The sequence below is a fragment of the Phenylobacterium sp. genome (genome assembly GCF_013822795.1).
In the GTDB taxonomy this organism is placed as follows: Bacteria; Pseudomonadota; Alphaproteobacteria; order Caulobacterales; family Caulobacteraceae; genus Phenylobacterium.
Window position 1 is genome coordinate 1 of the sequence record NZ_PNLB01000013.1, and the last position, 54,734, is coordinate 54,734.

Sequence of the window (54,734 nt, forward strand, 5' to 3'; positions counted from 1 at the left end):
GCGAAGGTCGACAGCCCCATCAGCAGCATGGTCACCAGGAAGGTGTTCTTGCGGCCCCAGAGGTCGCCCAGGCGGCCAAAGACGATGGCCCCGAACGGTCGCACCGCGAAGCCCGCGGCGAAGGCCAGCAGGGCGAAGATGTAGCCGGTGGTCTCGTTGACGCCCGAAAAGAAGTGCTGGGTGATGAACCCGGCCAGCGAGCCGTAGAGGTAGAAGTCGTACCACTCGAAGACCGTGCCGGCCGATGCCGCGCCGATCACCAGGCGGTTCTTCTTCTTGGTGACGACGCCGTCGCCCGCGACCGCTTCGGTCATGCTCGCTCCCCTTATCGTTGCGGGGAGCCTAGCGGGTTTTGGAGTGGCGGGAAGCTCCTCGTCATGGCCGGGTCAAGCCCGGCCATGACGATCCTGGAGCGGCCTAGTGCCCCTCGCCGCCTTCGAGTTCGCCGAGCGCGCTTTGCAGGTAGTTCGGCTCGCCGAGGGTGCGGACCAGGTTCAGCTGGGTCTCGAGGAAGTCGATGTGCTCCTCGGTGTCGCTGAGGATCTCGCGCAGGATCTCGCGGGTGGCGTAGTCGCCGGTGGCTTCGCACTCGCGGATGCCTTCGATCTGGTCGACGCGGCCGCCGACCTCGACCGCGAGGTCCGCAGCCAGGCATTCGGGCACCGTCTCGCCGATCTTCAGCTTCTTCAGGTCCTGCAGGTTGGGCAGGCCCTCGAGGAACAGGATGCGCTTGATGAGCTTGTCGGCGTGCTTCATCTCGCCGATGGATTCATCGTAGGTGATCTTGCCCAGACGGGCATAGCCCCAGTCCTGGTACATGCGCGCATGCAGGAAGTACTGGTTCACCGCGGTCAGCTCGTTGGTCAGCACCGCGTTGAGCCGCTTGATAATAGCCTTGTCGCCCTTCACGTGAGCCTCCTCGAATCCACTTCGAAGGGCAAACTCTTCCCCAGGGCGAGTTTAGTCAAAGCCTATGTTTGCAAGTAATTCCGCGTTTCGTTCGCAAGCTTACGAACCGGTGGCGAAGACCTATTCGGCCGCGTAGCGGAGGGCCTCGCCGTGCTCGCCGATCATCTTGCGCATATCGCAGACGCAGCGCGCGCATTGCGCCTGGGAATCGCACGCCCGGAACACTTCGGCAGGGCGCGAGGCGCCGGCTTCAATGGCGGCGCGAACTTCGCGTTCGCGGATGCCGTTACAATTGCAAACGTACAAGGCGGCCTCTTTCCTCGGCGACAAGAGGTTTGTAGCAAATGCGAACGTCGTTGCAAATCATTTGCAAGTTTAAGGCCGCTACCGCTAGTGGGTGCGACGCGCGGCCGTTTGTCGCTGACGGCGCGCGCGGCTAGAAGGCGGTCATGACCGCCGAATGCCGCCTCTACCTGATCACCCCGCCCAAGCTCGACGACCTGGCCGTCTTCGGCCGCACGCTGGCGCAAACGCTGGACGCCGGCGACGTGGCGGCGCTGCAGATCCGGCTGAAGGACGTGGACGATGCGACCATCGCCGCGGCGGTCGACGTGATCATGCCGATCGCCCAGGGCCACGGGGTGGCGGTGATCCTCAACGACCGGCCCGACCTGGCCGCGCGGCTCGGCTGCGACGGGGTGCACGTCGGCCAGTCGGACACGCCCTACGCCGAGGCCCGCAAGCTCATGGGCCGCGAGGCGATGATCGGGGTGACCTGCCACGACAGCCGCCACCTGGCGATGGAAGCGGCCGAGGCCGGGGCCGACTACGTGGCGTTCGGAGCCTTCTTCCCGACCACCACCAAGGACGCGCCGACGCAGGCCGAGCCGGACATCCTGACCATCTGGCAGGAGACCATGGAGGTACCTTGCGTCGCCATCGGCGGGATCACGCCTGAGAACGCCGAGGGCCTGGCCACGGCCGGCGCGGACTTCCTGGCGGTCTCGGCCGGGGTCTGGAGCCATCCGCAAGGCCCAGCCGCAGCGGTGCAGGCGCTGAACGCGGCGATCGCCCGGGGCCTCGCGGCGCGCGGCTGACCTACTCGGGCGGGCCGTCCTCGTGCTCCGGCAGGCCGGGCGGCGTGCAGACGAACGGATGGCGCGTGGCCGTGTGGACCATGCGTTGCGGAGCCGGCAGATCCTGGCCCGCAAAGCAGCCGCCAGCCATGCCGACGATGTCGTCCTCGTCGTCGGGAACCCACCAGAGACTGGTCCCGCAGCGGGCGCAGCGGTGAAAGGTGGTCGTCGCCCCGGGCGCCTGGAAGGTGTCGCTCGTTCCCGTCCGCGCCACGATCTGATCTGGCCGCACATAGACAGTGACGCCGAAGAAGCTGCCGGTCCGGCGCTGACAACGAGTGCAGGCGCAGCTCGAAACCAGCAGCGGATCGCCGGCGATCGTGACCGAAAGGTCGCCGCAAAAGCAGCGGCCCATGCGCGTCATTTGGTGCGTCATGTGACCACGATAGGCCAGACGCCTTGCCTTGAGCGAGCCCGGACACTAGTTTCCGCGGCTTCTTTCGCCCGAGATCATTGACACCGTGAGCACTCAAACCGCCCTCCTGAAGGTGATGAGCGACGCCGCCCGCAAGGCGGCCCGCGGCCTCAACCGCGACTTCGGCGAGCTCGGCGAGCTGCAGGTGTCGCGCAAGGCGCCGGCCGACTTCGTCTCGGCCGCCGATATCAAGGCCGAGCAGACCATCTTCGAGGCCCTGGAAAAGGCCCGCCCGGGCTACAGCTTCCTGGGCGAGGAGCGCGGCCTGGTCGAGGGCACCGACAAGACCCACACCTGGATCGTCGACCCGCTGGACGGCACCACCAACTTCCTGCACGCCATCCCGCATTTCGCCATCAACATCGCGCTGGAGCGCGAAGGCGTGGTGGTCGCGGCGGTGACCTACAATCCGGTGACCAACGAGCTGTTCTGGGCCGAGAAGGGCAAGGGCTGCTTCGTCAACGACAAACGCCTGCGCGTCGCCGGCCGCAAGCACCTGGACGAGTCGGTGCTGGGCACCGGCATCCCGTTCCTGGGCCACGGCCAGCACGCCCGGTTCCTGAAGGAACTGCACCAGATCAGCCAACGCGTCGCCGGCGTGCGCCGCTTCGGCGCCGCCTCGCTGGACCTGGCCTATGTCGCGGCCGGCCGCCTGGACGGGTTCTGGGAACGCGACCTGAAGCCCTGGGACATGGCCGCGGGCGTGCTGATGATCACCGAGGCCGGCGGCAAGGTGACCAACGCCGACGGCGGCGACGACATCATGGGCTCGGGCTCGATCTGCGCGGCCAACCTCGAGCTGCACCCGATGCTGCTCGAGAAGCTGAAGGCCGCCGCCTAGGGCTTGATGCAAGCGTCACTTTGGGCGGCTAGTGTCGCCCGATGGACCTGACCCGCCGCGCCTTCGCCCTTTCGAGCGCCGCCCTGGCGGCGAGCCCCGCCATGGCCTTCGACGCCCGCAAGCCCATCGTGATCGCCCATCGTGGCGCCAGCGGCGAGCGGCCCGAACACACCCGTGCGGCCTATCTGCTGGCCATAGAGCAAGGCGCGGACTTCATCGAGCCGGACCTGGTGCTGACGAAGGACGGCCACCTGGTCGTCCGCCACGAAAACGAAATCTCCGGCACCACCGACGTCGCGGCCCATCCGGAGTTCGCCGCCCGCAAGACCGCCAAGGTCATCGACGGCGAGCGCATCGAAGGCTGGTTCACCGAGGACTTCACGCTCGACGAACTGAAGACCCTGCGCGCCCGCGAGCGGTTGCCGCAGCTGCGCCCGGTCAGCGCCAAGTTCGACGGCTGCGACGCCATCCCGACCTTTCAGGAAGTGATCGACCTGGCCAAGCAGCAGAGCGCCTGCTGCGGACGGCCGATCGGGATCTATCCGGAGATGAAGCACCCGGCCTATTTCGCCAGCATCCACCTGCCGATCGAGCGGCGGTTGGCCGAGGCGCTGACCCGCAACAACCTGGGCGGCGTCCACGACCTCGTGTTCGTGCAGAGCTTCGAACCGGAATCGCTGCGCAACTTCCAGGCCATGTCGCAGGCCAAGCTGGTGCAACTGGTCGGCGCCGACCGGCCCGAGATGGTCAGCGCCGACGGCCTGAAGCGCATCGCCAGCTACGCCCATGGCGTCGGCCCCGACTGGTCGCTGGTGATCCCGACGCAGGGCGGCGCGCTGGGCCCGCCGACCAGCCTGGTCGCCGACGCCCGCGCAGCGGGCCTGCAAGTGCATCCCTGGACCGTTCGGGCCGAGAACCGGTTCCTGCCCACGAGCCTGCGCAAGGGCGCGGACCCCGCCGCGCACGGCGACGTCGGCGCGGTGTTCAAGGCGCTCTATGCGGCGGGCGTCCAGGGCGTGTTCAGCGACTTCCCCCGCCTGGCGGTGAAGGCGCGGGGTTAGCGCCGCCCAGTTGCTCCCCTTCTGGGGGAGCTGTCAGCCGAATGGCTGACTGAGGGGGCTTGCTGAGTCAGCAGTCCCCCTCCGTAGCGCTGCGCGCGCCACCTCCCCCGGCGGGGGAGGAACTACTAGATCAGGCCGCCACGTCCCCGAACTGCAGCGCCGCCAGCCGGGCGTAGAGGCCGCCGTTGGCGATCAGTTCGGCGTGCGAGCCCTGCTCGACCACCTTGCCGCCGTCCATGACCACGATGCGGTCGGCCTTGAGCACGGTGGCCAGGCGGTGGGCGATGACCAGGGTGGTATGGCCGACCATGGCGTCCTCGAGCGCGCGCTGCACCAGGCGCTCGTTCTCGGCGTCGAGGGCGCTGGTGGCCTCGTCGAGCAACAGGATCGGGGTTTCGCGGATCAGCGCGCGGGCGATGGCCAGGCGCTGGCGCTGGCCGCCCGAGAGGCTGCGGGCGCGGTCGCCCAGCGGAGTGTCGAAGCCCTGCGGCAGGGCCTCGAGGAAGCCCTCGGCCTGGGCTGCGCGGGCGACGGCGCGAACGTCCTCAGGGCTGGCGTCCAGCCGTCCGAAGCGGATGTTGTCGGCCGGCGAGCCGGAGAACAGCGGCGAGTCCTGGGAGACCAGCGCCATGCGGGCCCGCACCTGCGCGGGGTCGGCGTCGCGCAGGTCGACGCCGTCGAGGCGGATCGTGCCGCTGACCGGATCGTAGAACCGCAGCAGCAGGCGGAACACCGTACTCTTGCCCGAGCCGGACGGACCGACCAGGGCGACGGTCTCGCCCGGCGCGATGTGCAGCGAGAAACCGTCGAGCGCCAGGGCCTCCGGCCGGGTCGGATAGGCGAAGCGGACGTCCTCGAAGGCGATCTCGCCACGCGCCGGCTGCGGCAGCGCCTTGGGCTGGGCCGGAGCGGCGATGGTGGGGGTGGCGGCGAACAGCTCGGAGACCCGCTCCATGGCGCCGGCCGCCTTCTGCACGTCGCCCCAGGTCTCGCCCAGGGCGCCGACCGAGCCGGCGGCCATCACGGCGAGGAAGGCGAACTGGAAGAGCGCCCCCCAGGTCATCTCGCCGCGCAGGCCGGCGTGGACGCCGAGCCAGAAGATGAAGACGACGCCGCCGAACACCAGGCCGATGACCAGGGCGGTCATGATCGCCCGCGCCGTCATCCGGCGCAGCGAAGTGCGGAACGAGGCCTCGACCGCCTCGCCGAAGGTGGCCGCGCCAGCCCCCTCGCGCCCGAAGGCCTGGACGGTCTCGAGCGCGTCGAGGGTCTCGCCGGCGTGGCCGACGGCCGCGGCGAACTGGTCCTGGGTCGAGGTGGTCAGCTTGCGGACCCGCTTCCCATAGAGAAAGAGCGGCGCGAGCACGAAGGGGAACAGCGCGACGACCAGGCCGGTCAGCTTGGGGCTGACGATCACCAGCAGCACCAGCGCCCCGATCAGGGTCAGCAGGTTGCGCAGCGCCACAGAGATAGAGGTGGAGAGCAGGCTCTCGACGATCTGAATGTCGGTGGTCAGCCGCGAGAGCACCTCGCCGGTGCGGGTCTTAGAGAAGAACGGCTGGTCGAGGGTCAGGATGTGGGCGTAGGCGCCCTTGCGCAGGTCGGCGGTGATCCGCTCGCCCAGCTTGGTGACGAAGAAGTAGCGCAGGGCGCTGGAGGCGGCGAGCGCCAGGGCCACGCCGCCGATAAGCCAGAACCGCGGGGCGACGCTGGCGTCTGTCGCGCCCGGCGCCGTCAGGTGGTCGACCAGCAGCCGCACCGCGCCCGAGAGGCCCAGGGTGGAGGCGGCCGCCGTCATCAGGAAGAGGCCGGCCCAGGCGGTGTCGCCCTTGTGCCGGGCCAGATAGGGAGCCAGGGCGCGCAGGGCCCCGACGTTGCGGCTGCGGGTCCGACGCTGGGCGGCTTCGCTCAGTTCCTGCGCCATAGCAGCGCCGGCGCTGGGCCGTCCGTCGACAGGGGCCTCGGCGGCCAAATCACTCATAGAAACTAGCGCCCTTGCTCTTACCGCGCCTTTTCCTGTATACGCGCGGCTTCCTTCGCGCCCGCCCTTGCGGCGGACCGTGAACTTTCTGCCGCTCCTTTACGTCGGTTGCCCTCGCGATGAAACAAGACACCCACCCGGACTATCATTTCATCACGGTCGTGATGACCGACGGTTCGAGCTATCAGACCCGCTCGACCTACGGCAAAGAGGGCGCGACCCTGAACCTCGACATCGACCCGAAGACGCACCCGGCGTGGACCGGCGGCAACCAGACGCTTCTGGACCGCGCTGGCCGCGTGTCGCGCTTCAACGCCAAGTTCGGCGCCTTCACCCGCAAGTAAGGCCTGCGGCGCGCCTGGCGCGCGCCCGCCCAACTATGCGAGCAGATACGAAAACGCCGCGCTCCCGCGCGGCGTTTTTTGCTGTGTGTGGCGACGGCGCTTCGCCTCCCCGGCCCTGCCCACCATCCGCTCATCCCGGCGAAAGCCGGGCCCCAAGCGGGATCGCAAACACGCAAACAGCGCTCCAGCCATGACCGAAGCGCTGCTTGGGTCCCGGCTTTCGCCGGGATGAGCGGTGTTTGAACGGGACCTACGCGCCGAAGGCGGCCTGCAGACGGCCGAACTGGGACAGCACCGGGTTGGCGTCCTCCGGCTCGGTCTCTTCGATGTACATGCGCCGATCGAGGTGGCGGACTCGCTCATAGAGCCGCTCGGAGCGGTCGAGCAGCACCAGCAGGCCGGCCGGAAGATCCTCGGTGGTGGCGCCGCGGCAGATGTCTTCGGCGCCGAGGCGATAGCGTTCTTCGCGGGCGCTCTCCGGCGGCATGTCGCCTTCACGCACGGCGCGCTGCACCAGCAGCCAGGAAGCGACCTGCATCAGCCGGGTGGTGAGGCGCATGCTTTCGCCGGCATAGGCCAGCGCCGCGCTGCGCGAGAGCAGCTTGGATTCCTGACGCCCCGAGCCATCCAGGTAGCCGGCGGTCTCTTCGACCAGGTCCATGCCTTCCTGGAAGGTGCGGTCGAACAGCTCGGATCGCGCAAAGTCGGCGATCACGTCGGCTCGCCAAGCGCCGATCGGCGCAAATCCTTCGGTCATGACAGCACTCAGCCTCTAAAATCCTCGCCCGCAGGTGTCTGCGGCTTCGGCGGCGGAGGTCTGCAACCCCCATGCCAGACGTAAACACCCATTATCGATGACCCGCGTTTACGTTCGGTTATCCGTAAGCGCCGCTCAGCTTGGCTTTGAGAATAGCGAGTCGGCCGCCGCCCGGCCCGAGCGCTTACGCTCAATCTGGGCACGGCACCTGTCGATTTCGTCCTGCAGGGCTGCAATGCGGTCCTCGAGCTCGGCCACGCCGTACAGTTCGAGATCCTCGCGCGTCGCCTCGGCCAGTCGCTGACCGCGCTGGACGCGGGTGTTCACTGGTTCATCCATCGAGAGACCTCCCATTGCCAGATCCGCTGCGGCATCTATCTGGGAGACTACGCTGAAAACCTGCCGGAGGGCGCCCCTGTGACCGAGACCATGACCGCTATCGCTGTGGAGGGCGGGCGAGGACCTGCGGAAAACTTGAAGGCGCAGACCATCGCGCGTCCCGAGCCGGGACCCGGGCAGATCCTGATCAAGGTCCAGGCTGCAGGCGTGAACCGTCCCGACCTGGCGCAGCGCATCGGCGCCTATCCGCCGCCGCCCGGCGCGCCCGACACGCTGGGCCTGGAGGTCGCCGGCGAAGTGGTGGTCGGGTCCGGCCGCTGGAAGGCCGGCGACAAGGTCTGCGCCCTGCTCGGCGGCGGCGGCTATGCCGAGTACGCCGTGGTCGACGCGCGCCACGCCCTGCCGATTCCGCCGGGCCTGAGCGCGCTGGAGGCCGCCGCCCTGCCCGAGACGGTGTTCACCGTCTTCGCCAACGTGTTCGAACATGGGAGCCTGAAGGCCGGCGAGACGCTGATGGTTCACGGCGCGACGTCCGGGATCGGGACAACGGCGATACAGATGGCCAAGGCCGCCGGGGCCAAGGTGATCGCCACCGGCCGCGGCGCCGGCAAGGCGGCCGAGGCGCTGAAGCTGGGCGCCGACGTCAGCGTCGACGTCACCACGCAGGACTTCGCCGAGGTCGCCAAGGCGCAGGGCGGCGTCGACGTGATCCTCGACATGGTCGGCGGCGACTACTTCGCCAAGGGCCTCGACGCGCTGAAGACCGGCGGGCGGATCGTGTTCATCGCCGCCCAGGGCGGCGGCGAGGTGGCGCTGCCGATTTTCCGGCTGATGATGAAGCGGGCGGTGGTCACCGGCTCGACCCTGCGTCCGCGCGACGCCGACGAGAAGGCCCGGCTGGCGGCCGCGGTCGAAGCCACCGTCTGGCCCTGGATCGCCGCCGGCCAGCTGAAGCCGCTGGTCGACAAGACCTTCCCGCTGGACGAGGCGGCGGCGGCCCACGCCTATCTCGAAGGCGGCGCGCACGTCGGCAAGGTGATGCTGACCACCGCCGCCTGAGTCGGAGTTCTAGGATGCGGCATGGCGGCGGGCCGAGCGCCCGCCGCCGCCGCGGAATGTTTGCAGAACATCGGTCGCGCGCCCCTCCCGCCGCGCCAAATCCCTGTCTGGTAACGGTAAGGCGCCCAGCCGCAGCCACGAAACCCGTTGACGATGGGGAAACCGTCCCTCACGATTTGGCCAATTGATCATGAGCGTCGATCGCAGCTTCAAGGCTGTGGTTTGGCCTCGTCATAATGGCGGCTGCGCAGCATTTATCGCGCGGCGGGAGGAACAATTGGTCGACGGCCCATCCAAGCCGAATACGCGCGCGTGCGCCGACGGTCAGAGCCCCCGCGCATGACCGGCTCTCGACCACCTCTGAGCCTCGCCACCAAGCTGTTCTACGCCGTCGGCGCCGTCGCCAATGCGGTGAAGCTGCGCGGGCTCTCGACCTTCCTGATGCTGTTCTACAATCAGGTCGTGGGTCTGCCGCCGTCGACGGTGACCTTCGTCCTGATGATCGCCCTGATGTTCGACGCCATCGTCGACCCGCTGGTCGGCCAGGTCTCCGACAACTTCAAATCACGCCTCGGGCGCCGCCACCCGTTCATGTACGCCGCGGCGATCCCGGTCTCGGTGGCGTTCTACATGCTGTGGAACCCGCCCGCGGGGCTCAGCGACGGCCAGATGGTCGCCTATCTGCTGGCCTGTTTGCTGACCGTGCGGCTGTTCGACACCTTCTTCGAGCTGCCGCACTCGACCCTCGCGCCCGAGCTGGCCAAGGACTACGACGAGCGCACCAAGCTGATCTCGCTGCGCATGCTGTTCGCGGTGATCGGCGGGCTGGGGATGACGGTCCTGGCCTACCAGGTGTTCCTCAAGGAGAACCCCGACGGCACCGGCGGCGTGCTGGCCCGCGACGGCTACTTCGCCTACTCGCTGTGCGCCTCGCTGCTGATCTTCACCTGCATCCTGGTGTCGACGGCCGGCACCCAGAACCAGATTCCCTATCTGCGCCAGGCGCCGAACCGCAAGATCACCTTCAAGGCGATGGCCAAGGAAGTGGCCGCGACTCTGAACAACCGCGCCTTCGTCATCGCCACCATCACCGGGATGTTCGTGGCCATCGCCGTCGGCGCCCGCAACGCGCTGGAGATCTATTTCGGCCTCTACTTCTGGGAGCTGACCCAGTCTCAGCTGGCGGGCCTCGTCACGGTCAGCGTCCTGGGCGGAGCCATCGGCGTGGTGGCCGCGCCGCAGGTCGCCAAGCGCCTGGGCAAGAAGCACGGCGCGATCCTGATGTTCGCCAGCGCCCTGCTGGTCGGGGTCAGCCCGGTCGTCGCCCGGCTGTTCGGGGTCATGCCGGCCAACGGCACCGGCCTGCTCTACGGCCTGCTGGTCATCGAGACCGTGATCAACACCGCGCTCGCGGGCGGCACCGGGGTGCTGCTGGTGTCGCTGGTCGCCGACGTCATCGAGGACGCCGAGGTCAAGACCGGACGCCGTTCCGAAGGCCTGCTGATGAGCGCCGACAACCTGTTCAAGAAGCTGGTCTCCGGCGTCGGGGTGTTCATCTCCGGCTCGGTGTTGGCGCTCATCGCCTTCCCGGAGAACGCCAAGCGCGGCCAGGTGGACCCCGAGATCATCCACAACATGGGCCTGATCTATCTGCCGGTGATCGGGGTGCTGTTCGGGCTGGGGATCGTCAGCCTCAGCTTCTTCAACATCGACAAGGCCAAGCACGAGGACAACCTCGCCCGCCTGGCCGAGCGGTCCGGCGCTTCGAGCGAACCCGATCCGGCCCCCGAGCCCCCCGCCGCATCGCCGCAGCCCTTCAAAGCCTGACCTTTAGTCCAGGATTCCCGACATGACCGACGCCGCCGCCGGCCTGCCGCCGCGCCCGCCCATCACGTTCACGACCAAGGCGCTTTATGGCCTGGGCGCGGCCGCCAACATCATCAAGCAGCGCGGCATCACGACCTTCCTGCTGCTGTTCTACAACCAGGTGGTCGGCCTGCCGCCGGCCATGGTGTCGACGGCGATCATGATCGCGCTGATCTTCGACGCCTTCGTCGACCCGATGGTCGGGCAGATCTCGGACAACACCCGCAGCAAGTGGGGCCGCCGCCACCCGTTCATGTACGCCGCGGCCCTGCCGGTCGCGATCGCCTTCTACATGATCTGGAACCCGCCGGTCGGCTGGGAGGACGAGGCGCTGTTCGGCTACATGCTGGTCTGCCTGCTGGTCATCCGGCTGTTCGACACCTTCTTCGAACTGCCTTCGACGGCGCTGCTGGCCGAGCTGACCAGCGACTATGACCAGCGCACCAGCATGATCGCCATCCGTTCGTTCTGCGGCGTGGCCGGCGGCCTGATCATGCAGCTGCTGGTCTACCAGGTGTTCCTCAAGAAGAACGCCGACGGCACCGGCGGCCTGCTCTCGCGCGATGGTTGGCAGACCTATTCGATCGTCGCGGCGATCACGATCTTCACGATCATCCTGATCTCGTCGCGGGCGACGCACCACCAGATCCCCTACCTGCGCCAGCCGCCGAAGCGGAAGATCACCCTGCCCGCCATGCTGCGCGAAGTGGGCGCGACCTTGAACAACCGCTCGTTCGTGGCCCTGACCATCTCAGGCATGTTCATGAACGTGTCGCTGGGCCTGAAGACCGCGCTGGAGCTCTATTTCAACCTCTACTTCTGGGGTCTGACCCAAGGCCAGCTGGCGCTGCTGACCGTCACCGGCGTGGTCGCCAGCGTGATCGGCGTCGTCGCAGCCCCGAAGGTCGCCGCCAAGCTCGGCAAGAAACTGGCCGCCATCACCATGTTCTTCGGCGCGGTGATCGCCCTGCTGCTGCCGATCGGCCTGCGGATCCTGGGCCTGATGCCCGAGAACGGGACCAACCTGCTGTTCGGCATCCTGATCATCGACTTCATGGCCAACGGCGCCATGGCGATCATGACCGGGGTCATGCTGCAGTCGATGATCGCCGACGTGGTCGAGGACAGCGAGGTCAAGACCGGCCGCCGCTCAGAGGGCCTGCTGTTCTCGGCCGACAACCTGTTCAAGAAGATCGTCTCCGGGGTCGGCGTCTTCACCTCCGGCGTGCTGCTGGCCTATGTCGCCTTCCCGCAGGGCGCCAAGCCGGGCGAGGTGGACCCCGAGCTGCTGCGCAACCTGGCGCTCATCTATCTGCCGACCATCGGCGGCTTCTACGCCGTGGCGATCACCTGCCTGTTCCTCTACCGGATCGACAAGACCACCCACGAGGAAAACCTGCGCAAGCTGCAGGCGGGGGCGCTGGAGACCCGCACCACCGACGCCCAGATCGAAGCGGCCTCGCCCGCGGCGACCGGCCCGGCCGGAGACCTCAGCCCGGTCGCGCCCAAGGCCTGACGCACCGCACCTCCCAGCGGTTCAACCTCCCCTCGCGGCGCATCGTCGCGAGGGGCTTTTGACTTTGGCGAATAGGCGCTTGCCAGCGCCCCGGTCGTACCGAATATTCGAACCAGCGGCGTCCGCGGCGAAGATCGCGGCCCTCTGGTCAGGGAGGACGGCATGGGCGAGGCCCAAGCGGCGGACGGGTGTCTGAGCGTCGGTTCGAAGGTGTTCTACGGCGTGGGCTCGGTCGCGTTCGGAGTCGCCACGCTCGGCCTCTCCTCGGCGGTGCTGGCGCCGTATCTGAACCGTGTGATCGGACTGCCGGCGCTGTGGGTCGGCACGGCGATCATGGCCACCCTGATCCTCGACGCCTTCATCGACCCGGCGATCGGCCAGTGGTCGGACAAGCTGCGCACCCGCTGGGGCCGCCGCCATCCGCTGATGTACGCCGCCGCCCCGCTGGTGGCGCTGGCCTGCATCGGCTTCTGGAACTCGCCGGCCGACTGGCCGCCGCAGAGCATCGGGCTCTACCTGATCGGCATGCTGGTGCTGCTGCGGATCTGCGTCAGCCTCTACGAGGTGCCGAGCCAGGCGCTGGCCCCGGAGCTGACCTCCGACTACCACCAGCGCACCAGCCTGTTCAGCTACCGGTTTTTCTTCGGGGTGATCGGCGGTTTCGGGATGAACGTGGTGCTCTACCAGGTCTTCCTGAGCCCGGAGAACGGCGGGATCCTCAACCGCGACGGCTATGCGCAGTATGGAATTCTGGCCGGGCTGGTGATGGCCGCCTCGATCCTGGTCTCCTCGCTCGGCACCCATCGGCACATCCCGCGCCTGGCCGCGCCGCCGGAGCGGCAGGCGAGCCTGCGCCAGCTGCTGGCCGAGATCGGCGGCACGCTGTCCAACCGCTCGCTGGTGGTGGTGATGACCTCCGGCCTCTGCTCGGGCGTGGCCGCGGGCATGACCAACGCGCTCAGCCAATACTTCTATCTGGAGTTCTGGGGGCTCAGCGCCGCCAACATCTCGATGCTGGCCCTGGCCTCGGTGCTGGCCTCGGTGTCCGGCGTGGCGATCGCCGCCCCGGCCTCGAAGGCGTTCGGCAAGAAGGCTGCGATGCTCGGCCTGTTCAGCGTCTCGACGGTCACCGCCTCGGCCCCGATCCTGCTGCGGCTGCTGCACCTGATGCCGCCGAACCATTCGCCGTGGGTGTTCGCCATCCTCTGGGTCGACGCCTTCATCGCCACCACCCTGGCCATCGCGGGCTACATCATCATCTCCTCGATGATCGCCGACATCGTCGAGGACGCCGCGGTGCGCACCGGGGTGCGCTCGGAAGGCCTGCTGTTTGCGGCCAACGGCCTCTTACCGAAGTTCACCGCCGGCATCGGCGTGTTCCTGAGCGGCCTGTTGCTGACCTTCGTGGCGTTCCCGACCCACGCGCCGGCCGGTTCGGTGGGCCCGGAGATCATGCGCCACCTGGCGCTGATCTACCTGCCGATCACCTTCGGGATGAACATGCTCTCGATCCTGGTGCTGGTCTTCTACCGGATCGACCGCGAGACCCATGAGCGCAACGTCGCGGCCCTGGCCGGGGAGAAGACGGTCGGCGACGAGGGCCCGCCGCCGCAGGCCGAACCGGTAATCGCTAGCGCAGGTTGAGACGCCCCCTTCCCTCGCCCTCCTGGTCGTGTTTACAAAAGCGAACATAGAACAGGGGAAACGCCGTGGCGGATGCCGTACCAGATGCTCAAAAACAGGGGCGCTTGAGCGTCTCGACTAAGTTCTTCTACGGCTTCGGCTCAGTCGCCTTCGGGGTTAAGGACCAGGGCTTCTCGTATCTGCTGCTGATCTTCTACAACCAGGTGGTCGGCCTGCCCTCGGCGACCGTCGGCCTGGCGATCATGATCGCCTTGATCATCGACAGCTTCCTCGACCCGATCATGGGCCAGGTGTCGGACAACTGGCGCTCGCGCTGGGGCCGCCGCCACCCGTTCATGTACGCCTCGGCCTTGCCGGTGGCGCTGTCCTACCTGCTGCTGTGGAATCCGCCGCAAGGCTGGTCGCACGAAGCGCTGTTCGTCTACCTGATCGTGGTGGCGGTGATCATCCGCAGCTTCATCACCATGTACGAGATCCCCTCGGCGGCGCTGGCGGCCGAACTGACCACCGACTACGACGAGCGCACCAAGGTCATGTCCTACCGCTACTTCTTCGCCTGGTGGGGCGGCCTGACCATGACACTGCTGGCGCTGAAGGTGTTCCTGACCCCGGACGCCGAGCATCCGGTCGGCCAGCTGAACCCGGCCGGCTACGTCACCTATGGCTATGTCGCCGCCGCGGTGATCTTCGCGGCCATCCTGATCTCGGCGATGGGCACCCACAACCAGATCCCACGCCTGCGCATTCCGCCGGCCCGCAAGCTCAGCCTTGGCCAGCTGGCCAAGGAGATGGTCGGCACGCTCAGCCACAAGTCGTTCCTGGTGCTGATGGGGGCTGGCCTGTTCAACGCCATGGCCGGCGGCCTGGTGCTGTCCCTGAACCTCTACTTCAACACCTTCTTCTGGCAGCTGCCGTCGAACCAGATCGCCATCCTGGCGGCCGCCAACTTCATCTCGGCGGCGCTGGCCTTCGGCTTCGCGGCGCCGCTCTCCAAGCGGCTTGGCAAGAAGCAGACCGCCCAGCTGACCAAGGTGCTGTCCTTCGTCATCGCCGTGACCCCGATCACCCTGCGGCTGACCGGCGTGTTCCCCGACAACAGTTCGCCGGCGCTGCTGCCGATCCTGTTCGTGCAGGCGGTGTTCTCGACCGGCTTCTCGATCATTTCTGCGATCCTGATCTCGTCGATGATCGCCGACGTCGTCGAGGACTCCGAGCTGCGCACCGGCCGCCGGTCCGAGGGCCTGTTCTTCGCCGCCGCCGCCTTCGTGCAGAAGGCGGTCTCCGGCGTCGGCATCTTCGCCTCGAGCATGATCCTGCTGGCCATCGGCTTCCCGCAGAACGCCAAGCCGGGCCAGGTCAGCGAGGGCGTGGTCTCGAACCTCGGCCTGACCTACCTGTTCGTGCTGGGCGGGCTCTATGGCGCGGCGATCCTCTGCGTCTCGCTCTACAAGATCACCCGCGACAGCCACGCGGCCAGCCTCGCCAAGCTGGCGGCCCAGGCCGAGCAGGTCGAGGGCGGCGAAGGCCCCGAGCGCATCGGCTGAGCCAAAGAAAAACGCGCCGGGCGACTGGGCCCGGCGCGTTCGACTTTCATCCTCGCGGCGGCGGCTACTTGGCGATCCGCAGCGAGTTGATGTCCTGGGCGATGGCCCGGAAGGCGACCCGCAGCTCGGCCCCGCCGTTGGGCATGTAGACGTACTCCGGCGCGGTCGCGCAGTTGTTCATCAGGTTCTTCACGGCCGTCTCGCTGCCGACGTTGAAGCCGACCGTGTAGACGATCACACCCTTGGCCTTCATGTTGGTGCAGAGCTTCGCGGCTTGGGCGAACGGATCGCCGTTGACCGCATCGCAGTTGATACGCTTGTCGGCGTTTGGCGCTCCGTCGCCGGAGTTTTTGGCCGCGACCCCGCGACAATAGGGGGTGTTGAAAGCGCCGTCCGTCATCAGAACGACAACCTTCAGCAGTTGCTTTTCGCCGTAGGCGGCGGGCGCGCTGTCGTCGGTCCAGAGACCAGTCCCCTTCCACTCAGGCGAGATCATGTACCAACCCCAGGCGAGGCCGATATGGCCGGCGGTCGAGCCGGAGTGAACGAGCGAGTCGATGACGCCTTTCAGCGTCGTCTTGTTGGTCGAGAGCGGTACGATCGGCTTGGAGGGGCACGATGCAGCATAGTGCCAGCCCACCGGGGCGCCGGACGGGGCGGCGTCGTCATAGGCGTGGTCGCCGGTACGCTCCGTCGCGCAGGCAGTCTTGCTGAACGTCGTTTCATAGACATTTCTCGAAGTGCTGCTGGCGTTGGTGAAGATGTTCTGGCTGCAGCCTTCGCCCTTACACTGCACGGTTCCGCCGGAGACGTAGTCAGCGTAGTTGGTGCCGTCGACGTTCTCGATCTTCTGATCTTTGAGGCGCTGCAGCTTGAAGGTGTCCTTCGTCACGGCGGTCGCGATGAACGTCTTGTCGTTCAACGCCGCCATGCCGCTGACACCGGAAATGTACAGGCGTTCGCCTTCGTACAACCCATGATTAGCCGAGGTGATCATCACCGGGTTGGCCTTGGTCGCGCCGGTGATCGCGGTGGTTCCCTTCACCGCACCGCGAGCGGCGGCCTCGTAGGTCCCCATATTGACCCCGACCGAATAGGGAACGATCGCGACCTTGGTATAGTACGGCTTCTGCTGATCCTTCACGACGAGATCGATGAGGTCCTTCGCCGCTGTCTTGAGGTTCTCCATGTAGTCTTCCATCGAGCCGGTGGTGTCGAGCACCAGAGCGACTTCGACGTTGTTGGAGTTGCGCAGCACCTCGGAGTCGGCGGCGATGTCGGCCTGCACCCACAGGCGCGGCCCCACCGTCGGCGGGGTGATCGTCGCACGGCCCTTGATGGTGATCTTGTCCTCGGCCAGCTTGAAGGTGCTGGAGGTGATCTCCTGCCCCTTCGGCAGCTTGAGGTTCGCACGCAGCGCCGCGTCGCCCGAATTCTGAATGTCGGTCGCCGACGTCGCGGTCGAGCGCGCCACATAGAGCGTGGCGGTGTCGAGGGCGTCCTGCAGCTGGCCGCGCTGGGTCGTGATCATGTAGAGGTCGATCAGACCCATGGTGGCGGGCGCCAGCAGCAGCAGGCCCACAGCAAAGAAGACGGCGGTCGCGCCGCGCTCGTCGCGAATACCCGCGACGCATCGGGCCTTGAGCCGCCCGGTCATGCCATGAATACGCCTGGCGACTTGCTTGGTGATCTTTTCCACAGCCTGGAGCCCCAGCAGTTCAGAGTTGAATCCGCTGGAGTTTGCCAGAGCAGAGTAAACGAACGGGCGCCGAAGACAGTTAAGGCAACGCTTAATTCGGCGCCCGTTAACCGACCTACCAGCCGCAGCTTTCGCCCTTGTTCTGGACGGTCAGCCAGTCGTTCAGCGGCTTGAAGTAGGCGGTCACCGCGCTGGCGTCCGCGCCCTTCTCGCCGGTGAAGGCGGCCATGGCTTCGGGCCACGGCTTGGACGCGCCCATTTCCAGCATGGCGTTGAACTTCTGGCCCATTTCCTTCTCGCCATAGACCGAGCAGCGATGCAGCGGGCCCTTCCAGCCGATCTGGTTGCAGGCCGCGCGGTGGAACTGGAACTGGTAGATATGGGCCAGGAAGTAGCGGGTGTAGGGCACGTTGGCCGGCACGTGGTACTTGGCCCCCGGATCAAAGGCCTCGGCCGGACGCGATCCCGGCGCAGCAAGTCCTTGATACTTAAGGCGCAGCTTCCACCATTCGTCGTTGTAGTGCTCCGGCGTCGCCTCGCCCGAGAACACCTCCCAGCGCCAGCGGTCGACCATCAGGCCGAAGGGCAGGAAAGCGATCTTGTCGAGCGCCATCTTCAGCAGGAACGGGATGTCCTCGTCCGCGCCCGGCGCTTTGTCCAGCAGGCCGATCTGCTGGAGGTAGGTCGGGGTCAGGGCCGAGAGCCCGACGAAGTCGCCGATCGCCTCGTGGAAGCCGTCGTTTGCGCCGTTCTTGAACAGGAACGGCTGGTCCTTGTAGGCGCGTTGGTAAACGTTGTGCCCGAGCTCATGGTGAACGGTGTAGAAGTCGTCGGCGTCGACCTTGGTGCACATCTTGATGCGCACGTCGTCGCGGTCGTCGAGGTCCCAGGCCGAGGCGTGGCAGACCACTTCGCGATCCTTCGGGCGGGTGATCATCGAGCGCTGCCAGAAGGTCTCCGGCAGCGGCGAGATGCCGACCGAGGTGTAGAAGCTCTCGCCGGTCTTGACCATCTTCACCGGGTCATAGCCCTTTGAAACCAACAGCTTGTCGAGGCTGTAGCTCGACGATGCGGTCTTCGGCTGGACCACGTCGTAGACGTTGCCCCACTGCTGGGCCCACATGTTGCCGAGCAGGTCGGCGCGGATCGGGCCGGTCCGCTTCTGCACCGCGTCGCCGTACTTGTCGTTGAGCTGGCCGCGCACGTAGCAGTGCAGATTGCGGTAGAACGGCTCAACCTGGTTCCACAGGCGGTCGGTCTCGGCCGCGAACTTGTCCGGGTCCATGTCGTAGTTGGAGCGCCACAGCGCGCCGGTGTCCTTGAAGCCCAGGTCGCGGGCCCCCTCGTTCGAGAGTTGGGCCAGCTTGGCGTAGTCGCCGCGCATCTGCGGGGCGACCGAGTGCCAGCCCTCCCAGACCGCCTTCAGCTCGGCCGGATCGCGGCTCTTGGCCAGGATTTCCTCGGCCTCGTTGAGGTTCAGGGTTTTGCCGCCGTGCTGGAACTTGCCGGCCGAGAAGGTCGAGTCCAGGCGGGTGGCGATGGTCGCCAGCTCGCCCGCGGCGCCGGGGCGGTTGGGGGCGGGCGAGACCAGGAACAGCTTGAGCAGCTTCAGCTTGCGGGCGGTGACCGGGTCGACGGCGACGCCGTCGTACTTGGCCGCCTCACGGGCGTAGCGGGCGGTCAGCTCGTTCTGCTCGGCCGTGGCCTTGGCCTCCAGCCACTGGGTGTCCTCGGTGATGTAGGTCGCCCGCACCCAGGCCGACTTGGCCACGTACTGGTTGAAGGCGGCGAGTTCGGCCTCGGCCTTGTCGACGAAGGCCTTGGCCTCGGCGGGTGTCGGCGTGGCGGGTTTGGGCGCCTGGGCCGAAGCCGGTGCGAAGGCGAACAAAGCGACCGCCGTGGCGGCCAGCAACTGTGATTTCATGCGGCGAGACGTCCCCAAAGCGGCAGATGCGGCCTTCAGGCCGCGCTGCCAGGGAAAGAAACGTCTGCGAAGGATGCCGTCAAGCGGCGCTTAGGCGCGGGCCTCCGAGGCCGCCATGCGGATCGCGCTCTCAACCGACGCCTGGGCGTCGGATTGCGACAGATCGAGGCCCTGGGCGACCGTCTCGCCGTCCTCGTCAAAGATCCGCCAGGCCCAGCCGCACTCGGCGTGGGCGAGAGAGTAGGCGAACGGAAGATCCGTCATAAGCGCCTCCGCCAAGCTCATGCTGCAATGCGGCATGTCCGCTTTATGACGACTCCAAGACCCACCTGAGTCAAGCTTTCGGGCGGTTGCGGCGCAACACGAAAAGTTTCATCGGAACCCTGCACGGGCCTGGGAACCTATAGCCAGGCAAGCTTGGCGAAGGGATTTTGCATGTCAGATCAACCGTCTGTGGACGAACTGAAAGCCGGCGCCGCGCGCCTGATCCGCCAGGCCGCGCTGGTCGACGGCGAATGGATCGCCGCGGCGGGCGCCAACGTCATCGAGGTCGTCAATCCTGCCGATGGAAGCGTGCTCGGCGCGGTCCCAAAGCTGCCGATAGACCAGGTCGAGCGGGCGATTCGCGCCGCCGACGCCGCCTTCCGGCCCTGGGCGGCGCTGAAGGGGGCCGAGCGCGGCGCGATCCTTTCCCAGTGGGCTCAGAAGGTTAGCGAGCACGAGACCGCCCTGGCCGCGATCATCGCGCTGGAGAACGGCAAGCCGTTCAAGGAGGCGCTGGGCGAGATCCGCTACGCAAACTCTTTCGTCAGCTGGTTCGGCAATCTGGCCCAAAGCCTGGACGGCAAGGCGATACAGAGCCCCAACGGGCAGGATTTGATCCTCGCCTTCCAGGAACCCGTCGGTCCGGTGGCGGCGATCACGCCGTGGAACTTCCCGGCCGCGATGATCACCCGCAAGGCCGCCGCCGCGTTCGCCGCCGGATGCCCGGTGGTGCTCAAGCCCGCCTCGGCGACGCCGTTCACGGCGCTGGCGCTGGCCGCCCTGGCGCTGGAGGCCGGAGTTCCGACTGGTTGCTTCTCGGTGGTGACCGGGGCGCAGGACGTGGTCGGCGGGGCGCTGACCGCATCGCCGCTGATCCGCAAGCTGTCGTTCACGGGCTCGACGCAGGTCGGCCGCACGCTGGCGGCGCAGTGCGCCCCGACCCTGAAGCGGCTTTCGATGGAGCTCGGCGGGGCCGCGCCGCTGCTGGTGTTCGACGACGCCGACATTGAGGTCGCGGTCGAGGGCACGGTGGCCGGCAAGTTCCGCGCCGGCGGCCAGACCTGCGTCTGCCCCAATCGGGTCTATGTGCAGGCGGGGATCCGCGAGCGCTTCGTCGAGGCGCTGGTCGCCAAGGTGAAGACCCTGAAGGTCGGCGCCCCCTTCGGCGCCGATACGGTGATCGGTCCGTTGATCGATCAGAAGGGCGTGGCCAAGGTCGAGGATCACATCGCCCGCACGGTGGCGGCCGGCGGCCAGGTGCTGACCGGCGGGTCACGGCTCGACGGCAACTTCTTCCAGCCGACCGTGACCTTCGGCGGCGACGACGATCTCTTCTGTCACGAGGAGACCTTCGGGCCGCTGGTCCCGGTGTTCGAATTCCAGACGGAAGAAGAAGCGATCGCCCGGGCCAACGCCTCGGAGTTCGGGCTGGCCGCGTTCCTGTTCACCGACGACCTGAACCGCGCGATGCGGGTCGGGCGGGCCATCGAGTCCGGCATCGTCGGGATCAACGCCGGACTGATCTCCAACGCCGCCAATCCGTTCGGCGGGGTCAAGCAGAGCGGCTATGGCCGCGAGGGCTCAGTTTACGGGATCGCCGACTACATGCAGGTCAAGGCGCTGACCCTGGCGCTGCGCTAGGCGGCGAGGCGCGGAGATAGCCGGTGATCAGGCGCGTGGCCTCGCCCACCAGCGCCTCGACGGCGACCTCGTCGGTCAGCATGGCGGGACGATGGATGACCGCCGAGTGGGTCAGCGCCTCGATCGAGGTCACGCAGACGAACGCCGCCAGGTCCAGGTCGAAGGCCCCGAGTTCATCGCGACGCTCTTCGAGATAGGCCCGGAACAGACCCTGGGCCTCGCGGGGGAAGAACAGCACCTCCGTCCCGTCGCCGGCGCGCGGGGTCTGTTCGGCGAGCACGCGGTGCAACTGCGGATCGAGGCGGTGGGCCGCGACGGCGGCGGCGACCAGGGTTCGCACCATGACCTCGACCGACGCGCCGGCGATCTGCGCGACCGCGGCCTGGACGACCTGCATCAGGTCGCGGTTGTGGCGCTCGATGACGGCGGCGACCAACGCCTCCTTGCCCGGGAAGTACTGGTACAGCGAGCCGACGCTGACGCCCGCCGCGGCGGCGATGCGGTTGGTGCTGGCCCGCTCGAAGCCGTCGCGCACCAGAATGCGAGCGGTCGCCTCGACCAGGGCGTCGACCGTGGCGCGCGAGCGCGCTTGAGAGGCGTTTTTCCTCGGGTTTGTGACCGGCCTGGACGCCAGGGCTCCGCCCTCCGAATGCGAGTATTCAATTGCGAGCTATCGCTCATATTATTCTGAAGACTTCTGGAAAATCAATGAACTGACAGGTCCACAATGAGCCAATCGCCCTATTCGCAGCTCATCGCCGTCAAGCGCTGGGCCGATCGCGGCCTCTGCGAGGTCGTCGGCCGGAACCTCGACGGCTTCAGCGATCTGGATGCGACGATCCTGCTCCGCATCTTCGACCACATTCACGTCGTCGACCGCATCTTCCAGCATCACCTGCTGGGTCAGGCCCATCCCTATCAGGCGGCGCGATCGGAGACGCTGCCGGGGTTCGAGGCGCTGGCGGCGGGGATGCGGGAGGTGGGCGACTGGTACGGCGCCTATGTCGAGAGCCTGTCGCCCGACGACCTCGATCGGCACGTGGACTTCACCTTCACCAGCGGCAAGCCGGCGCGCATGCGACGTGGTGAAATCCTGCTCCATGTCTGCACGCACGGGACCTATCACCGCGGCAATGTCGGCGCGGTCCTGCAGCTGCGGGGGCTGAGCCCCGGCCGCGACTCGATCACCGACTATCTCGAGGAGGCGCAAGGTTCGGCGGCCGCCGCATGAGCGACACCGCAGATTTCGTACCCGCGCTCGGGCGTCACGGGCTGACCGGCGCCTACGACCAGGTGATCGCCCTGGCGACGCGCGAGCGGCGCTGGCGCGGCGCGTTGCTCCGCCTGACCGCCCCCGAGCCGGGCGACCGCATCATCGACGTCGGCTGCGGCACCGGCACCTTCGCCCTCATGCTCGAGCGGGCGTGTCCTGGGGCGCGGATCGTCGGCGTCGATCCGGACGACGCGGTGTTGCAGATCGCACGCGGCAAGGCCGGCGCTGATCAGGTCGAGTGGCGGCAAGGCTTCGGCGACGACCTCGTCGGCGTGCTGGGCGCGCAGCCGGCGACCAAGGTCGTTTCCAGCCTGGTGCTTCACCAGTGCCCGCTGCCCGTGAAGCGCAAGATCCTGGCGGCGATGTTCGGCGTCCTGGCGCCGGGCGGCCGGGCGCTGATCGCCGACTACGGCCTGCAGCGCTCCTGGCTCATGCGCCTGCTCTTCCGGCAGGTCCAAGCCCTGGACGGCTTTGCGAACACCCGGCCCAATGCGGAGGGAATCCTGCCGCAGCTGATGACGGAGGCCGGCTTTAAGGGTGTCGAAGAGACTTGGCGAGCGCCCACGCCGACCGGTTCGATCTCGATCTATCGGGGCGAACGCCGCGCCTGACCCGAACATGCCGCATCGGGGAACCGCCGCCAGCACTCGGAACCCGACCGGCCGGCGGTCGCTAACAGACCATGCGCCTGATCGCCTTCGCCACCGACTATGACGGGACGCTCGCCCATCACGGGCGGGTCGACAAGCCGACAATCGCCGCGCTCGAAGCCCTGAAGGCCGCCGGGCTCAAGCTGTTGATGGTCACCGGACGGGAGCTGCCGGACCTCCAGCAGGTGTTCGACCGTCTGGACCTGTTCGACCTGGTGGTCGCCGAGAACGGCTCGCTCCTCTACCTCCCCGCCACCCAGGAGGAGCGGCCAGTCGCCCCGCCGCCGCCGCCCGAACTGGTCGCCGCGCTCGAAGCGCGCGGCGTCGCGCCGCTGTCGGTCGGCCGCGGCATCGTAGCGACCTGGGAGCCGAACGAGACGGCGGTGCTGGAGACCATCCGCGACCTCGGCCTGGAGTGGCAGATCATCTTCAACAAGGGCGCGGTGATGGTGCTGCCGCCGGGGGTCAACAAGGCCAGCGGCCTGGCCGCGGCGCTGACCGCGATGAAGCTCTCGCCGCTCAACGTGGTGGCGATCGGCGACGCCGAGAACGACCACGCCTTCCTGACCGCCAGCGGCTGTTCGGTGGCGGTGGCCAACGCGCTGGACGCCGTCAAGGCGACCGCCGACCTGGTGACCAAGGCCGACCACGGGGCCGGCGTCGCCGAGGCGATCGCCGCCCTGCTGGCGGAGGACTCGCCGCTGATCGCCAGCGCCGCCGCCCGCAAGCAGATCACGCTTAGTGCTGACGCCCCCGAGGCGGCGTTGCGCAGCGACCAGGGCGGCGTGCTGATCGCCGGATCTTCGGGGTTCGGCAAGTCGACCCTGGCCACGGCGCTGATCGAGAAGCTCACCGCCCAGGGCTTTCAGCTGATGATCGTCGACCCGGAGGGCGACTATGACGGCCTGCAGCCAGGCATCGTGCTGGGCGACGCCACCCACCAGCCGACCGTGCAGGAGGCGATGGGGGTGCTCGAGGAGCCCGGCGCCCCGCCGCTGGTCGTCAATCTGCTGGGCTTCAAGGTCGAGGATCGGCCGAAGGTGTTCCGCGAGCTCATGGCCCAGGCCGGCGAGCTGGCGCGGAGCCATGCGCGGCCGCACTGGCTGGTGATCGACGAGGCGCACCACATGCTGCCGATCGAGGCTTCCGGCGCGGCCGAGCCGGCGAGCCTGCCGCCGCTGCCGGCGATCCTGGTCACCGTGCATCCCGACCAGATGGCGCCGGCGGCGCTGGCCGGCGTGAACACCGTGCTGGCGGTGGGGCCGCAGGCCGGCGAGGTGATCAAGGCCTTCTGCAAGGCGGTCGGGACGTCGGCCCCGCGCATCCCCAAGGCGCCGGAAGGCGAGGCGGTGCTCTACTGGAGCCGGCTGGCCGGTAAGCCGATGTGGGTGGAGGCCGACCGGCCGGTGCAGGACCTGAAGCGCCACGTCCGTAAGTACGCGGAAGGCGAGCTCGGCGAGGACAAGAGCTTTTACTTCCGGGGCCCCAAGAAGGCGCTCAACCTGCGGGCCCAGAACCTGGCGACCTTCCTGCAGATCGCCGACGGCGTCGACGACGCCACCTGGCTGCATCACCTGCAGCGCGGCGACTACACCCGCTGGTTCCGCGCGGCGATCAAGGACGACGACCTGGCCCGGGAGGCCAAGGCCCTGCAGGCGCAGCGCGACCCGGCCGAGACGCGCAGCCGGATGCGCGAGATGGTCGAGCGCCGCTACACCGCGCCGGCCAAGACGTAGGAGGTCAGTCGCGGCCGGCGGTCGCCGTAGCTCCTGCGCCCGACGGCGGAGCGAAGGCGCCGGCTAAATTAACCGTGGGCGGCGGGCGGCCCAGGGCGCGGCCTGTTCCAGCTGGGCGGCGAGGCGGAAGAGCGTCGCCTCGGCCCCCATCGCCGCGACGAACTGGACGCCGACCGGCAGGCCGCCGTCCGTCCAGGCCAGCGGCATGCTCATCGCCGGCTGGCCGGTGAGGTTGAAGATCCGGGTGTTGGGCATGAAGGCCCGGCGGGCGACGCCGGCCGCGCCGGGGGCGGCGCCGCGCAGCACGCCGAGCGCGACCGGCGGCGAGCCGAGCGTCGAGGTGACCACGACATCGAAGCGGCTGAACAGTCCGGCCACGGCGCGGCCGTAGCCGTGGACGATGCGCAGGGCGCGCACATAGTCCGAGGCGCTGTAGCCCTTGGCGTGCTGGTAGCGGGCGAAGGTCAGCGGCTCGACATCGGCCTCGACGATCGGGCGGCCGAGCTGCTGGGCGCGGTCGTCGAGATCGGCGGCGATGTGACCGGCGAGGACGGCGCTGGAGGCGGCGACCGCGGCGTCCAAGCCCGCGGGCATGGCGAACTCTTCGACCACGTGGCCGAGCCCCGCGAGCAGGCTCACCGTGGAGGTCACCGCCTGGCGGCACTCCGCAGAGATCACGCCGGCCTCGAAGGCTTCGGTGGTGAAGCCGATGCGCAGGACGCCGGGGTCGCGGCGGCACTCTTCCAAGAACGGCCGCTGTTGCGGCGGCGCAGAATAGGGGTCGCCGATCTGCGGCGCGCAGACCGCGTCGAGCAGGGCCGCGGAGTCGCGCACCGTGCGGGTCACCGCGTGCTGGGCGTCGAAGCCGGCGATGCCGTCGCTGACCGGCGCGAACGAGACCCGGCCGCGCGAGGGCTTGAGCCCGAACAGGCCGCAACAGGAAGCCGGGATGCGGATCGAGCCGCCGGCGTCGCTGGCGTGAGCGGCGGGCACGATGCCGGCGGCGACGGCCGCGGCCGAGCCGCCCGAGGAGCCGCCGGCCGTGCGTTCGACGTCCCAGGGATTGCGGGTCGGGCCGTGGAGGTCGGGCTCGGTCGTGGCGTCGAGGCCCAGTTCCGGCAGGTTGGTCTTGCCGAAGATCACCAGGCCGGCCCGGCGATAGGCGCTGACGATCGGCGCGTCGGCGGCGGCGACCTCGTGCTGATAGAGGCGCGAGCCGGCCGAGGTCGGCCAGCCGACCACGTGGGCGGCGTAGTCCTTGACCAGGAACGGCGCGCCGGAGAGCGGGCCCTCGCGCGGGCGCTCAGCCTCGGCGCGGGCGGCGGCGAGGTCGGTGTAGATCACCGCGTTGATGGCCGGATTGACCGCTTCGAGGCGGCTGACCGCCGCTTCCAGCACCTCGGCGGCGCTGACTTCGCGGCGGGCGATCAGACCCGCCAGGCCGACGGCGTCGTGCGCCAAGTATTCCGATTGCTTCACCTTCGCCCTCTCCAGCGCCGCACCGGCGTCTTGTGAACCACGGTCACGCCGCGACAGCCAAGCTTGATTGAAACGCTCAACGTCAGGCCGGAACCCGGGCTCTCTGCGGGCGGTTGTCGGCGTTCGGGGGCGTGGGACGTCCTTGGGGGAGCGGCCGGCCGGCCGCGCCATGAAAGGAGACCGCCGATGGTTGCTCAGACGTTGGTTCCCGCCGCCCAGCTCGCCGCCGAGGGACGCACGCCGTTCCCGGGCGAGAGCGCGGCCTATCGCGACGCGCGGCGCGCGTTGCTGGCGCAGGAGATCGAATTTCGCAGGCACATGACGCGGGTGACCGAGCAGCGCCGCGCGCTGCCGGACGGGCCGGTGATCGAGAGGGATTACCGGTTCAAGGACGCCGACGGCGCCGAGGTCGGATTGGCCGACCTGTTCGGCGACAAGGACACGCTGGTCTCGTACTTCTGGATGTACGGGCCGCAGCGCGAGCGCCCCTGCCCGATGTGCACCAACTGGCTGGGCGCGGTGGCCGGCAACGCCGACGACATCAAGCAGCGCGTGGCCCTGAAAATCTTCGGCCGCAGCCCGGTGGAGCGGCAGATGACCTTCGCCCAGGAGCGCGGCTGGCGCGGGCTGGAGTTCGTGCAGAGACGCCTATGCCCGCGACCTCGGACTGCTGAACGAGGACGGGAGCGAGAACCCGGCGCTGGTGGTGTTCAAGCGCGAGGGCGACCAGGTGCGGCTGTTCTGGGCCAGCGAGATGACCCTGGCGATGGCCGATCCGGGGCAGGACCCGCGCGACGCGCCCGACGTGGCGGCGCTGTGGTCGATCCTCGACCTGACGCCTGAGGGCCGCGGGAGCGACTGGTACCCGAAGCTCAGCTACTGAGCAGGGCCAGCGCCGCGGCGGCGAGGTCCTGCAGATCACCGACCAGGTCGTCGGCGCCGGCGGTCTCGAGCTCGTCCCGGCTGCCGTAGCCCCAGAGCACGCCGAGGGCGCGCACGCCGTTGGCGTGGGCCCCGGCGACATCGTGACGGCGGTCGCCGACCATCACGCAGCGGGCCGGGTCGAGGCCGTGGCGGGCGATGATGTGGGCGATCAGCTCGGGCTTGTGGTCGAGCGCGCCGCCGGGCTCGGAGCCGTGGATGGCGGCGAAGCGCACCCCGAAGCCGATGTGCGCCAGGATGCGCTCGGCGAATTCGCGGCGCTTGGAGGTCGCCAGGATCAGCTGGGCGCCCGCGTCGCGCATCGCGTCGAGCGCGGCGGCGACGCCGGGATAGGGATGGCTGGCCAGCAGCCCGCGCGCGCCGTAGTCGGCGCGATAGGCGGCCACGCACTCGTCGATCCGGTCATCGCCATAGGGGGCCAGCAGCACGTGCACGATGTCCTCGATCGGCGGGCCGATCAGCGCGGCGATGTCGAGGTCGGGCGCGGGAACATGGCCGAGGGCCGTGAGCGCGGCGCGGCAGCTGGCTTCGATCCCCGGCAGGGAATCGACCAGCGTGCCGTCGAGGTCGAGCAGAATGGTCGGCTGGGTCATGGCCCAGCCTAGCGCGACCTCGGCCGTGAACGGAACTCTAGGACGCCCGACGGGCCGCGGCCGCGCCCGGCGAGATGTAGTTGAGCGGGGCGCCGGTGGCCTTGGCCAGGGCCTTGAACATCTCCTCCAGCGAGCCGGCGTCGGTGATGTTCTGGTAGACGCCGTCGACGAAGTTCACGTTGGCCCCATTGACCACCATGAAGCCCTCGGCGGCCTCGGTCGCGTCGGCCGGGACCGTGAAGGTGTGGATCGAGCCGCCCGGTTCGTAGAGGTAGCTGCCGGCGGTCTGCACGTCGTCCGGATACTCGCGGTAGTTCCACTGGCCCTTGGTAGTGAAGAAGTGAACCGTGCCGGTGTGGAAGTGGGTCGGCAGCACCGTGCCGGGCGCGAACTTGCCGTACAGCACCCAGACGCCGTTCTCGCGGTCGAGGAACAGCGGGGTCAGGGAGACGCCGTCCATCGAGGGCGGCGGGGCGTCGTTGATGTTGACCGTCAGCAGCCGGTCCTGGTGGGTGGTGACGTCGGGCAGAGCCATGCGCTTACTCCGTAGGTGATGGGGGTCAGAGGCCGGTGACGCCGGAGTCGACGGCCAGGGTCTGGGCGTTCACGTAGACGCTCTCGCCCGAGAGGAAGAACAGGATCGCGTAGGCGATCTCCCAGCCGGTGGCCTGGCGGCCGAACGGCCCCTTGGCGCTGGCGCGCTCGGGCCGGCCGGCGGTGGTCAGCCGCCCGAGCGGGGTGTCGACCAGGCCCGGCATGACGGTGTTGACGCGGATGCCGCGGGTCAGGCCCTCCAGCGCCATGTGCCGCGCCAGGCCGGCCAAGCCCGACTTGCTGGCGTCGTAGGCGACCAGCTGGGAGCCGGCCTTCTTCGCCGCGATCGAGGAGACGAAGACGATCGAGGCGTCGTCGTCCATGCGGTCGAGGCCGTAACGGCAACACAGCATCGGCCCGCGCAGATTGGTCGCGACGATGTTGTCCCACTCGGCCAGGTCGAAGGTGCGCAGGCCGGTCTGGCCGAAGATCCCGACATTGAGCACCAGGCCGTCGAGGCCGCCGAGCCCGGCGACCGCCTCGTCGATCATGCGGCGCACGTCGTCCTCGGAGGTGATGTCGGCCTGGATAGCGAAGGCCGTCCCGCCGTCGCGGGCGATCAGGTCGACGCTCTCCTGGGCGCTGGCCAGGCTGTAGTCGGCGACCGCGACGGCCGCGCCTTCCAGCGCGCAGAGCATCGAGGTCGCGCGGCCGTTGCCGATCGGGTCGGTGGCCGGGTCGAAGGTCCGCTGGCCACCGCCGACGACCAGGATCCTGCGGCCGGCGAGACGGCCTCGGCCTGGCGCTTCCCCCAAGGACTCAGCGCTCGGCGGCCGGACGTGCGGCGTGGGCATCGGAACCTCCCATTGACTAACTAACGTTCGTTAGGCAGAGAAATGGCATGAACGTCGCGCCCGAAGCAAGCTCCCGCGAGCGGATCCTGGAAGCCGCGCTCGACCTGTTCGCGCGGCAGGGCTTTGCGGCGACCTCGATGCGCCAGATCGGCGCCGCGGTCGGGATGCGCGCGCCGAGCCTCTACAATCACTTCGCCGGCAAGGATGCGATCCTCTCGGCGCTGATCGACGCGCACGGCCCGGCGAACTCGGCCGGACGGCTGGCCTCGCCGCGCTATCGGGCGCTGGCCGAGGACCCGGCCGGCTTCTGCCGCCAGTACGCCGCCGACTCGCTGGACCAGTGGCTGGGGCACGACGAGATGCGGTTCATGGAGCTGCTGTCGACCGAGCGCGGCCGGCTGGATGCGCACCGAGCCCAGTTCGTCGACACCCTGTTCGAGACCGAGGTCGGGATCGCCGCCGACTATTTCCGCGGCTTTGCGCTGCGCGGCCAGATCCACGCGCCCGATCCGAAGGAGTGCGCGCGGCTGTTCATGGCCGGCCTGACCTTCGTGCGCATGCAGTTCATCCTGATGCCGCCGGCGCCGGCCGAGCGCGCGGTCATCGCGCAGGCGCTGGACCGCACCGTCAGCAATTTCCTCGAACTCACCGCCCCGAGGCCGACATGACCGCCCAGCTCTACGCCTTCACCTGCGGCTACCTGACCATTCCGCGGTTCTTCATGCTCGACGGCGAGGAGGGGCTGATCACCGTGCCGGTGCCGTCGTACCTGATCGTGCATGAGAAGGGCCGGGCGCTGTTCGACAGCGGCCTGCACGACGCGACCTTAAGCGACCCGGCCGCCTATGTCGGCGAGACCCTGGCGAAGTATCACGACTTCCACTTCCATCCGGGCGAGGAGATCGGCGCGCGGCTGCGCTCGATCGGCGTCGATCCGGAAAGCATCGACGTGGTCATCAACTCGCACCTGCACTTCGACCACTGCGGCGGCAACGGCCAGCTGCGCAACGCCGACATCCTGATCCAGGCCCGCGAGCTGGCGCATGCCCGCCACGTCGAGAGCAGCAACGGCTACCTGACCAGTGACTGGGACACCGGCCAGAAGCTGCGCGCGGTCGACGGCGAGCACGACGTGTTCGGCGACGGCTCGGTGGTCTGCCTGCCGACCTATGGCCACACGCCGGGCCACCAGTCGCTGCGGGTGCAGACCGAGATCGGCGGCGAGTTCATCCTGTGCGGCGACGCCTGCTACCTGAAGGACTCGCTGGAGAAGATGCATACGCCCGGCGTGATCGCCGACCGTGAGGCGGCGCTGGCGGTGTTCCAGCGGCTGCGCGAGATGCAGGCCCGCGGCGCCCGCATCATGTACGGCCACGACCCCGAATTCTGGAAAACCATTCCCCAGGCGCCGGTGCGGCTGGGATGAGCAAGAGTGATCAGATGACCGACCTCGCCGAACGCCGCATGCAGACCGTGCGCGACCACATGCGGCTCGAATGCGAGCTGGACTTCGACGCGGTGATCGCCACGTTCGAGCACCCCCGCTACGAGATCAACGGCCTCGCGCGCGTCTATGACGGCGAGGAGGAGGTGCGCCGGTACTTCGAGCAGTCGCGCACCCCGTTCCCCGACCAGGGCAACGAGCTGATCAGCATCGCCCATGGCGGCGACACGGTGCACATCGAGATGTACCTGACCGGCACGCACCTGGGCCCGCTGCGGATCGGCGACAAGGTCGTGCCGCCGACCGGCCGCACGTTCCGCATCCGGATGGCGGCGGCGTTCGAGTTCGCGCCGGGCAGCGACAAGATCATCTGCGAGCGGCCCTATGTGGACGGCTCGCTGATCGCCAAGGACCTGGGGCTCGTCTGAGCCCCTATTCCCAGGGGTAGAACGGCGGCATCTGCGAGGCGCGGCCGGCGAACTGCGGTTCGCGCTTCTCGAGGAAGGCGGCGACGCCTTCCTTGCCGTCGCCGATGCTGGCGTAGAACATCGCCAGGGAGTCGACGCGGTGGGCCTCCAACGGGTGCGGCTGGGCGGGGTTGCGCAGCAACATCTGGCGGGCCAGGGCGACGGCGACGGGCGAGCGGCCGGCGATGAACTTGCGGGCCAGGGCTTGGGCCTCGCCAACCAGGGTCTCGGGCGTATGGATCGAGCGGGCCAGGCCGCCGCGCAGGGCCTCGGCGCCGTCGAAGATGTCGGCCGACAACACCCATTCCAGCGCCTGCTGCGGGCCGACCAGGCGCGGCAGGAACCAGCTGGAGCAGGCCTCCGGCACGATGCCGAGCTTGCCGAACACGAAGCCGATGCGGGCCTTTTCCGAGACCATGCGGATGTCCATGGCCAGCGTCATGGTCGCGCCGATGCCGACCGCCGCGCCGTTGATCGCGGCGATGACCGGCTTCTTGCAGTTGTAGATCGCCAGGGTGACGCGCCCGCCGGTGTCGCGCACGCCGTCGCGGATCACCGGGTCGTCCAGCCGATCGCGCATGTCGGCCATGGTCGGGGTCTGGCTCTCGTCGAGGCCGAAGACGTTGCCGTCGGCCGAGAGATCCATGCCGGCGCAGAAGGCGCGGCCGGCGCCGGTGACGACGATGGCGCCGACGCCGTCGTCCTCGCTGGCGCGCTCGAAGGCGGCGATCAGCTCGTGGGCCATCTCGACGGTGAAGGAGTTGAGCTGGTCGGGACGGTTGAGGGTCAGGGTGAGGACCCGATCCTCCACTTCCCAGAGTAGGGTGTTGTAGGTCATCGGCGTCTCCCCTCGTGATCTGCGCGCGCCAGTCAGCACAGCGGCGGGGCGGCGTCCAGCAGGCGCGGGCGCCTTTCCCAACGCCGGCGCGGCGGGCTATGGCGAGAGCATTGCAGGCAGGCCGGAACGGAGACCTCAGATGAAGCGGCGCTACAAGGTGGTCGATGCGTTTTCGGCCAGGCCCCTGCTGGGCAATCCGGTGGCCGTGGTGCTGGACGCCGAGGGCCTGGACGGGGACCAGATGCAGGCCATCGCCCGCTGGACGAACCTGTCGGAGACGACCTTCGTGCTGCCGCCGACGGACGGGGCCGACTACCGCCTGCGCATCTTCACGCCGGGCAGCGAGCTGCCGTTCGCCGGCCATCCGACCCTGGGCAGCGCCCACGCCGTCATCGAGGCCGGTCAGGTGACGCCGAAGGCCGGCAAGCTGGTCCAGGCCTGCGGGGTCGGGCTGGTCGAGATCACCGTCCAGGGCGAGGGCGCCGAGCGCGAGCTGGCCCTGACCCTGCCGCCGGCGCAGATCACGCCGCTGGACGACGCGGACATCGACGAGATGGAGGCGGTGCTGGGCCGCCGCGTGCTGCGCGCCCCGGCTCCGGCGGTGATGAACGTCGGCGCAATCTGGGCGGTGGCGCAGCTGGCCGATATCGACACCCTGACGGCGCTGACTCCCGACTTCGGCCGCTCGGCGGCGTTGGAGCGGCGGCTGGGGATCACCGGCCTGTCGCTGTTCGCGGTGGACGCCAGCGGCCGCGACATCGAGACCCGCTCGTTCGCGCCGTCCTGCGGGGTGAACGAGGACCCGGTATGCGGCAGCGGCAACGGCAGCATCGCGGTGTTCCGCCGGCAGGTCGGTCAACTGGCGCAGGCCGGCTGGAGCTACAGCGCCCAACAGGGCCGCTGCGTCGGCCGCGACGGCGTGGTGCGGCTGAGCGCCGACGCGGCCGGCGTGCTGCGGGTCGGCGGCCAGTGCGTGACCACCGCAAACGGGACGCTGGAGCTCTAGCCACCCTACGCGCCCTGTTGCGACGCGGCGGCCGATAGGCGATGCAGGCGGGGAAGATGCGCGCCAGGACGCGCCTCGCGAAAAAGGGAACGCCACCATGAAGACGCGCATCACCGAACTGCTCGGCATCCAGCACCCGATCGTCCAGGGCGGCATGCACTTCGTCGGCTTCGCCGAAATGGCGGCGGCGGTGTCGAACGCCGGCGGGCTCGGCATCATCACCGGCCTGACCCAGGGCACGCCCGAGAAACTGAAGGCCGAGATCGAGCGCTGCAAGGCGATGACCGACAAGCCGTTCGGCGTGAACCTGACCTTCCTGCCGGCGGTGACGCCGCCCGACTATCCGGGCTTTGTGAAGGTGATCATCGAGAGCGGGATCAAGGTCGTGGAGACGGCCGGCAACAACCCGGCCAAGTGGCTGCCGATGCTGAAGGAAGCCGGCATCGTGGTGATCCACAAGTGCACCTCGGTGCGCCACGCCCTGAAGGCCGAGGCCATCGGCTGCGACGCGGTCAGCGTCGACGGCTTCGAGTGCGGCGGCCACCCGGGCGAGGACGACGTGCCGAACTTCATCCTGCTGCCGCGGGCCGGCGAGGAGCTGAAGGTGCCGTTCCTGGCCTCGGGCGGGATGGCCGACGGCCGCAGCCTCGTCGCGGCCCTGGCCATGGGCGCGGACGGCATGAACATGGGCACCCGCTTCATCGCCACCAAGGAAGCCCCGGTCCACCAGAACGTGAAGGACGCCCTGGTCGCGGCCAGCGAGCTGGACACCCGCCTGATCATGCGCCCGCTGCGCAACACCGAGCGGGTGCTGGTCAACGCCGGGGTCGAGCGGCTGTTGGAGAAGGAAAAGGAGCTCGGCGACAAGGTCACCTTCGCCGACATCGCCGCCGAGGTGGCGGGCGTCTATCCGCGCATCCTGGTCAACGGCGAGATGGACGCCGGCGGCTGGTCGTGCGGCATGGTCGCGGGCCTGATCCACGACGTGCCGAGCGTGCAGGAACTGATCGAACGCACGATGGCCGAGGCCGAGCAGATCATCCGCGGCCGCCTGGTCGGCCTGCTGGACGCGTAAGGACGGAGTCGTAAGTCCCCCTCACCCGGCTGCGCCGGGAGCTCCCCCAGAGGGGGAGCATCTTGGCGTCTTGAGATGCTCCCCCTCTGGGGGAGCTGGCGGCCGTCAGGCCGACTGAGGGGGACTTTGACCATGGAAGCGCCCGAGCGGACACGAAGCCTGGCTCTTGGTCTCCGCAAAGCGATGAGCCTTCCCGAGGTGTTGCTTTGGAAGGCGATCAAGGGCCGTCGGCTCGACGGACTGCACTTTCGCAAACAGCACCCGATCGGGCCTTACGTGCTCGACTTCTACTGCGACAGCGCTCGGCTCTGCGTGGAGGTCGATGGCTATAGCCATGGGACCGGGTCGCGTCCGGTTCGAGACGGAAAGCGCGACGCCTGGGTGGCCGAACAGGGGATCAGGACGCTGAGGATTTCCGCCGAACTCGTGCTCGAGGACGTCGACGAAGCGGTCGCCACGATCCGTCAGGCGCTGGAGTCGTAAGTCCCCCTCACCCGGCTGCGCCGGGAGCTCCCCCAGCGGGGGAGCATCTTGGCGCTATGCGCCCGTCAGCGCCGCCAGGGCGTTGTGGCGCAGGATCGGGATCACGGCGTCCGGGTCCATCGGCGCGAAGGTCGGCGGGTAGAGCCGGGCGAGGTTGAGGCTGACCGAAAGCTGGGCGACCACCACGCGGGCGGTCGCCTGGCGATCGGGAGCGGTGATCTCCTCGCCGCACTCCAGTAGCCAGTCGGCCAGGCGCGCCGCAGCCTGGGCGTTGAGACCCGCAACCTCGTCGTGGTCGCGCTGGACCGGAGCCATGGCGCTGGCCAGCACCGCGCGGACCAGGCCAGGGGCTTTCGACACCGCCTCGGCCTGGCGCGCGACGAACCAGTCGAGGCGTTCGGCCAGGCGCTTGCCGGCCCACTTGTCGGGGGCGAGTTCGATCTCCAGGGCGGCGAGCTGGCGGCGCTGGAGGTCGGTCATCAGCACCTCGAGCAGGTCCTCGCGGCTCCTGAAGCGGCGATAGATGGCGCCGATCGAGACGCCGCCGGCCTGGGCGATCTCCTCCATCGAAATCTCGGCGAGGTCCTTGCGGGCCAGCATGGCGTAGGCGCCCGCCAGGATGCGGGCCAGGGTCTCTTCGCTGCGCTTCTGGCGCGGCGGGATCACCCGGCTCATGCACCCTGCGCCAGGCTGAGCGCGCCGAGATAGACGGCGGTCAGGCTGACCGTGTCGATCAGGCCGTGCAGCAACATCGAGGGGATCAATCCCCGGCGCGCGGCCAGCCGCACGCCCCCGAGCACCAGCCCGGCCGCGGCGGTCAGCAGCACTCCGCCGATCCCCTGATAGCCGTGGGCGAAGCCGAACACGCCGGCCTGGACCAGCAGGGCGAGGATCGCGCCGGCGCCGCCCGGGCCGAACCCGGCCTCCAGCCGCGACTGCAGGAAACCGCGGAAGATCAGCTCCTCGCCGATCGCCGCCGAGGTCCAGGCGATGGCCAGCCAGGAGAGGTACTTCCAGAGCTGTCCCTCGATGCTGGCGAAGGCGGCGGCCGAGGCCTGGGCGGGCTGGCCGAGCGCCGGCAGCACGAAGGCCATCAGCAGCCCGGCGCAGAGCGCCAGGGCCAGATAGCCGCCGCCGACCAGCAACGCGGTCCGCCCCCAGGAGCCTGTGCGGCGCAGGCCGACATCGGCCCAGGTGAGGCCACGCCAACGCAGCAGCAGCGTCGCCGCGCCCACCAGCAGCAGCATGCGCAGCGGCACCATCAGTTGGGCGACCACCGCGCCGCCGGCGTCGGGCGCCGGCAGGGCCAGCATCGCCGCGGCGGCGAGCAGGATCAGCGCCACGTCGAGCCAGGCCGTGCGGCGAGGAGCGAGCGGAGCGGCGGCGATCGGAACGTCGGCCATCAGGGCCTCCATAAATCGGAATGCGAATTTCTATTCTCAAATTGTCGACGATGTCAAGGACGCTAGCCCCGGCCGTGGCCGGGGCTAAGCTGGGCCGTCCATCAGGAGTGGAGAGGCCATGACCCCGCCTGCGATCATCCTGCTCAACGGCACGTCCAGCGCCGGCAAGAGCACGCTGGGGCGGGCGCTGCAGCGGCGGATCGATCCGCAGCCGGTCCTGACCGGGCTGGACAGTTTCGTGTTCGGACTGCTGCCGCCGGCGTGGCACAACGATCCGCACGGGGTCTATTTCTCACGCCGCAGCGACGGAGCAGTCCCGCTGCACCTGGGCCCCGGCGGCGAGGCGATGGCCCGGGCGTTCCACAGGGCGGTGGCGGCGATGGCCGATTGCGGGCTGAGCGTCATCGTCGACGACGTGCTGTTCGAGCGCTGGCTGCTGGCCGATTGGCTGGAGGCGGCGGCGGGACACGAGGTGTTCTTCGTCGGCGTGCATTGCGAGCTGGCCGAGGCCGAGCGCCGCGAACTGGCCCGCGGCGATCGGCAGCCGGGACAGGTGCGCAGCCAGGTCGACGTCGTGCACGCCCATGCCGACTACGACTGCACAGTCGACACCACCCTCAACGATCCGCGCGCGTGTGCGGCCCAGATCCTGGCGGCGATCGCAGAGCGGCGGGGGCCGAGCGCCTTCGAGCGGCTGCGAGCGGGCTTGGCCTAAGCACGTCCGCCGACTATCTGCGCGCGATGATCAGACGCGCGACAGCCGCCGACGCCCCTGCCCTGCTCGCGCTGTGGCGGGCGGCGGTCGAGGCCACCCACCACTTCCTAACGGCCGCCGACATCGACGCCATCGAGGCGCAGGTGCGCGGCTACCTGGCCAGCGACGCGCAGCTGTGGACCGTCGAGCGGGACGGCCGGCCGGTCGGTTTCATGGGGCTGGACGGCGATGAGATCGCGGCCCTGTTCGTCGATCCGGCCGTGCATCGCGGCGGGATCGGGCGGGCGCTGATGGCCCACGCGCAGGCGCGCGGGGCGACCTGGCTGGGGGTCAATGAACAGAATCCGGGCGCCATCGCCTTCTATCAGCGGCTCGGCTTCGAGGTGACCGACCGCTCCGCGTTGGACAGCGAAGGCCGGCCGTTTCCGATCCTGACCATGCGGCGACGCGTCTAGAGCGCGCAGGATCGGCCCGCAGCGGCGACCGGCGACCAGACGTACTCGGCGACCACCGGCCCTTGCGTCGAAAAGGCCGCCTGCCGCTCGACGCCGTCGCGGCGGACGACGAGTTGGACGACCGGATCGAGCCGCACGTTGGACGCGCTGTGGGCGATGCGTGGGGCGACGCCCTGGAAGGACACCAGCTCGTCGCCGTCGCGCAGGCCGGCCTGGGCCGCGGCCGACCCTGGCTGGAGGCCGGAGATCACGGCGGGCTTCATCAGGAAGGCGTCCTCGGACATGCCGAGCACCGGGCGCGGATGCTCGAGTTTGCGGCGCGCCAGGCACGGGCCGAAGGCGTCGGCGGGCGGCACGATCAGGTCGCCGGCCAGCATGGCGTCGAGCCGCGCGGGCCCGGCCTCGCCCAGCTCGGCGCGCAGCAGATCGCGCCATTTGGCCTCGTCATAGGCGCCGCCGGCGCGGCGGCTGGCGAGCATCGCGAGGACGAGATCATCGAGCGACCGCGCGCCGCCGGACCGCGCGCGGACGGCGGCGTCGAGGTCCACGAAGTACATGAAGCCACGGTTGTAGGGCGCGCTCTGGGCTGCGCCGTCGGCCCAGCGGCGACGGCCGAGTTCGGCGAACGGCGCGTCCACGACCGAGCTGTTGTAGTAGGCCCCGGTCATCACGGCGATTTCCGCGGCGGCCTCGTCCAGGCTGATCAGGCCGGCGCGCAGCGGGGCGCGGATCTTGTAGAACTCGGCCAGCCCCTCGCCGAACCAAGCGTTGGCGCCGGTGTCGCCGCTCAAGCTGCCGACGAAGTGGTGGACCATCTCGTGGGTGAACATGATGCGGCGTGAGACGTCGCTCATCTGGCCCAGGCCGTACTCCAGCATAAAGCCGCCGTTGGTGGCCCCGCCGCCGTCGCGCGGCCGCGCGAACGGCCGCATCAGCAGGACGTAGGGCGGCGCGGCGGGGTCGACGAACAGGTCCTGCAGCACGCGGTAGCTGCGCGCCGACCAGGCCGAGGCGGTCTGCGGATCGAAGGGCGGTCGGCCGATCCAGTAAGCGCTGAAGCGCTCGCCCGGCGGGGCGTAGCCCTGCACCGCGCCGCCCAGCAGGAAGATCGTGTTGATCCCGCCGGTTGGCCCCGAAAGCGAGACCGCGCCTTCGCCCAGAGTCGAGACGCCGCGCGCCCCGGCCGGCGCGGCGCTGAGGTCCCAGTCGAGCTTGAAGTCGGCGGGAACGTCGGCCGGCAGCAGCAGGAACGAGAAGAACGCGCCGCCAAAACCGCCGTCGGCGCCGCGCAGATCGTAGGACGGGCCGGGGCGACGCGGGCTCATCGCCGGGGTCACGTCGGCGGCGTAGCTCAGGGTGATCGCGCCCTGGGTCGCGCGCCTTGGACTGAAGGTGCGCATTTCGAGCGGATAGCCCGGCTCGGCCGGCGCCACCGCCATCGCCAGCGGCAGCGGGCCGGCCTCGTCGCGCGCCACGATGTCGGCCTCCGCGTAGGGTTGGCCGAGAATGGTGGTGACGCGGGCGGGAACGGTGAACAGGGTCTGGCCCGCCGCTGCTGCGAAACCCGAGACCGACTGGCGGACCTCGACCTGCGAAATCTCGCCGTTGGCGGCCAGCGGCTTCAGCACCACCGACACGGCCGGGGCCTGCGCGACCGCCGTCCACGGCGACGCCGCCGCCATGACCGCGACGGCCGCCAACACACGCATAGACATTCGAGACCTCCCGCCGAACGCCCCACACTCCCACGGGCGGTCTGCAATTGGGCGCCGATTTGCGCCCCCAGGCGGCGGGCGGTTGGCTAGACTATGCGTCGCGGTCGGCCTGTGGGGATGACGATGACCAGTTTCAGTTCGATGTCCGAGCGCGCCTGGCGGGTGCGCGAGCTCTATGCGGGGGTAGAAACTCAGCGCTACGGGCGGCCCTGGAGCCGCGAGGAGGTGGCGCTGGGCTTTGTCGGCGACGTCGGCGACCTGATGAAGCTGGTGCAGGCGGCGGAAGGCGTACGGGCGATCCCCGACGCCCCCGCCAAGCTGGCGCACGAACTGGCCGATTGTCTGTGGAGCGTGATGACCCTGGCGCGGATGTACGAGATCGACCTGGAAGCGGCGTTCGCGCGCACGATGGACGAGCTGGAAGCCGGCCTGGAGGCGCGACCGTGAGCCTGAAGATCGTGCGGGCCGCCCGGAGCGACAGCGCCCTGCTGCAGAACCTCTTCCAGCTCTACACCCACGACTTTTCGGAGTTCTGGGCCGGGAGTGCGCGCGGCGAGCTGGAGGCCGATGGTCGGTATACGGACTATCCGCTGACGCCGTTCTTCGAGCGCGCCAGCTGGTCGGCCTGGTTGCTGAAGTCGGGCGAGGCCCCGGCCGGTTTTGCGCTGATCAACGACGCCGCGCATTCGGGCCTGCCGACGCGGCGCTCGATGGCCGAGTTCTTCGTGGTGCGCAAACATCGCGGCCAGGGGGCCGGGCGCGCGGCCGCGCAGGCGCTGATCGCCGACGAGCCGGGCGGCTGGGAGATCGCCGTGGCGCGGGCCAACACCGGGGCGCTGACCTTCTGGCGCAAGGTGGCGGCGACGTGCGCGGCCGGGCCGGTCGAGGAGCTGGACATCGCCAGCCCCGACTGGAACGGGCCGGTGTTGCGGTTCGCCGCGCGCTAGGTTCGGATCAGCTCTCCAGTTCGTAGCCGGCGTCGCGCCAGGCCTTGAGGCCGCCGTCGAGAGCGACGGCGCGGGTGAAGCCGAGTTCGCGCAGGGTGGCGGCGGCCAGGGTCGAGATCTTGCCGAACTCGCAGCAGGCGAGGATGCGGACGGTGGGGTCGGGCAGCTCGGAATTGACCCGCAGCTCCAGCTGGCCGCGCGGCAGGTGGCGGGCGCCGGGGATGTGGCCGGCGTCGAAGGCGTCCTTCTCGCGCAGGTCCAGGATGACCATGTCGCCGCTGTTGCCGCCGATGCGGCCGTGCAACTCGACCAGCGACATGAACGGCACCTTGGCCGAGGCCTCGGCCAGCAGCTGGGCGACGGTCTTGCCGCCGCTCATATTGGTGCGCAGGGCCTCGGTCAGGTGGGTTGGGGCCGAGAGGTCGAGGTTCTGCATCATCGCCACGAACTCGGCGCGGTCGGTCTTCTGCAGGCGCGGATTGGCGTCGATCTCGTCGCCGATCGTCGAGTGGGTGCGGCCCTTATAGTCGTGGGCCGGGAAGACCAGCGTCTCGCGCGGCAGCTTCAGCAGCTTGTCGAACAGGCTTTCATAGAGGGCGTGGGGATCGCCGGTCGGCAGGTCGGTGCGGCCGGTGCCGCCGATCAGCAGGGTGTCGCCGGTGAACACCCGATCGGCCATCACCAAGCACATGGAGTCGCGGGTGTGGCCGGGGGTGTGCAGGGCCTGGATGCGCAGCTCGCCGACGATCAGCATGTCGCCGTCGTCGAGCCGCAGGTCGGCGTAAGGCGCGGGGCTGAGCCGGTTCATAACCACCGGCGCGCCCAGCAGCTTCTGCAACTCATGGCTGGCCGAAAAGTGGTCGGCGTGGGTGTGGGTGTCGACGATGTAGCGGATGTGCAGGCCGAGTTGGCCGGCCAGGCCGACATAACGGTCGATCTGTGAGAACTCCGTGTCGATCAGCGCGGCGGCGCGGGTGGTCTCGCAGCCCACCAGGTAGGACTGGCAGCCGCCGGTCGGTATCTGCTCGAAGATCATCGCATCGCCCCTGTTCGTTGCGGCGCGACAGTCGCGCCAACCGCGGGCGGGCGCAAGCCGAACGGCGTTACGCCTGGGGCCTTGACCCGAAGCCGCCGCAGGGGGCGGCCGGATGGCGCATGGCGCCGCTCAGGCGGAGGCTGCCGCCCCTGGGAGGCGTGTCCAGCGCCCCCGACCACACAAGGGAGCGCGCGCGATGCCGAAGGGCAAACCCAACATCCTGTTCATCATGGGCGACGACATCGGCTGGTATAACATCAGCGCCTACAACCTCGGCGTCATGGGCTACCGCACGCCCAATATCGACCGCATCGCCAAGGAAGGCGCGCTGTTCACCGACTGGTACGCTCAGCAGAGCTGCACCGCCGGGCGCGCGGCGTTCCTGACCGGCCAGTCGCCGATCCGCACCGGCCTGACCAAGGTCGGGTTGCCGGGGGCGGACCTGGGACTGAGCGCCGACGATCCCTGCATCGCCCAGGTGCTGAAGGCGCAGGGCTACGCCACCGGCCAGTTCGGCAAGAACCACCTGGGCGACCGCGACGAACACCTGCCGACCATGCACGGCTTCGACGAGTTCTTCGGCAACCTCTACCACCTGAACGCCGAGGAGGAGCCGGAGAACGAGGACTATCCGAAGGACCCCGAGTTCCGGAAGAAGTTCGGCCCGCGCGGCGTGCTGAAGTGCAAGGCCGACGGCAAGGGCGGCCAGACCATCGAGAACACCGGCCCGATGGACTCCAAGCGCATGGAGACGGTGGACGAGGAGTTCCTCGCCGACGCCAAGGACTTCATCAAGCGCAAGAACAAGGAGGGCGGCCCCTGGTTCTGCTACTTCAACTCGACCCGCATGCACGTCTTCACGCACCTGAAGGAAGCCTCGAAAGGTAAGACCGGCCTTGGCCTCTATCCTGACGGGATGGTCGAGCATGACGGCCATGTCGGCGAGCTGCTGGCCCTGGTCGACGAGCTGGGCGTCGCCGACGACACCATCGTCGTCTACACCACCGACAACGGCGCCGAGTGCTTTACCTGGCCCGACGGCGGGACCACGCCGTTCAAGGGCGAGAAGGCGACCAACTGGGAGGGCGGCTTCCGCGTGCCCTGCGCCATCCGCTGGCCCGGAACCATCGAGCCCGGCAGCGTGATCAACGAGATCTGCGCGCATGAAGACTTCCTGGCCACCTTCGCGGCGGCGGCGGGCGACGCCGACATCGTCGAGCGGATCCGCAAGGGCGGGAAGATCGGCGACAAGACCTTCAAGGTGCACCTCGACGGCAACAACCTGATCCCCGCCTTCAAGGGCGAGGCCAAGGAGTGGCCGCGGCAGGGCTTCGCCTACTGGAGCGACGACGGCGACCTGATGGCGGTCCGCGTCAAGCAGTGGAAGGTCGCCTTCATGGAGCAGAACAGCGAGGTGAACCACAAGACGCCGCTCGGCGTCTGGCAGGGCGCCTTCACGGGGCTGCGCGCGCCGATGTTGTACAACATCCGCTCAGACCCGTTCGAACGTGGGCCGGAGAGCATCTACTACGGCGACTTCTCGGCGCACCGGATGTTCCTGTTCGTGCCGGCCCAGGCGATCGTCGCCAAGCTGCTGGAAACCTTCAAGGAGTTCCCGCCGCGGGCCAAGGCGGCGAGCTTCACCGTGGGCGACGCCATGGAGAAGATCAGCACCGCCAGCCCGAACCAGAACTGACCGCGCGCGGGCGCGACCGACGGAAGGGGCGAGCCGGGGCTCGCCCCTTCTTTTCGTGTGGGCCGGGTGGGGACGAACGCCTACCGAAGATTGACGCCGCGGAGCCTTTCGCGTCCCCTGGCTGCGACATTCCGTCCAGCTTGAGAGAGACCGATGGCGAGCGACCAGACGCCGGAGACGCCGACCCCGAAAGGCTGGCTGGCCAAGCTTCGCGCCAGCAGGATGCCGGGGCTGATGGCGGCCGGGCTGGTGATCGCCGCGTTCGGCGGCGGGGTGCTGTCGGCCAAGGGCGTCGACTGGTTCGGCAAGCCCTCGCAGGAAACTCAGGTCGCACCGGGGACGCAGGGCTGGTCGCTGTTCGGCAAGCCGCGCGACGCCAAGGCGGCGCGGCGCGGCATCCCTAAGCCGGAAGGGTTCGCGGTCTGGCGCCACCGGATCGACACCTCGGCCAACCAGCCGGCCGCCTGCGTGGAGCTGACCCGGGCGCTGGACCCGGCCAAGTCCTATGCCGACTTCGTGCTGGTCTCGCCGGACCTCGGCGGGGCGCCGGCGGTGACGGTGAAGGGCTCGGAGCTGTGCATCGGCGGGACCGGCTTCGCCGACCGCCGGGTGACGTTGCTGAAGGGGCTGCCGGCCAAGAACGGCGAGACCCTGGCGGCCAACGCCGACGTCGATTTCACCTTCGGCGAGCGGCCGCCCTTCGTCGGCTTCGCCGGCGAGGGCGTGATCCTGCCGCGCGAGGATTCCGACGGGATCGGGATCGAGACGGTCAATGTCAGCCGGCTGTCCGTCGAGGTCTGGCGGGTCGTCGACCGCAACCTGGTGCGCAAGTCGATCAGCGCTCCCGACCCCACCGCCGAGGGCGAGTGGCCCAGCGATTACGGCTCCGACAGTCCCGACGACGAGGGCCGGGTGGTCTGGAAGGGCGAACTACCGGTGACTACCCAGGGCGCCGGCGAGCGGGTGACGACGGTGTTCCCGCTGGGCGCGGTGCTGAAGGAGATGAAGCCCGGCGCCTATGTGATCAAGGTGCGCGACGCCTCCGGCGGCCGCTCGATCAAGGGCGAAGGTTCCGACGACGACTATGATCCCAATCCGCCGGCCCAGGCGCGGCGCTGGGTGGTATTCACCGACATGGCGCTGTCGGCCTATGACGGGTCCGAAGCGCTGGACGTGGTGGTCCGCTCACTGAAGACCGCCAAGGTGATGCCGAACGTGCGCGTGACCTTGGTGGCGCGCAACGGCGAGGACTTGGCCGCGGCGCAGAGCGACGCCCAGGGGCGCGTGCGCTTCGACCGCCCGCTGCTGGACGGCGAAGGCGCGGCCGACGCCAAGATGGTCATGGCCTACGGCGCCCAGGGCGACCTGGCGGTGCTGGACCTCGACCGCGCGCCGGTGGACCTGTCCAAGCAGGGGATCGGCGGGCGCACCGAGGACAGCGGCGTCTCGGGCCGCACCGCCCAGACCGCCATCGACGGCTATCTCTATGCCGACCGCGGCATCTATCGGCCCGGCGAGACGGTGCACCTGAACGCCCTGCTGCGCGACCGCGAGGCCAAGGCGGTGAAGGATCGCAAGGGCGCGGTCGTGGTCCGTCGCCCTTCCGGCGTCGAGTACAAGCGCTACGCCTTCGACAAGGCCCCGCTGGGCGCCGTGCCGGTGGACATCGCCCTGCCCAAGAGCGCGCCGCGCGGGCGCTGGACCGCCAAGCTGGAGATCGACGGGCTGGACAAGCCGGCCGGCGAGCTGTCGTTCCAGGTCGAGGACTTCGCGCCGCAGCGGCTGGCGGTGACCGCCGTCGGCCAGGAGGCCGTGCCGCTGAAGGCCGGCGAGACCCGCAACATCGACGTCACCGCGCGGTTCCTCTACGGCGCGGCCGGCGCGGGCCTGCAGACGCAAGGCGAGGCGCGGCTGCGCGTCGACCCCAACCCGTTCCCCGCCTTCGAAGGCTATCAGTGGGGCGACCAGCGCGAGCCGTTCGCCGAGAAGTTCCTGGAGATCGGCCAGACCGTCACCGACGGCGCCGGCCGCGCGGTGCTGGCCTTGTCGTCGGAGGAAGCGGGCGACACGCCGCAGCCGCTGACCGCGGCCTTCACCGCCAGCGTCTTCGAGCCGGGCGGGCGCCCGGTGCGCGAGGGCCTGGACCTGAAGGTGCGGACCAAGGCCGTCTATCTGGGCGCCAAGATCGACCAGGGGGATTCGAACGGGTCGGGCGACCCGACCATGCTGATCGACCTGATCGCGGTGAACGCCGCCGGCCAGCGGATCGCCGCGCCGGGCACGACCTACACCCTGATCTCGGAGAACTGGGACTATGACTGGTTCCAGCAGGACGGCCGCTGGCAGTGGCGGCGGACGAGCCGCGACGTGGTGGTGGCCAAGGCCAATGTGAACCTCGCCGCCGGCCAGCCGACCCGGATCAGCCGCCGGCTGGGCTGGGGCGACTACCGGCTGGAGATGACCGGGCCGGGCGGCTCCAAGAGCGTCATCCGCTTCGCGTCGGGCTGGGGCGCGCCGGCCAAGGACGTCGAGGCCCCCGACTTCGTGCGGGTCAGCGCCGGGGCCAAGCCCTATGCGCAGGGAGACACCGTCGAGATCACCCTGAAGCCGCCCTATGCCGGCGAAGCGCAGATCGCCGTCGCCACCGACCGGCTGATCGACCTGAAGACCGTCACTGTCGGCAAGGACGGGGCGACGGTGCGGCTGAAAACCAGCGCCGCCTGGGGCGGCGGGGCCTATGTGCTGGTCAGCGTGGTGCAGCCGCGCGATCCGGTCGCCTCGCCCAAGCCGCGGCGGGCGCTGGGCCTGGTCTATGTGCCGCTGGACCCGAAGGACCGGAAGCTGAGCGTCGAGCTCAACACCCCGGCCAAGATCGACTCCAAGGCGCTGGTCGAGGTGCCGATCACCATCAAGGGGGCCGGGTTCGCCGGGCGAGCCAGGGTCACCCTGGCGGCGGTCGACGAGGGCATCCTGCAACTGACCAAGTTCCAGAGCCCCGATCCGGTGAAGTGGTACTTCGGCAAGCGGGCGCTGACGCTGGACTACCGCGACGACTACGGACGGCTGCTGGACCCAAACTTGGGGGCGCCGGCCAATGTCAGCTTCGGCGCCGACGGCATCGGCGGCGAGGGTCTGTCAGTCACGCCGATCAAGACCGTGGCCCTGTGGTCGGGCGTGGTCGAGACGGGCCTGGATGGCAAGGCGGTGATCAAGCTGCCGGCCGCCCAGTTCAATGGCGAGCTGCGGCTGATGGCGGTGGCCTGGACCGACACCGCGGTCGGCTCGGCCAGCAAGCCGCTGACCGTGCGCGAGGCGGTGGTCGCCGACCTCGCCCTGCCCCGGTTCCTGGCGCCGGGCGACAAGGCGTTCGCGACGCTGGAGCTGCATAACATCGAGGGCAAGGTCGGGTCGTACATCGCCGAACTGACCAGCGGCGGCGGGGTGCTGGCGCCGTTCAAGAAGGCGTTCCAGCTGGCGCTCGGCCAACGCGTGGCCGAGAAGATCCCGTTCAGCGCGCCGGGCCGGGCCGGGATCGGCCAGGTCGGCTTCAAGGTCTCCGGCCCTGGCTTCTCGACCGCCAAGGACTATCCGATCCAGACGCGGCTGGGCTGGAGCCCGATCACCCGGACGACCTACGAGCTGCAGCAGCCGGGGGCGGCGTTCACGCCGGCTTCCAGCCTGCTCGCGGGCCTCGCGGCCGGCGACCTCACCCTGCACGTCAGCTACTCGCCGTTCCGCGGCTTCGACCCGGCTCCGATCGCCAATGCTCTGTCGCGCTATCCCTATGGCTGCACCGAGCAGACCGTGTCGGGCGCCTATCCGCTGATCTATGCGGCGGAGGTCGCCAGCGATCCGAAGCTGAAGCGCTCGTCGGTCGCCCTGGCCGGCGCGGTCGGGCGGCTGCTCGACCGTCAGACCCTGGACGGGGCCTTCGGGCTCTGGCGGGTCGGCGACGGCGAGGCCGATCCCTGGCTGGGCGCCTATGTCACCGACTTCCTGCTTGAAGCGCAGAAGGCCGGAACGCCGGTGCCGCAGGAGGCGATCGACCGGGCGCTGAGCGCCATGCGCCAGGTCTCGCGGCCCGAGGGCTGGGCCTCGGTCTCCTACCGGATGGAGTATCCGGACTGGTGGGCCGGCGGGTCGGACGCCTCGAAGAAGGCGACCGAGCGGATGCGCAGCCGCGCCTCGGCCTATGCGCTCTATGTGCTGGCCAAGGGCGGGCGCGGCGACCTGGCGCGCCTGCGCTGGTGGCACGACGTGCAGATGAAGAGCGAGGCCTCGCCGCTGGCCAAGGCGCAAGTCGGCGCCGGACTGGCGATGATGGGCGACAAGGCCCGGGCGCGCTCGTCCTTCCGCCAGGCGATCGCCGCGCTCGGCTATCGTGACGAGGCCGACTGGTACCAGAGCCCGCTGCGCGACATCGCCGCCGTGACGGCGCTGGCCTACGAGGCCGGCGAGACCGACCTGGCGCGCGGGCTGCAGAAGCGGCTGGAGAACGCGGTCAAGGATCCGGACAGCCTCAACACCCAGGAACAGGCGCGGCTGCTGCAGGCGGCGCACTGGATGCTGAAGGCGGTCGGGGCGATCCGCATCGACGCCCAGGGCGTCCAGCCGCTGACCGCGGTCGGCGGCGCCCCGCGCTGGGCGGTCGGCAAGCTGGCCGATGCCCGCTTCGTCAACGCCGGCAAGGGCGCCCTGTGGCGCACGGTGACGGTGACCGGCACGCCGGTCGCCCCGCCGCCCGCCGAGGACAACGGCATCACCCTCTCCAAGCGGTTGGTCGGGTTCACCGGCGGATCGGTCGATCCCTCGGCGCTGACCCAGGGCGAGCGGGTGATCGTGGTGGTGTCGGGCCGCTCCGGCCAGAGCCGCTCGATGTCGCTGGTGGTCGATGATCCGCTGCCGGCCGGCTTCGAGATCGAGACCGTGCTGGGGCCGGACGACGCCCAGAGCGGGCCGTTCAAGTTCCTCGGCGAGCTCTCCAGCGCCGACGTCCAGGAGGCCCGCGACGACCGCTATGTCGCGGCCATGGACCTGGCCGGCAAGGGCGGCTTCACCTTCGCCTATGTGGCGCGGGCGGTGACGCCGGGCGACTTCCTGCTGCCGGGGGCGCAGGCCAAGGACATGTACCGTCCAAGCCTGAACGCGCGCACCGGCGCCAGCCGCACGGTGATCGCGCCCGGGCCATGAGTACGGACTCCAGTTCCTCCCCTCTTGGGGGAGGTGGATCGATGCGCAGCATCGAGACGGAGGGGGACCGCACTCCGGAGTCAAAGTCCCCCTCAGTCGGCCATGCGGCCGACAGGTCCCCCAGTGGGGGAGCAACTAAGAGCGTGCGTCGCCTCACCCTCGGCCTCATTGCGCTGCTCGGCGTGGAGGTCGCGGTGTTCGCGGCCGACGCCGCGCTGCCGCCGGACATGGGGCGGGCCGAGCGGTCTTCGCCGGTGGCGCTGGATCGGCGCGGGGCGTGGCTGCGGGCGCTGCCGGTCGAGGACGGGCGCTGGCGGATCCGGGCCGACCTGACGCGCACCGACGACAGCTTCCAGAAGCGGCTGGTGCAGATCGAGGACGCGCGGTTCTGGATCCATCCCGGCGTCGATCCGCTGGCGGTGGCGCGGGCGGCGGGGTCGGCGATCGCCAGTGGGCGAGTCAGCTCGGGCGCCTCGACGCTGAGCATGCAGACCGCGCGGCTGCTGGAGCCGCGGCCGCGGACCATTTCCGCCAAGCTGATCGAAATGGTCCGGGCCGTGCAGATCGAAGCGCGGCTCTCCAAGCGCGAGATCCTGGCGCTGTATCTGACGCTGGCCCCCTATGGCGGCAATCTGGAGGGAGTGCGGGCCGCCAGCCTGTCGTACTTCGGCCACGAGCCGGAGACCCTGACCGCCGGCGAGCAGGCGTTGCTGATCGCGCTGCCGCAGTCTCCAGAGGCGCGGCGGCCCGACAAGCGCCCCGAGGCGGCGCGTGCGGCGCGGCGGGCGGTGCTGGACAAGATGATCCGCGCCGGAGCGCTGAGCGAGGTCGCCGCGGCCGAGGCCGAGCAAGAACCCCTGCCCGGCCGCGCGCCGTTCCCGGCCCTGGCCTGGCACGTCGCTGGCGAGCTGGCGCGGGCGGCGCCGGTGGACCAGGCTTCGGTGCTGACCACGCTGGACGCCGGCCTGCAGGCGCGGCTGGAGCCGCTGGCCGCCCGGATGGCGCAGAGCCAAGGCCCCGAAGCGACGACGGCGATCCTGGTGGTGGAGCTGAAGGGCCGGGCGGTGCGCGCGGCGGTCGGTTCGGGCGGGCTGGCGCGACCCGGCGGCTGGATCGACATGACCCGGGCGGTGCGCTCGCCGGGCTCGGCGCTGAAGCCGTTCATCTACGGCTTTGCGTTCGACGACGGACTGGCGGCGCCCGACACCCAGATCGACGACGCCGCGCGGCGGTTCGGCGACTACCAGCCCGAGAACTTCGACCGCATCTTCCGCGGCAAGGTCACGGCGCGCGAGGCGCTGACCTATTCGCTGAACGTGCCGGCGGTGGAGCTGTTGGACAAGGTCGGGCCGGCGGCGTTCGAGGCGCGGATCGACGGGGCCGGGGTGAACCTGGTGCGGCCCAAGGCGCAGACGCGCGAGGCGGGGTTGGCGATGGCGCTGGGCGGGGTCGGGATCACCCTGCGCGACCTGGCGGTGCTGTACGCGGCGCTGGGCGACGGCGGCGTGGCCAAGCCGCTGGCCTGGACGCAGGACGAGGCGGCGCGGCGCGAGCGCCAGGGCGGCCGGCGGCTGATGCGGCAGGAGGCGGCCGAGCAGGTGCTGGCCATCCTGCGCGAGACCCCGCCCCCGGCCGGGGCGACGGCGACGGCGCTGACCAGGGGGCGGCCGGTGATGGCGTTCAAGACCGGCACCTCCTACGGGTTCCGGGACGCGGTGGCGGCGGGGCTGGTCGGGCGCTACGTGATCGTCGTCTGGACTGGCCGGGCCGACGGCGGCGCGCGCGGCGGCCTGACTGGGCGCGACGCGGCGTTGCCGCTGCTGTTCGACGTCGCCGACCTGATCGACGCCCCGGCCAGCGCCCCGCGGCCGATCGCGCCGCGCGGCGCGCCGAGCGCGCTGCAGCGCCTAGAGACCCGCGAGCAGGGCCCGCGGCTGATCTTCCCGCCCGACGGCTCGACCGTGCAGGTCGAAGCGTTCGGGCCGGCCTCGCGCGGCCTGGTGCTGGCGGCCGGCGGCGAGGGCCTCTCCTGGTACGTCGCCGGCGAGCCGCTGGCCGCCGATCCTGTCAGTGGACGGACGATCTGGCGCCCGAAGGGCCCGGGCTTCTACCGGCTGACGGTCGTCGACGACCAAGGCCGCAAGGCCGGCGCCCGGGTGCGGGTGAAGTAGCTGCATCTGATCCTCCCCTCTTGGGGGAGGTGGATCGGCGCGGAGCGCCGAGACGGAGGGGGACTGCTCTCAAAGCAGAAGCGTCGAAGTCCCCCTCAGTCAGCCATGCGGCTGACAGCTCCCCCAGAGGGGGAGCAACTAGGCTCGGTCCCTACTGTCCCTCGTCGCGGGCCTTGTCGAGGTCGACGGGGCCGCTGATGGTGCAGTTCTGGTCGGTGACCAGGCCGTTGGCGATCGAATAGACCCAGCCGTGGACGCTGAGGCTCTGGCCGCGGGCCCAGGCGTCCTGGACGAAGACGTCCGAGGCGACGTTGCGGACCTGGCGCATGACGTTGAGTTCGATCAGGCGGTCGATGCGCTCGTGGTCGTGCAGGACTTCCAGCTCGTCGCGGTGCTCGGCGTAGACCTCGCGGATCGGGTGCAGCCAGTGGTCGACCAGGCCGCGGCGCTTGCCGTCGACGGCGGCGGCGACGCCGCCGCAGCCGTAGTGGCCAACGACCATGATGTGCTTCACCTTCAGCACGTCGACGGCGAACTGCAGCACCGACAGGTAGTTGGCGTCCTGCGGCGGGGCGAGATTGGCGACGTTGCGGTGCACGAACAGCTCGCCCGGATCGAGATTGACAATCTCATTGGCCGGGACGCGGCTGTCGGAACAGCCGATCCAGAGATATTCGGGGCTCTGCTGGGCGACCAGGCGTTCGAAGAAGCCGGGGTCGACGGAGAGCTTTCCAGCCGCCCAGCGGCGGTTGTTTTCCTTCAGGTCCTCAAGCATGCACGGCGTCCGGTTGGCGATCAGGATGGGCGGCGGCGAAGGCCGGGTGCGCGCCCGCATGGGCGGCGGCGGCGGCGATCGCGGGGAACGGGGAAAGGTCGACCTCGTAGCGCTGGGCCGAATAGACCTGGGGCACGAGGCAGCAGTCGGCCAGGGTCGGCGTGTCGCCGAAGGCGAAGCCCTGGCCGTGGCGCGCGACCATCGGCTCCAGCGCCGAGAAGCCGTCGACGATCCATCGCTGGCTCCATTCGAGGCGGCCGGCCTCGTCGACGCCGAACTGCTCAAGCGCCTTCTGGATGCGCATGTTGTTCAGCGGGTGGATGTCGCAGGCGACGATGGCGGCCATGGCCCGCACGGTGGCGCGGTCAAAGGCGTCCGTCGGCAGCAGGGCCGGCGCAGGATGGGTCTCCTCCAGCCATTCGAGGATGGCCAGGGACTGGACGAGCACGTGGCCCTCGGTCTCCAGCGCCGGGGTCAGGTGCTGACGGTTGCGCTTGGTGACGTAGTCGTCGGCGTGCTGCTCGCCCTTCAGCAGGTTCACCCCGACATAGCCGTAGTCGAGGCCCTTTATGTTGAGGCCGATGCGGACGCGGTAGGGCGCGGTGGCGCGCCAGTAGGAATGCAGGGTGAGGCTCATGCAGACACCGTGAACTTGAGTTGGCCGACGCCCTCGACCTCGCCCTCGACGAGGTCGCCGGGGACGATGGGGCCGACGCCCTCGGGGGTGCCGGTGAAGATCAGATCGCCGGGGGCCAGCGTCCAGAGCTTGGAGGCTTCGGCGATCACCTCGGCGAGGTTCCAGATCATGTCGGCGACCTGGCCTTCCTGGCGGACCTCGCCGTTGACGGAGAGCGCGATGCGGCCCTGCGGCGGGGCGGCGTCCCACTTGCGGATCGCCGAGATCGGGGCCGAGGCGTCGAAGCCCTTGGCGGCGTCCCACGGATGGCCCTTGGCCTTGGCGACGTTCTGCAGGTCGCGGCGGGTCAGGTCGACGCCGACCGCATAGCCGTAGACGAGGCCGAGCGCCTGCTCGACCGGTACGTCGGCGCCGCCGCCCTTCAGCGCGACGACCAGCTCGATCTCGTGATGCAGGTCGTTGGTGCGCGGCGGGTAGCGGACCTCGCCGCCCGGCGGGACGATCGCGTCGGCGGGCTTGGCGAAGAAGAACGGGGGATCGCGGTCGTCGCCGCCCATCTCGCGCCGGTGGGCGGCGTAGTTGCGGCCCACGCAAAGGATGCGGCGGACCGGGAAAACCGCCGCCTCGCCCTCCACGGGCACGGAGGCGGGAGCATGAGGCGGCAGGACATAGGATGTCATGGCGCCGCCTTACGCCTGGGAAGGGGTGATGTGAACCCTGCCGTAATGGGAGGACGGGAGGTTTTTTGCGGGATGCGCCGGTTGCGGCCCAATTGCTCCCCCGCTGGGGGAGCTGTCAGCCGGATGGCTGACTGAGGGGGCTTGCTGAGTCAGCAGTCCCCCTCCGTCGCGCTTCGCGCGCCACGCCCCCAATGGGGTGAGGAACTAGGCTGACGCTACTTCACCGCGTCGCGGATCGTGCGGGCCTTGTCGAGGTGCTGCTGCACGGTCGGGGCGGTGGCGGCGGCGAAGGCCTTGATGGCCGGGACGTCGCCGTCCTGGGCGTAGCGCTGCAGGACATCCAGCGCGGCCTGGTGGGCGTCGACCTGATTGTCCATGTAGGCCTTGTCGAAGTTATCGGCCTTGCCGAGGTCGGTCAGCTTGTCCTGCAGGTCCTTGGGCAAGACGGTCGGCAGCGCCAGAGCGGTCTGGCCGGAGTCGGCGATCGCCTTCTTCAGGCCTTCGGTGGTCTTGGTGTGGGCCGTGACCATGTCGGCGGCGAACTTCTTCACCTCGGGGCTCTTGGCCTTGGTGGCGGCGAGCTTGGCGGCCTCGACCTCGAACATGTCGCTGGCGGCCGCCTTGGCGACGAAGTCGGGGGCGGCCGCCTCGTTCGACGGCGTGATCACCGTCGCGGCCGGATTGGCGTCAGGCGTCGCGGCCTGCTCGGCCGGCGTGGCCGCGCCCTTGGTGTCGGTCTTCTGCCCACAAGCGGCCAGCGAAATGGCAGCAATAGCCGCGCCCGCGATCAGCAGGTGACGGGTCATCAAACCCTCCTAAGATTGACTAAGATGATCGGCGCGGGTCCAACGGACGGCGCACGGGTCGAAAACTCACAGACGCGTGATCTGTTCCGGGGAGGGAGCAAACGTGACCGACGCCGCCGCCAACACCGGCCCGCTGCAGGGGCTGAAGGTCGTCGAGATGGGGACGCTGATCGCCGGCCCGTTCTGCGGCCAGATCCTCGGTGATTTCGGCGCCGACGTGGTCAAGATCGAGGACCCGAAGACCGGCGACCCGATGCGCCAGTGGGGCCGCAGCCTGCCCAAGGGACTGTCGCCGTGGTGGCCGGTGATCGGGCGCAACAAGCGCTCGGTCGGCCTGGACCTGCGCACGCCCGAAGGCCGCGACATTGCGCTGAAGCTGATCGACCAGGCCGACGTGCTGATCGAGAACTTCCGGCCTGGCACGCTGGAGAAGTGGGGCATGGGCTATGAAGCCCTGGCCGCGCGGAATCCGCGCCTGATCGTCGCCCGGGTGTCAGGCTTCGGCCAGACCGGGCCCTACGCCAAGCGCGCGGGCTACGGCCTGATCGGCGAGGCGATGGGCGGGCTGCGCCACGTGACCGGCGAACCGGACCGGCCGCCGGCGCGGGCCGGCATCTCGATCGGCGACAGCCTGACCGCCATGCATGCGGTGATGGGGATCACCATGGCGCTGCACGCGCGCGAGCGCACCGGCCGCGGCCAGATGATCGACGCGGCCCTCTATGAGAGCGTGCTGGCGGTGATGGAGAACCTGGTCACCGAGTACGACCTGACCGGCTATGTGCGCGAGCGCTCGGGCTCGATCCTGCCCGGCATCGCGCCCTCGAACGTCTATCCGTGCGCGGAGGGCGAGATGATCCTGATCGGCGGCAACGGCGACACGGTGTTCGCGCGGCTGGCCGAGGCGATGGGCCGGTCCGACCTGGCGAGCGACCCGAAGTTCGTCAGCCACGCGGCGCGCGGCGAGAACCAGAAGGAACTGGACGAAATCATCGCCGCCTGGACCGCGACCTGGAAGCTGCCCGAGCTGATCGCGCACCTGGAGGCCAGCGGCATTCCCTGCGGCCGGGTGTTCCGCGCGTCCGACATGCTGGAGAACGAGCAGTACCAAGCCCGCGAGGCGATCGTGGAGTTGCCGCATCCGGTGTTCGGCAAGGTGAAGATGCAAAACGCCTTCCCCAAGTTGTCCGAAACCCCCGGCGCGGTGCGCTGGCCAGGTCCGGATTTGGGGCAACACACGGACGAGGTGTTGGCCGAGGTGGGGCTCAGCGCCGACGACGTGGCGGGGCTGCGGGCGAAGGGCGTGGTCTAGGAGTCAAAGTCCCCCTCACCCGGCTGCGCCGAGGGAGGGGGCGGCGCGCCCGTGGGCTGCGCCGACTACGAGCGATCGCCTAGCCGGGGCTAGGCTGCGAAAAAGCCAAGTTCGCCGCTGACGCGGACTTGGCAGGGGCGGCCGTTGTCTTGAACCTCACGCGCCCGCTTGTTGGCGGCGGCCTTGGCGACGTCCTTGTCGGGGGAGTGCCCGAAGGTGTCACCGTCCAACTCGACGGCCCAGACGCCGTCCCGAAGTGCGACCGTCAAAACGGCCCGTTCCAAACCTTTTTGCATCCGCAAGCCATAGCATATCCGGCAGCGAATGGCGATTTTTCCATATATTTCTTGCCGCACGGGAAAATTACGCGCAGTTTGAACGAGTCAAATGTCGTTTTGGCTCGCTGCCGTGACGCTAGTTCTACTTGAGAGATCAGCTTCACAATTGCCTCCGGACCTCTCCGAAAATTTGATCGAGCGACCCGACGTGGGCGCGAGAACTCATGTCCGGAAAGGGACAACAATGACTATTGGTGTGGTTAAGTGGTTCAACGCCCAAAAGGGCTTCGGCTTCATTCAGCCTGACGATGGCGGCGCGGACGTGTTCGTGCACATCTCGGCGGTGGAGCGGGCCGGCATGGGCACCCTGCACGAGGGCCAGAAGCTGAGCTTCGAGCTGGAGCGCGACCAGCGCAGCGGCAAGAACTCGGCCGGCCAACTGCAGGCGGTCTGATCAGTTCCTGATCGACGAATTGAGCGGCCCGGCGCCTGACGCCGGGCCGCTTTTTCATGTTCAGGCGGCGACGCCGAACAGGGCGCCGACCCCTGCGGTGACCGCCATGGCGACCGCCCCCCAGAAGGTGACCCGCACCACCGGCCGCAA

The 54,734-nt window shown here is 69.3% G+C and carries 54 protein-coding genes and 1 pseudogene (1 of these 55 running past the window's edge); 29 read left to right on the forward strand and 26 right to left on the reverse strand.

The features are described from left to right. The 3 genes from C0481_RS12555 to C0481_RS12565 form a co-directional block, all read right to left on the reverse strand. On the reverse strand, nucleotides 1-314 hold a 314-nt coding region (locus tag C0481_RS12555), incomplete at its 3' end, for an MFS transporter (protein WP_293404202.1). A gap of 103 nt (nucleotides 315-417) precedes the next feature. Further along, a complete protein-coding gene (gene bfr, locus C0481_RS12560) occupies nucleotides 418-909 on the reverse strand; it encodes a bacterioferritin (protein ID WP_293404204.1) in 492 nt (163 codons plus the stop codon). A gap of 120 nt (nucleotides 910-1,029) precedes the next feature. Next, entirely contained in the window at nucleotides 1,030-1,215 is a 186-nt protein-coding gene (locus C0481_RS12565; protein ID WP_293404206.1) for a (2Fe-2S)-binding protein, read from the reverse strand. Nucleotides 1,216-1,358: 143 nt separating this feature from the next. On the opposite strand from C0481_RS12565, the gene thiE reads away from it, so the two are divergent. After that, on the forward strand, nucleotides 1,359-2,006 hold the full coding sequence (gene thiE, locus C0481_RS12570; RefSeq protein ID WP_293404208.1) for a thiamine phosphate synthase: 648 nt from the start codon (nucleotides 1,359-1,361) through the stop codon (nucleotides 2,004-2,006). 1 nt (nucleotide 2,007) lies between these two features. Here thiE and C0481_RS12575 read toward each other — a convergent pair whose 3' ends face one another. Beyond that, the gene (locus tag C0481_RS12575; protein ID WP_293404210.1) at nucleotides 2,008-2,409 is read right to left on the reverse strand and encodes a GFA family protein; all 402 of its coding nucleotides are present in this window, start codon (nucleotides 2,407-2,409) and stop codon (nucleotides 2,008-2,010) included. A 97-nt stretch (nucleotides 2,410-2,506) separates the two neighbouring features. On the opposite strand from C0481_RS12575, the gene C0481_RS12580 reads away from it, so the two are divergent. After that, nucleotides 2,507-3,301 carry an inositol monophosphatase family protein gene (locus C0481_RS12580; protein ID WP_293404212.1) on the forward strand — a complete coding sequence of 265 codons (795 nt, stop codon included), beginning with the start codon at nucleotides 2,507-2,509 and terminating at the stop codon, nucleotides 3,299-3,301. 41 nt (nucleotides 3,302-3,342) lie between these two features. Beyond that, nucleotides 3,343-4,362, forward strand: coding sequence for a glycerophosphodiester phosphodiesterase (locus C0481_RS12585; RefSeq protein WP_293404214.1), 1,020 nt, complete (start codon nucleotides 3,343-3,345; stop codon nucleotides 4,360-4,362). Nucleotides 4,363-4,492: 130 nt separating this feature from the next. Here C0481_RS12585 and C0481_RS12590 read toward each other — a convergent pair whose 3' ends face one another. Next, nucleotides 4,493-6,343, reverse strand: coding sequence for an ABC transporter transmembrane domain-containing protein (locus C0481_RS12590; RefSeq protein WP_293404216.1), 1,851 nt, complete (start codon nucleotides 6,341-6,343; stop codon nucleotides 4,493-4,495). A gap of 119 nt (nucleotides 6,344-6,462) precedes the next feature. On the opposite strand from C0481_RS12590, the gene rpmE reads away from it, so the two are divergent. Continuing rightward, entirely contained in the window at nucleotides 6,463-6,687 is a 225-nt protein-coding gene (rpmE, locus tag C0481_RS12595) for a 50S ribosomal protein L31 (RefSeq protein WP_293404218.1), read from the forward strand. A 250-nt stretch (nucleotides 6,688-6,937) separates the two neighbouring features. Here the strand turns inward: rpmE and C0481_RS12600 are convergent, their stop codons facing one another. Next, nucleotides 6,938-7,444: a DUF1465 family protein gene (locus tag C0481_RS12600; protein ID WP_293404220.1), complete on the reverse strand. Its 507-nt coding sequence runs from the start codon at nucleotides 7,442-7,444 to the stop codon at nucleotides 6,938-6,940. Between the two features lie 135 nt (nucleotides 7,445-7,579). After that, nucleotides 7,580-7,783, reverse strand: coding sequence for a DUF1192 domain-containing protein (locus C0481_RS12605; RefSeq protein WP_293404222.1), 204 nt, complete (start codon nucleotides 7,781-7,783; stop codon nucleotides 7,580-7,582). Nucleotides 7,784-7,861: 78 nt separating this feature from the next. On the opposite strand from C0481_RS12605, the gene C0481_RS12610 reads away from it, so the two are divergent. The 5 genes from C0481_RS12610 (at nucleotide 7,862) to C0481_RS12630 (ending at nucleotide 15,412) form a co-directional block, all read left to right on the forward strand. Then, nucleotides 7,862-8,842 (forward strand): NAD(P)H-quinone oxidoreductase, encoded by a 981-nt coding sequence (locus C0481_RS12610; protein WP_293404224.1) that lies wholly within the window; start codon nucleotides 7,862-7,864, stop codon nucleotides 8,840-8,842. A 339-nt stretch (nucleotides 8,843-9,181) separates the two neighbouring features. Further along, the gene (locus C0481_RS12615) at nucleotides 9,182-10,669 is read left to right on the forward strand and encodes an MFS transporter (RefSeq protein WP_293404226.1); all 1,488 of its coding nucleotides are present in this window, start codon (nucleotides 9,182-9,184) and stop codon (nucleotides 10,667-10,669) included. A 22-nt stretch (nucleotides 10,670-10,691) separates the two neighbouring features. Further along, entirely contained in the window at nucleotides 10,692-12,224 is a 1,533-nt protein-coding gene (locus tag C0481_RS12620; RefSeq protein WP_293404228.1) for an MFS transporter, read from the forward strand. A 162-nt stretch (nucleotides 12,225-12,386) separates the two neighbouring features. Further along, complete coding sequence (locus C0481_RS12625) at nucleotides 12,387-13,868, forward strand: MFS transporter (RefSeq protein ID WP_293404230.1); 1,482 nt, start codon at nucleotides 12,387-12,389, stop codon at nucleotides 13,866-13,868. 104 nt (nucleotides 13,869-13,972) lie between these two features. Continuing rightward, the gene (locus C0481_RS12630) at nucleotides 13,973-15,412 is read left to right on the forward strand and encodes an MFS transporter (RefSeq protein ID WP_293404232.1); all 1,440 of its coding nucleotides are present in this window, start codon (nucleotides 13,973-13,975) and stop codon (nucleotides 15,410-15,412) included. A 64-nt stretch (nucleotides 15,413-15,476) separates the two neighbouring features. On the opposite strand, the gene C0481_RS12635 is transcribed toward C0481_RS12630, so the two are convergent. From C0481_RS12635 to C0481_RS12645, 3 genes are all read right to left on the reverse strand, one after another. Further along, complete coding sequence (locus C0481_RS12635; RefSeq protein ID WP_293404234.1) at nucleotides 15,477-17,069, reverse strand: TadE/TadG family type IV pilus assembly protein; 1,593 nt, start codon at nucleotides 17,067-17,069, stop codon at nucleotides 15,477-15,479. A gap of 157 nt (nucleotides 17,070-17,226) precedes the next feature. Further along, the gene (locus C0481_RS12640) at nucleotides 17,227-19,035 is read right to left on the reverse strand and encodes a M2 family metallopeptidase (protein WP_293404236.1); all 1,809 of its coding nucleotides are present in this window, start codon (nucleotides 19,033-19,035) and stop codon (nucleotides 17,227-17,229) included. A gap of 90 nt (nucleotides 19,036-19,125) precedes the next feature. Further along, the gene (locus C0481_RS12645) at nucleotides 19,126-19,299 is read right to left on the reverse strand and encodes a hypothetical protein (RefSeq protein ID WP_267232406.1); all 174 of its coding nucleotides are present in this window, start codon (nucleotides 19,297-19,299) and stop codon (nucleotides 19,126-19,128) included. 171 nt (nucleotides 19,300-19,470) lie between these two features. Between C0481_RS12645 and C0481_RS12650 the strand changes: the two genes are divergently transcribed. After that, a complete protein-coding gene (locus C0481_RS12650) occupies nucleotides 19,471-20,940 on the forward strand; it encodes an NAD-dependent succinate-semialdehyde dehydrogenase (RefSeq protein WP_293404241.1) in 1,470 nt (489 codons plus the stop codon). Here C0481_RS12650 and C0481_RS12655 read toward each other — a convergent pair. Beyond that, entirely contained in the window at nucleotides 20,912-21,574 is a 663-nt protein-coding gene (locus C0481_RS12655; protein ID WP_293404477.1) for a TetR/AcrR family transcriptional regulator, read from the reverse strand. The genes C0481_RS12650 and C0481_RS12655 overlap by 29 nt on opposite strands. Nucleotides 21,575-21,667: 93 nt before the next feature. Here C0481_RS12655 and C0481_RS12660 point away from each other — a divergent pair, with 93 nt between their 5' ends. The 3 genes from C0481_RS12660 to C0481_RS12670 all read left to right on the forward strand — a co-directional run bounded on the left by C0481_RS12660 (nucleotide 21,668) and on the right by C0481_RS12670 (nucleotide 24,599). Next, entirely contained in the window at nucleotides 21,668-22,171 is a 504-nt protein-coding gene (locus tag C0481_RS12660; RefSeq protein ID WP_293404243.1) for a DinB family protein, read from the forward strand. After that, a complete protein-coding gene (locus C0481_RS12665) occupies nucleotides 22,168-22,824 on the forward strand; it encodes a class I SAM-dependent methyltransferase (RefSeq protein ID WP_293404245.1) in 657 nt (218 codons plus the stop codon). Before C0481_RS12660 ends, C0481_RS12665 begins: the two co-directional genes overlap by 4 nt. 71 nt (nucleotides 22,825-22,895) lie before the next feature. Beyond that, nucleotides 22,896-24,599 (forward strand): HAD-IIB family hydrolase, encoded by a 1,704-nt coding sequence (locus tag C0481_RS12670; RefSeq protein ID WP_293404247.1) that lies wholly within the window; start codon nucleotides 22,896-22,898, stop codon nucleotides 24,597-24,599. Between the two features lie 63 nt (nucleotides 24,600-24,662). Here the strand turns inward: C0481_RS12670 and C0481_RS12675 are convergent, their stop codons facing one another. After that, nucleotides 24,663-26,078, reverse strand: coding sequence for an amidase (locus tag C0481_RS12675; RefSeq protein WP_293404249.1), 1,416 nt, complete (start codon nucleotides 26,076-26,078; stop codon nucleotides 24,663-24,665). A 186-nt stretch (nucleotides 26,079-26,264) separates the two neighbouring features. On the opposite strand from C0481_RS12675, the pseudogene C0481_RS12680 reads away from it, so the two are divergent. Then, nucleotides 26,265-26,961, forward strand: a pseudogene (locus C0481_RS12680) (DUF899 family protein). On the opposite strand, the gene C0481_RS12685 reads toward C0481_RS12680, so the two are convergent. From C0481_RS12685 to C0481_RS12695, 3 genes are read right to left on the reverse strand one after another with little or no spacing between them, the layout of a single operon-like run. After that, nucleotides 26,951-27,613 (reverse strand): HAD hydrolase-like protein, encoded by a 663-nt coding sequence (locus C0481_RS12685; protein ID WP_293404253.1) that lies wholly within the window; start codon nucleotides 27,611-27,613, stop codon nucleotides 26,951-26,953. The pseudogene C0481_RS12680 and the gene C0481_RS12685 sit on opposite strands and share 11 nt — an antisense overlap. A 37-nt stretch (nucleotides 27,614-27,650) precedes the next feature. Continuing rightward, nucleotides 27,651-28,148 (reverse strand): 2,4'-dihydroxyacetophenone dioxygenase family protein, encoded by a 498-nt coding sequence (locus C0481_RS12690; protein ID WP_293404255.1) that lies wholly within the window; start codon nucleotides 28,146-28,148, stop codon nucleotides 27,651-27,653. A gap of 25 nt (nucleotides 28,149-28,173) precedes the next feature. Continuing rightward, entirely contained in the window at nucleotides 28,174-29,001 is an 828-nt protein-coding gene (locus tag C0481_RS12695) for an SDR family oxidoreductase (RefSeq protein WP_293404257.1), read from the reverse strand. Nucleotides 29,002-29,048: 47 nt separating this feature from the next. On the opposite strand from C0481_RS12695, the gene C0481_RS12700 reads away from it, so the two are divergent. From C0481_RS12700 to C0481_RS12710, 3 genes are read left to right on the forward strand one after another with little or no spacing between them, the layout of a single operon-like run. Then, nucleotides 29,049-29,669, forward strand: coding sequence for a TetR/AcrR family transcriptional regulator (locus C0481_RS12700; RefSeq protein ID WP_293404259.1), 621 nt, complete (start codon nucleotides 29,049-29,051; stop codon nucleotides 29,667-29,669). Further along, a complete protein-coding gene (locus C0481_RS12705; protein ID WP_293404261.1) occupies nucleotides 29,666-30,427 on the forward strand; it encodes an N-acyl homoserine lactonase family protein in 762 nt (253 codons plus the stop codon). Before C0481_RS12700 ends, C0481_RS12705 begins: the two co-directional genes overlap by 4 nt. Nucleotides 30,428-30,441: 14 nt before the next feature. Further along, a complete protein-coding gene (locus C0481_RS12710; protein WP_293404263.1) occupies nucleotides 30,442-30,873 on the forward strand; it encodes a nuclear transport factor 2 family protein in 432 nt (143 codons plus the stop codon). 4 nt (nucleotides 30,874-30,877) lie between these two features. Here C0481_RS12710 and C0481_RS12715 read toward each other — a convergent pair whose 3' ends face one another. Beyond that, the gene (locus C0481_RS12715) at nucleotides 30,878-31,750 is read right to left on the reverse strand and encodes a crotonase/enoyl-CoA hydratase family protein (RefSeq protein ID WP_293404265.1); all 873 of its coding nucleotides are present in this window, start codon (nucleotides 31,748-31,750) and stop codon (nucleotides 30,878-30,880) included. Nucleotides 31,751-31,889: 139 nt separating this feature from the next. Between C0481_RS12715 and C0481_RS12720 the strand changes: the two genes are divergently transcribed. The 3 genes from C0481_RS12720 (at nucleotide 31,890) to C0481_RS12730 (ending at nucleotide 34,314) form a co-directional block, all read left to right on the forward strand. After that, nucleotides 31,890-32,756 carry a PhzF family phenazine biosynthesis protein gene (locus C0481_RS12720; protein WP_293404267.1) on the forward strand — a complete coding sequence of 289 codons (867 nt, stop codon included), beginning with the start codon at nucleotides 31,890-31,892 and terminating at the stop codon, nucleotides 32,754-32,756. Nucleotides 32,757-32,853: 97 nt separating this feature from the next. Next, the gene (locus C0481_RS12725) at nucleotides 32,854-33,831 is read left to right on the forward strand and encodes a nitronate monooxygenase family protein (protein WP_293404269.1); all 978 of its coding nucleotides are present in this window, start codon (nucleotides 32,854-32,856) and stop codon (nucleotides 33,829-33,831) included. Nucleotides 33,832-33,963: 132 nt separating this feature from the next. Beyond that, complete coding sequence (locus C0481_RS12730; protein WP_293404271.1) at nucleotides 33,964-34,314, forward strand: DUF559 domain-containing protein; 351 nt, start codon at nucleotides 33,964-33,966, stop codon at nucleotides 34,312-34,314. 54 nt (nucleotides 34,315-34,368) lie between these two features. Here the strand turns inward: C0481_RS12730 and C0481_RS12735 are convergent, their stop codons facing one another. Continuing rightward, nucleotides 34,369-34,989 carry a TetR/AcrR family transcriptional regulator gene (locus C0481_RS12735; RefSeq protein WP_293404273.1) on the reverse strand — a complete coding sequence of 207 codons (621 nt, stop codon included), beginning with the start codon at nucleotides 34,987-34,989 and terminating at the stop codon, nucleotides 34,369-34,371. Beyond that, nucleotides 34,986-35,717 (reverse strand): CPBP family intramembrane glutamic endopeptidase, encoded by a 732-nt coding sequence (locus C0481_RS12740; RefSeq protein ID WP_293404275.1) that lies wholly within the window; start codon nucleotides 35,715-35,717, stop codon nucleotides 34,986-34,988. Before C0481_RS12740 ends, C0481_RS12735 begins: the two co-directional genes overlap by 4 nt. Nucleotides 35,718-35,835: 118 nt before the next feature. Between C0481_RS12740 and C0481_RS12745 the strand changes: the two genes are divergently transcribed. Together C0481_RS12745 and C0481_RS12750 are read left to right on the forward strand one after the other, a co-directional pair. Further along, nucleotides 35,836-36,432, forward strand: a complete 597-nt coding sequence (locus C0481_RS12745; RefSeq protein WP_293404277.1) for a hypothetical protein — start codon at nucleotides 35,836-35,838, stop codon at nucleotides 36,430-36,432. Nucleotides 36,433-36,458: 26 nt separating this feature from the next. Beyond that, a complete protein-coding gene (locus C0481_RS12750; protein ID WP_293404279.1) occupies nucleotides 36,459-36,887 on the forward strand; it encodes an acetyltransferase in 429 nt (142 codons plus the stop codon). On the opposite strand, the gene C0481_RS12755 is transcribed toward C0481_RS12750, so the two are convergent. Beyond that, on the reverse strand, nucleotides 36,884-38,602 hold the full coding sequence (locus tag C0481_RS12755; RefSeq protein ID WP_293404281.1) for a hypothetical protein: 1,719 nt from the start codon (nucleotides 38,600-38,602) through the stop codon (nucleotides 36,884-36,886). The genes C0481_RS12750 and C0481_RS12755 overlap by 4 nt on opposite strands. 123 nt (nucleotides 38,603-38,725) lie before the next feature. On the opposite strand from C0481_RS12755, the gene C0481_RS12760 reads away from it, so the two are divergent. Together C0481_RS12760 and C0481_RS12765 are read left to right on the forward strand one after the other, a co-directional pair. After that, nucleotides 38,726-39,049, forward strand: a complete 324-nt coding sequence (locus C0481_RS12760; RefSeq protein WP_293404283.1) for a MazG nucleotide pyrophosphohydrolase domain-containing protein — start codon at nucleotides 38,726-38,728, stop codon at nucleotides 39,047-39,049. Beyond that, a complete protein-coding gene (locus C0481_RS12765; protein WP_293404285.1) occupies nucleotides 39,046-39,549 on the forward strand; it encodes a GNAT family N-acetyltransferase in 504 nt (167 codons plus the stop codon). Before C0481_RS12760 ends, C0481_RS12765 begins: the two co-directional genes overlap by 4 nt. Nucleotides 39,550-39,556: 7 nt before the next feature. On the opposite strand, the gene C0481_RS12770 is transcribed toward C0481_RS12765, so the two are convergent. Further along, nucleotides 39,557-40,585 carry an MBL fold metallo-hydrolase gene (locus C0481_RS12770; protein ID WP_293404287.1) on the reverse strand — a complete coding sequence of 343 codons (1,029 nt, stop codon included), beginning with the start codon at nucleotides 40,583-40,585 and terminating at the stop codon, nucleotides 39,557-39,559. A gap of 196 nt (nucleotides 40,586-40,781) precedes the next feature. Between C0481_RS12770 and C0481_RS12775 the strand changes: the two genes are divergently transcribed. From C0481_RS12775 to pbpC, 3 genes are all read left to right on the forward strand, one after another. Then, nucleotides 40,782-42,281 (forward strand): arylsulfatase, encoded by a 1,500-nt coding sequence (locus C0481_RS12775; RefSeq protein WP_293404290.1) that lies wholly within the window; start codon nucleotides 40,782-40,784, stop codon nucleotides 42,279-42,281. Between the two features lie 222 nt (nucleotides 42,282-42,503). Continuing rightward, complete coding sequence (locus C0481_RS12780; RefSeq protein ID WP_293404479.1) at nucleotides 42,504-47,471, forward strand: alpha-2-macroglobulin; 4,968 nt, start codon at nucleotides 42,504-42,506, stop codon at nucleotides 47,469-47,471. Between the two features lie 143 nt (nucleotides 47,472-47,614). Beyond that, a complete protein-coding gene (gene pbpC, locus C0481_RS12785) occupies nucleotides 47,615-49,642 on the forward strand; it encodes a penicillin-binding protein 1C (RefSeq protein WP_293404292.1) in 2,028 nt (675 codons plus the stop codon). Nucleotides 49,643-49,793: 151 nt separating this feature from the next. On the opposite strand, the gene C0481_RS12790 is transcribed toward pbpC, so the two are convergent. The 4 genes from C0481_RS12790 to C0481_RS12805 all read right to left on the reverse strand — a co-directional run bounded on the left by C0481_RS12790 (nucleotide 49,794) and on the right by C0481_RS12805 (nucleotide 52,540). Continuing rightward, entirely contained in the window at nucleotides 49,794-50,417 is a 624-nt protein-coding gene (locus C0481_RS12790) for a carbonic anhydrase (RefSeq protein WP_293404294.1), read from the reverse strand. Continuing rightward, a complete protein-coding gene (maiA, locus tag C0481_RS12795) occupies nucleotides 50,410-51,054 on the reverse strand; it encodes a maleylacetoacetate isomerase (RefSeq protein ID WP_293404295.1) in 645 nt (214 codons plus the stop codon). The genes C0481_RS12790 and maiA overlap by 8 nt, the downstream gene beginning before the upstream one ends. Further along, the gene (locus C0481_RS12800; protein ID WP_293404296.1) at nucleotides 51,051-51,734 is read right to left on the reverse strand and encodes a fumarylacetoacetate hydrolase family protein; all 684 of its coding nucleotides are present in this window, start codon (nucleotides 51,732-51,734) and stop codon (nucleotides 51,051-51,053) included. Before C0481_RS12800 ends, maiA begins: the two co-directional genes overlap by 4 nt. Nucleotides 51,735-51,949: 215 nt before the next feature. Next, nucleotides 51,950-52,540 carry a DUF4142 domain-containing protein gene (locus tag C0481_RS12805; RefSeq protein ID WP_293404297.1) on the reverse strand — a complete coding sequence of 197 codons (591 nt, stop codon included), beginning with the start codon at nucleotides 52,538-52,540 and terminating at the stop codon, nucleotides 51,950-51,952. A 103-nt stretch (nucleotides 52,541-52,643) separates the two neighbouring features. On the opposite strand from C0481_RS12805, the gene C0481_RS12810 reads away from it, so the two are divergent. Beyond that, complete coding sequence (locus C0481_RS12810) at nucleotides 52,644-53,852, forward strand: CaiB/BaiF CoA-transferase family protein (protein ID WP_293404298.1); 1,209 nt, start codon at nucleotides 52,644-52,646, stop codon at nucleotides 53,850-53,852. 89 nt (nucleotides 53,853-53,941) lie between these two features. Here C0481_RS12810 and C0481_RS12815 read toward each other — a convergent pair whose 3' ends face one another. Next, nucleotides 53,942-54,121, reverse strand: coding sequence for a hypothetical protein (locus C0481_RS12815; RefSeq protein ID WP_363223542.1), 180 nt, complete (start codon nucleotides 54,119-54,121; stop codon nucleotides 53,942-53,944). A 253-nt stretch (nucleotides 54,122-54,374) separates the two neighbouring features. Here C0481_RS12815 and C0481_RS12820 point away from each other — a divergent pair, with 253 nt between their 5' ends. Next, nucleotides 54,375-54,584 carry a cold-shock protein gene (locus tag C0481_RS12820; protein ID WP_293404299.1) on the forward strand — a complete coding sequence of 70 codons (210 nt, stop codon included), beginning with the start codon at nucleotides 54,375-54,377 and terminating at the stop codon, nucleotides 54,582-54,584. Between the two features lie 60 nt (nucleotides 54,585-54,644). Here the strand turns inward: C0481_RS12820 and C0481_RS12825 are convergent, their stop codons facing one another. Next, nucleotides 54,645-54,734, reverse strand: the 3' portion of a protein-coding gene (locus C0481_RS12825) for a VIT family protein (RefSeq protein WP_293404300.1). It continues 600 nt past the right edge of the window; the window shows 90 of its 690 coding nt (coding positions 601-690); the start codon falls outside the window, past its right edge; its stop codon occupies nucleotides 54,645-54,647.

Excerpts from the sequence above, each read along its gene's own strand:
- thiE (WP_293404208.1), top strand. The coding sequence starts at position 1,359 with ATGACCGCCGAATGCCGCCTCTACCTGATCACCCCGCCCAAGCTCGAC.
- C0481_RS12575 (WP_293404210.1), bottom strand. The coding sequence starts at position 2,409 with ATGACGCGCATGGGCCGCTGCTTTTGCGGCGACCTTTCGGTCACGATC.
- C0481_RS12585 (WP_293404214.1), top strand. The coding sequence starts at position 3,343 with ATGGACCTGACCCGCCGCGCCTTCGCCCTTTCGAGCGCCGCCCTGGCG.
- C0481_RS12590 (WP_293404216.1), bottom strand. The coding sequence starts at position 6,343 with ATGAGTGATTTGGCCGCCGAGGCCCCTGTCGACGGACGGCCCAGCGCC.
- rpmE (WP_293404218.1), top strand. The coding sequence starts at position 6,463 with ATGAAACAAGACACCCACCCGGACTATCATTTCATCACGGTCGTGATG.
- C0481_RS12600 (WP_293404220.1), bottom strand. The coding sequence starts at position 7,444 with ATGACCGAAGGATTTGCGCCGATCGGCGCTTGGCGAGCCGACGTGATC.
- C0481_RS12605 (WP_293404222.1), bottom strand. The coding sequence starts at position 7,783 with ATGGATGAACCAGTGAACACCCGCGTCCAGCGCGGTCAGCGACTGGCC.
- C0481_RS12615 (WP_293404226.1), top strand. The coding sequence starts at position 9,182 with ATGACCGGCTCTCGACCACCTCTGAGCCTCGCCACCAAGCTGTTCTAC.
- C0481_RS12620 (WP_293404228.1), top strand. The coding sequence starts at position 10,692 with ATGACCGACGCCGCCGCCGGCCTGCCGCCGCGCCCGCCCATCACGTTC.
- C0481_RS12625 (WP_293404230.1), top strand. The coding sequence starts at position 12,387 with ATGGGCGAGGCCCAAGCGGCGGACGGGTGTCTGAGCGTCGGTTCGAAG.
- C0481_RS12635 (WP_293404234.1), bottom strand. The coding sequence starts at position 17,069 with ATGACCGGGCGGCTCAAGGCCCGATGCGTCGCGGGTATTCGCGACGAG.
- C0481_RS12640 (WP_293404236.1), bottom strand. The coding sequence starts at position 19,035 with ATGAAATCACAGTTGCTGGCCGCCACGGCGGTCGCTTTGTTCGCCTTC.
- C0481_RS12645 (WP_267232406.1), bottom strand. The coding sequence starts at position 19,299 with ATGACGGATCTTCCGTTCGCCTACTCTCTCGCCCACGCCGAGTGCGGC.
- C0481_RS12650 (WP_293404241.1), top strand. The coding sequence starts at position 19,471 with ATGTCAGATCAACCGTCTGTGGACGAACTGAAAGCCGGCGCCGCGCGC.
- C0481_RS12660 (WP_293404243.1), top strand. The coding sequence starts at position 21,668 with ATGAGCCAATCGCCCTATTCGCAGCTCATCGCCGTCAAGCGCTGGGCC.
- C0481_RS12665 (WP_293404245.1), top strand. The coding sequence starts at position 22,168 with ATGAGCGACACCGCAGATTTCGTACCCGCGCTCGGGCGTCACGGGCTG.
- C0481_RS12670 (WP_293404247.1), top strand. The coding sequence starts at position 22,896 with ATGCGCCTGATCGCCTTCGCCACCGACTATGACGGGACGCTCGCCCAT.
- C0481_RS12685 (WP_293404253.1), bottom strand. The coding sequence starts at position 27,613 with ATGACCCAGCCGACCATTCTGCTCGACCTCGACGGCACGCTGGTCGAT.
- C0481_RS12690 (WP_293404255.1), bottom strand. The coding sequence starts at position 28,148 with ATGGCTCTGCCCGACGTCACCACCCACCAGGACCGGCTGCTGACGGTC.
- C0481_RS12695 (WP_293404257.1), bottom strand. The coding sequence starts at position 29,001 with ATGCCCACGCCGCACGTCCGGCCGCCGAGCGCTGAGTCCTTGGGGGAA.
- C0481_RS12700 (WP_293404259.1), top strand. The coding sequence starts at position 29,049 with ATGAACGTCGCGCCCGAAGCAAGCTCCCGCGAGCGGATCCTGGAAGCC.
- C0481_RS12705 (WP_293404261.1), top strand. The coding sequence starts at position 29,666 with ATGACCGCCCAGCTCTACGCCTTCACCTGCGGCTACCTGACCATTCCG.
- C0481_RS12710 (WP_293404263.1), top strand. The coding sequence starts at position 30,442 with ATGACCGACCTCGCCGAACGCCGCATGCAGACCGTGCGCGACCACATG.
- C0481_RS12715 (WP_293404265.1), bottom strand. The coding sequence starts at position 31,750 with ATGACCTACAACACCCTACTCTGGGAAGTGGAGGATCGGGTCCTCACC.
- C0481_RS12720 (WP_293404267.1), top strand. The coding sequence starts at position 31,890 with ATGAAGCGGCGCTACAAGGTGGTCGATGCGTTTTCGGCCAGGCCCCTG.
- C0481_RS12725 (WP_293404269.1), top strand. The coding sequence starts at position 32,854 with ATGAAGACGCGCATCACCGAACTGCTCGGCATCCAGCACCCGATCGTC.
- C0481_RS12730 (WP_293404271.1), top strand. The coding sequence starts at position 33,964 with ATGGAAGCGCCCGAGCGGACACGAAGCCTGGCTCTTGGTCTCCGCAAA.
- C0481_RS12735 (WP_293404273.1), bottom strand. The coding sequence starts at position 34,989 with ATGAGCCGGGTGATCCCGCCGCGCCAGAAGCGCAGCGAAGAGACCCTG.
- C0481_RS12740 (WP_293404275.1), bottom strand. The coding sequence starts at position 35,717 with ATGGCCGACGTTCCGATCGCCGCCGCTCCGCTCGCTCCTCGCCGCACG.
- C0481_RS12745 (WP_293404277.1), top strand. The coding sequence starts at position 35,836 with ATGACCCCGCCTGCGATCATCCTGCTCAACGGCACGTCCAGCGCCGGC.
- C0481_RS12750 (WP_293404279.1), top strand. The coding sequence starts at position 36,459 with ATGATCAGACGCGCGACAGCCGCCGACGCCCCTGCCCTGCTCGCGCTG.
- C0481_RS12755 (WP_293404281.1), bottom strand. The coding sequence starts at position 38,602 with ATGTCTATGCGTGTGTTGGCGGCCGTCGCGGTCATGGCGGCGGCGTCG.
- C0481_RS12760 (WP_293404283.1), top strand. The coding sequence starts at position 38,726 with ATGACCAGTTTCAGTTCGATGTCCGAGCGCGCCTGGCGGGTGCGCGAG.
- C0481_RS12770 (WP_293404287.1), bottom strand. The coding sequence starts at position 40,585 with ATGATCTTCGAGCAGATACCGACCGGCGGCTGCCAGTCCTACCTGGTG.
- C0481_RS12775 (WP_293404290.1), top strand. The coding sequence starts at position 40,782 with ATGCCGAAGGGCAAACCCAACATCCTGTTCATCATGGGCGACGACATC.
- C0481_RS12780 (WP_293404479.1), top strand. The coding sequence starts at position 42,504 with ATGCCGGGGCTGATGGCGGCCGGGCTGGTGATCGCCGCGTTCGGCGGC.
- C0481_RS12790 (WP_293404294.1), bottom strand. The coding sequence starts at position 50,417 with ATGCTTGAGGACCTGAAGGAAAACAACCGCCGCTGGGCGGCTGGAAAG.
- maiA (WP_293404295.1), bottom strand. The coding sequence starts at position 51,054 with ATGAGCCTCACCCTGCATTCCTACTGGCGCGCCACCGCGCCCTACCGC.
- C0481_RS12800 (WP_293404296.1), bottom strand. The coding sequence starts at position 51,734 with ATGACATCCTATGTCCTGCCGCCTCATGCTCCCGCCTCCGTGCCCGTG.
- C0481_RS12805 (WP_293404297.1), bottom strand. The coding sequence starts at position 52,540 with ATGACCCGTCACCTGCTGATCGCGGGCGCGGCTATTGCTGCCATTTCG.
- C0481_RS12820 (WP_293404299.1), top strand. The coding sequence starts at position 54,375 with ATGACTATTGGTGTGGTTAAGTGGTTCAACGCCCAAAAGGGCTTCGGC.